The organism is Vogesella sp. LIG4 (assembly GCF_900090205.1).
Taxonomy (GTDB): Bacteria; Pseudomonadota; Gammaproteobacteria; order Burkholderiales; family Chromobacteriaceae; genus Vogesella.
Map to the genome: position 1 here is coordinate 3,577,416 of NZ_LT607802.1, position 41,863 is coordinate 3,619,278.

At 61.6% G+C, this 41,863-nt stretch carries 36 protein-coding genes and 1 pseudogene (1 of these 37 running past the window's edge); 11 read left to right on the forward strand and 26 right to left on the reverse strand.

Annotated elements, in window-relative coordinates:
• On the forward strand, window positions 1–1,105 hold the 3' portion of the coding sequence (locus tag PSELUDRAFT_RS20040; protein ID WP_304440658.1) for a methyl-accepting chemotaxis protein. Its footprint begins 161 nt before the window's first position; only the last 1,105 of its 1,266 coding nucleotides appear in the window; the start codon falls outside the window, past its left edge; it ends in the stop codon at window positions 1,103–1,105.
• Between the two features lie 46 nt (window positions 1,106–1,151).
• Here PSELUDRAFT_RS20040 and PSELUDRAFT_RS16620 read toward each other — a convergent pair whose 3' ends face one another.
• The 3 genes from PSELUDRAFT_RS16620 to PSELUDRAFT_RS16630 are packed head-to-tail and all read right to left on the reverse strand — an operon-like array spanning window position 1,152 to window position 4,650.
• Complete coding sequence (locus tag PSELUDRAFT_RS16620; protein WP_088967888.1) at window positions 1,152–2,750, reverse strand: GMC family oxidoreductase; 1,599 nt, start codon at window positions 2,748–2,750, stop codon at window positions 1,152–1,154.
• Window positions 2,747–3,244 carry a hypothetical protein gene (locus PSELUDRAFT_RS16625; RefSeq protein ID WP_088967889.1) on the reverse strand — a complete coding sequence of 166 codons (498 nt, stop codon included), beginning with the start codon at window positions 3,242–3,244 and terminating at the stop codon, window positions 2,747–2,749. Before PSELUDRAFT_RS16625 ends, PSELUDRAFT_RS16620 begins: the two co-directional genes overlap by 4 nt.
• Window positions 3,241–4,650 (reverse strand): coniferyl aldehyde dehydrogenase, encoded by a 1,410-nt coding sequence (locus PSELUDRAFT_RS16630; protein WP_231895247.1) that lies wholly within the window; start codon window positions 4,648–4,650, stop codon window positions 3,241–3,243. The genes PSELUDRAFT_RS16625 and PSELUDRAFT_RS16630 overlap by 4 nt, the downstream gene beginning before the upstream one ends.
• A gap of 102 nt (window positions 4,651–4,752) precedes the next feature.
• On the opposite strand from PSELUDRAFT_RS16630, the gene PSELUDRAFT_RS16635 reads away from it, so the two are divergent.
• Window positions 4,753–5,937, forward strand: a complete 1,185-nt coding sequence (locus PSELUDRAFT_RS16635) for a VWA domain-containing protein (protein ID WP_088967891.1) — start codon at window positions 4,753–4,755, stop codon at window positions 5,935–5,937.
• Window positions 5,938–6,305: 368 nt separating this feature from the next.
• Here PSELUDRAFT_RS16635 and PSELUDRAFT_RS16640 read toward each other — a convergent pair whose 3' ends face one another.
• The 4 genes from PSELUDRAFT_RS16640 to PSELUDRAFT_RS16655 form a co-directional block, all read right to left on the reverse strand.
• Complete coding sequence (locus PSELUDRAFT_RS16640; RefSeq protein ID WP_088967892.1) at window positions 6,306–6,629, reverse strand: hypothetical protein; 324 nt, start codon at window positions 6,627–6,629, stop codon at window positions 6,306–6,308.
• A gap of 138 nt (window positions 6,630–6,767) precedes the next feature.
• Entirely contained in the window at window positions 6,768–8,105 is a 1,338-nt protein-coding gene (locus PSELUDRAFT_RS16645) for a DEAD/DEAH box helicase (protein ID WP_369800124.1), read from the reverse strand.
• Between the two features lie 293 nt (window positions 8,106–8,398).
• Complete coding sequence (locus PSELUDRAFT_RS16650) at window positions 8,399–9,178, reverse strand: hydroxypyruvate isomerase family protein (RefSeq protein ID WP_197693898.1); 780 nt, start codon at window positions 9,176–9,178, stop codon at window positions 8,399–8,401.
• Window positions 9,172–10,095, reverse strand: a complete 924-nt coding sequence (locus PSELUDRAFT_RS16655; RefSeq protein WP_179947556.1) for an NAD(P)-dependent oxidoreductase — start codon at window positions 10,093–10,095, stop codon at window positions 9,172–9,174. Before PSELUDRAFT_RS16655 ends, PSELUDRAFT_RS16650 begins: the two co-directional genes overlap by 7 nt.
• A gap of 246 nt (window positions 10,096–10,341) precedes the next feature.
• Here PSELUDRAFT_RS16655 and PSELUDRAFT_RS16660 point away from each other — a divergent pair, with 246 nt between their 5' ends.
• Window positions 10,342–11,196 (forward strand): hypothetical protein, encoded by an 855-nt coding sequence (locus tag PSELUDRAFT_RS16660; RefSeq protein ID WP_088967895.1) that lies wholly within the window; start codon window positions 10,342–10,344, stop codon window positions 11,194–11,196.
• Here the strand turns inward: PSELUDRAFT_RS16660 and PSELUDRAFT_RS16665 are convergent.
• A complete protein-coding gene (locus PSELUDRAFT_RS16665) occupies window positions 11,180–11,974 on the reverse strand; it encodes a response regulator (protein ID WP_088967896.1) in 795 nt (264 codons plus the stop codon). The two genes, PSELUDRAFT_RS16660 and PSELUDRAFT_RS16665, sit on opposite strands and share 17 nt — an antisense overlap.
• Window positions 11,975–12,093: 119 nt before the next feature.
• Window positions 12,094–12,978 (reverse strand): transcriptional regulator GcvA, encoded by an 885-nt coding sequence (gene gcvA, locus PSELUDRAFT_RS16670; RefSeq protein WP_088967897.1) that lies wholly within the window; start codon window positions 12,976–12,978, stop codon window positions 12,094–12,096.
• Between the two features lie 176 nt (window positions 12,979–13,154).
• Here gcvA and acnB point away from each other — a divergent pair, with 176 nt between their 5' ends.
• Window positions 13,155–15,746 carry a bifunctional aconitate hydratase 2/2-methylisocitrate dehydratase gene (gene acnB, locus PSELUDRAFT_RS16675; protein WP_088967898.1) on the forward strand — a complete coding sequence of 864 codons (2,592 nt, stop codon included), beginning with the start codon at window positions 13,155–13,157 and terminating at the stop codon, window positions 15,744–15,746.
• Window positions 15,747–16,128: 382 nt separating this feature from the next.
• Here the strand turns inward: acnB and PSELUDRAFT_RS16680 are convergent, their stop codons facing one another.
• From PSELUDRAFT_RS16680 to PSELUDRAFT_RS16695, 4 genes are all read right to left on the reverse strand, one after another.
• The gene (locus PSELUDRAFT_RS16680; RefSeq protein ID WP_088967899.1) at window positions 16,129–17,355 is read right to left on the reverse strand and encodes an MFS transporter; all 1,227 of its coding nucleotides are present in this window, start codon (window positions 17,353–17,355) and stop codon (window positions 16,129–16,131) included.
• A gap of 64 nt (window positions 17,356–17,419) precedes the next feature.
• The gene (locus PSELUDRAFT_RS16685) at window positions 17,420–17,650 is read right to left on the reverse strand and encodes an indigoidine synthase IndC (protein ID WP_088967900.1); all 231 of its coding nucleotides are present in this window, start codon (window positions 17,648–17,650) and stop codon (window positions 17,420–17,422) included.
• Window positions 17,651–17,665: 15 nt separating this feature from the next.
• Complete coding sequence (locus tag PSELUDRAFT_RS16690) at window positions 17,666–21,529, reverse strand: amino acid adenylation domain-containing protein (protein WP_088967901.1); 3,864 nt, start codon at window positions 21,527–21,529, stop codon at window positions 17,666–17,668.
• Between the two features lie 50 nt (window positions 21,530–21,579).
• Window positions 21,580–22,338 (reverse strand): arylmalonate decarboxylase, encoded by a 759-nt coding sequence (locus PSELUDRAFT_RS16695; RefSeq protein WP_088967902.1) that lies wholly within the window; start codon window positions 22,336–22,338, stop codon window positions 21,580–21,582.
• Window positions 22,339–22,629: 291 nt separating this feature from the next.
• On the opposite strand from PSELUDRAFT_RS16695, the gene PSELUDRAFT_RS16700 reads away from it, so the two are divergent.
• Window positions 22,630–23,505, forward strand: a complete 876-nt coding sequence (locus tag PSELUDRAFT_RS16700; RefSeq protein WP_088967903.1) for an NAD(P)-dependent oxidoreductase — start codon at window positions 22,630–22,632, stop codon at window positions 23,503–23,505.
• 16 nt (window positions 23,506–23,521) lie between these two features.
• Here the strand turns inward: PSELUDRAFT_RS16700 and PSELUDRAFT_RS16705 are convergent, their stop codons facing one another.
• Window positions 23,522–24,331 (reverse strand): 4'-phosphopantetheinyl transferase, encoded by an 810-nt coding sequence (locus tag PSELUDRAFT_RS16705; protein WP_157725165.1) that lies wholly within the window; start codon window positions 24,329–24,331, stop codon window positions 23,522–23,524.
• Window positions 24,332–24,429: 98 nt separating this feature from the next.
• Here PSELUDRAFT_RS16705 and PSELUDRAFT_RS16710 point away from each other — a divergent pair, with 98 nt between their 5' ends.
• Window positions 24,430–25,026, forward strand: a complete 597-nt coding sequence (locus PSELUDRAFT_RS16710) for a TetR/AcrR family transcriptional regulator (protein WP_088967905.1) — start codon at window positions 24,430–24,432, stop codon at window positions 25,024–25,026.
• A 147-nt stretch (window positions 25,027–25,173) separates the two neighbouring features.
• Here the strand turns inward: PSELUDRAFT_RS16710 and PSELUDRAFT_RS16715 are convergent, their stop codons facing one another.
• Window positions 25,174–26,067: a LysR family transcriptional regulator gene (locus PSELUDRAFT_RS16715; protein WP_088967906.1), complete on the reverse strand. Its 894-nt coding sequence runs from the start codon at window positions 26,065–26,067 to the stop codon at window positions 25,174–25,176.
• 92 nt (window positions 26,068–26,159) lie between these two features.
• Between PSELUDRAFT_RS16715 and PSELUDRAFT_RS16720 the strand changes: the two genes are divergently transcribed.
• The gene (locus tag PSELUDRAFT_RS16720) at window positions 26,160–26,573 is read left to right on the forward strand and encodes a hypothetical protein (RefSeq protein WP_088967907.1); all 414 of its coding nucleotides are present in this window, start codon (window positions 26,160–26,162) and stop codon (window positions 26,571–26,573) included.
• Between the two features lie 253 nt (window positions 26,574–26,826).
• Here the strand turns inward: PSELUDRAFT_RS16720 and PSELUDRAFT_RS16725 are convergent, their stop codons facing one another.
• A complete protein-coding gene (locus PSELUDRAFT_RS16725; RefSeq protein ID WP_088967908.1) occupies window positions 26,827–27,087 on the reverse strand; it encodes a hypothetical protein in 261 nt (86 codons plus the stop codon).
• Between the two features lie 618 nt (window positions 27,088–27,705).
• Here PSELUDRAFT_RS16725 and PSELUDRAFT_RS16730 point away from each other — a divergent pair.
• On the forward strand, window positions 27,706–28,422 hold the full coding sequence (locus tag PSELUDRAFT_RS16730) for a glutathione S-transferase N-terminal domain-containing protein (RefSeq protein WP_088967909.1): 717 nt from the start codon (window positions 27,706–27,708) through the stop codon (window positions 28,420–28,422).
• A 463-nt stretch (window positions 28,423–28,885) separates the two neighbouring features.
• Here the strand turns inward: PSELUDRAFT_RS16730 and PSELUDRAFT_RS20045 are convergent, their stop codons facing one another.
• Genes PSELUDRAFT_RS20045 through PSELUDRAFT_RS16745 form a run of 3 tightly spaced genes read right to left on the reverse strand, consistent with a single transcriptional unit; the run spans window position 28,886 to window position 31,180 of the window.
• Window positions 28,886–29,977 carry a methyl-accepting chemotaxis protein gene (locus PSELUDRAFT_RS20045; protein WP_088967910.1) on the reverse strand — a complete coding sequence of 364 codons (1,092 nt, stop codon included), beginning with the start codon at window positions 29,975–29,977 and terminating at the stop codon, window positions 28,886–28,888.
• Between the two features lie 9 nt (window positions 29,978–29,986).
• Entirely contained in the window at window positions 29,987–30,580 is a 594-nt protein-coding gene (locus tag PSELUDRAFT_RS16740; protein ID WP_088967911.1) for a pyridoxamine 5'-phosphate oxidase family protein, read from the reverse strand.
• 51 nt (window positions 30,581–30,631) lie between these two features.
• Window positions 30,632–31,180, reverse strand: a complete 549-nt coding sequence (locus tag PSELUDRAFT_RS16745) for a carboxymuconolactone decarboxylase family protein (RefSeq protein ID WP_088967912.1) — start codon at window positions 31,178–31,180, stop codon at window positions 30,632–30,634.
• Window positions 31,181–31,265: 85 nt separating this feature from the next.
• Here PSELUDRAFT_RS16745 and PSELUDRAFT_RS16750 point away from each other — a divergent pair, with 85 nt between their 5' ends.
• Window positions 31,266–32,225, forward strand: a complete 960-nt coding sequence (locus tag PSELUDRAFT_RS16750) for a LysR family transcriptional regulator (protein WP_231895249.1) — start codon at window positions 31,266–31,268, stop codon at window positions 32,223–32,225.
• Window positions 32,226–32,470: 245 nt separating this feature from the next.
• Here PSELUDRAFT_RS16750 and PSELUDRAFT_RS16755 read toward each other — a convergent pair whose 3' ends face one another.
• Window positions 32,471–33,391 carry an AraC family transcriptional regulator gene (locus PSELUDRAFT_RS16755; protein WP_088967914.1) on the reverse strand — a complete coding sequence of 307 codons (921 nt, stop codon included), beginning with the start codon at window positions 33,389–33,391 and terminating at the stop codon, window positions 32,471–32,473.
• Window positions 33,392–33,429: 38 nt separating this feature from the next.
• On the opposite strand from PSELUDRAFT_RS16755, the gene PSELUDRAFT_RS20150 reads away from it, so the two are divergent.
• Complete coding sequence (locus PSELUDRAFT_RS20150) at window positions 33,430–33,867, forward strand: MBL fold metallo-hydrolase (protein ID WP_157725166.1); 438 nt, start codon at window positions 33,430–33,432, stop codon at window positions 33,865–33,867.
• Between the two features lie 102 nt (window positions 33,868–33,969).
• On the opposite strand, the gene PSELUDRAFT_RS16760 is transcribed toward PSELUDRAFT_RS20150, so the two are convergent.
• The 3 genes from PSELUDRAFT_RS16760 to PSELUDRAFT_RS16770 all read right to left on the reverse strand — a co-directional run bounded on the left by PSELUDRAFT_RS16760 (window position 33,970) and on the right by PSELUDRAFT_RS16770 (window position 36,862).
• On the reverse strand, window positions 33,970–35,088 hold the full coding sequence (locus tag PSELUDRAFT_RS16760; RefSeq protein WP_231895385.1) for an MFS transporter: 1,119 nt from the start codon (window positions 35,086–35,088) through the stop codon (window positions 33,970–33,972).
• A gap of 173 nt (window positions 35,089–35,261) precedes the next feature.
• A complete protein-coding gene (locus PSELUDRAFT_RS16765) occupies window positions 35,262–36,344 on the reverse strand; it encodes an alpha/beta hydrolase (RefSeq protein WP_088968550.1) in 1,083 nt (360 codons plus the stop codon).
• A gap of 233 nt (window positions 36,345–36,577) precedes the next feature.
• Entirely contained in the window at window positions 36,578–36,862 is a 285-nt protein-coding gene (locus tag PSELUDRAFT_RS16770; protein ID WP_088967916.1) for a hypothetical protein, read from the reverse strand.
• Window positions 36,863–37,188: 326 nt separating this feature from the next.
• Between PSELUDRAFT_RS16770 and PSELUDRAFT_RS16775 the strand changes: the two genes are divergently transcribed.
• Window positions 37,189–38,517, forward strand: coding sequence for a chloride channel protein (locus PSELUDRAFT_RS16775; protein WP_088967917.1), 1,329 nt, complete (start codon window positions 37,189–37,191; stop codon window positions 38,515–38,517).
• Between the two features lie 275 nt (window positions 38,518–38,792).
• On the opposite strand, the gene PSELUDRAFT_RS16780 is transcribed toward PSELUDRAFT_RS16775, so the two are convergent.
• The 3 genes and pseudogenes from PSELUDRAFT_RS16780 to PSELUDRAFT_RS16795 form a co-directional block, all read right to left on the reverse strand.
• Window positions 38,793–39,626, reverse strand: coding sequence for a class II glutamine amidotransferase (locus PSELUDRAFT_RS16780; RefSeq protein ID WP_088967918.1), 834 nt, complete (start codon window positions 39,624–39,626; stop codon window positions 38,793–38,795).
• A gap of 387 nt (window positions 39,627–40,013) precedes the next feature.
• Entirely contained in the window at window positions 40,014–41,540 is a 1,527-nt protein-coding gene (locus PSELUDRAFT_RS16790) for a leucyl aminopeptidase (RefSeq protein WP_088967920.1), read from the reverse strand.
• A 134-nt stretch (window positions 41,541–41,674) separates the two neighbouring features.
• Window positions 41,675–41,863: pseudogene (locus PSELUDRAFT_RS16795) on the reverse strand (putrescine ABC transporter permease PotI); the annotation flags it as partial.

A 41,863-nucleotide genomic window follows, 5' to 3' on the forward strand; every position in this document is an offset into this window, starting at 1 on the left:
TCACTTCATCCGACCGCTGCAGCACCTGGGTGTTCATCTTGAAGCGCTGGCCACGGTGCCGATCGATCTTTCCCCGCAATGGCCAGACGATGAATCCCCGCTGCCGGGCAACTGTGGCAGCCATATGAACCGCGTGTTCCAGCGCATAGACAGCGCCTTTGGCGACGTTACCGCCTCCACCGCCCGACTGGTGCCGATGGCGCAGGAGCTCACCGACACCTACAGCGCCATCCTGCAGAAAAACCTGCTGCAGGCCAGCCATGGCGAGATACTGATCAACGGCATCGCCAGCATGATCGCCCAGGCGGAATCGCTGCGCGGCCAGCTGGAGGCCATCACCCGGGCAGCCGGCAACGCCGGCAGCAATATGGCGGTGAGCCGCGAGGCTACGCTGATCGTGATCGACGGCGTAACCGACGTGGCGCGCACGCTGGAGCAATCGGAACGCGACGTTGCCGCGCTGTCCGCCGCCTCCGACCGTATCGGCAGCATCCTGGACGTGATCCGCGACATTGCCGACCAGACCAACCTGCTGGCGCTGAACGCCGCCATCGAGGCTGCGCGCGCCGGCGAGCAGGGCCGCGGTTTCGCGGTGGTGGCCGACGAGGTGCGCAAGCTGGCGCACCGCACCCAGGAAGCCACCACCCAGGTGCGCGACATCATGGCCGAGGTGCAGCAAGGCACCCGCACCGTGGTGCAGGCCATGGCGGCGTCGCAGCAGCGCGCCGACTACGCCGCTACCCATGCCGACCAGTCGCGCAGCACGCTGGACCAGGTCACCGCCGCCATTGCCGATATCGACCACGCCGCCGACGGCATCGGCGAGGCCGTGGCCGCCCAGGCCGAGGCGGTCAACGCCTCCAAGAACTCCTGCGACATCCTGGTGCAGCTCAACCAGGACGCGCTGGCCACCAGCCGCATCCATGCGGTATCGCCGGAAGACCTGCGCAAGCTGAGCGACAAGCTGAAATCCTCGCTGGCGCACTTCGAGCTGGGCCATTACCGGTTCAGTGAACAGAAACGGGTGAAGGCACGCACCAGCGAGCTATCGCTGGGCAACCATGACACAGCGCAGAGCGCTAGCGGTGATATCGAGTTGTTCTGAACAGCCTCCCCCTTGCGGCCAACCCCATAGTTGGCCGCAAGGCATTTCAGGCCGCCTGCATGCGCCGGTGCAGTGCATCGGCGGCGCGCAGCGCGAAAGCGTATACCGACAGCTGCGGGTTGGCGCCCACGCTGCTAGGAAACAGCGAGCCGTCGATGATGGTGAGGTTGGCCAGCTGCCAGTGGCGGCCCAGCTGATCCACCACACCGTCGCGCTCGCTCGCCGCCATCGCCGCCCCACCCATTACGTGCGCACTCACCACCCGGGTGCGCAGCGCCTGCATCGGCAGCTCGGCTATCATCTGCCGCGCCTGGCGCCAGCTGCGCGCCAGCCCTGCGTCCTCGTGCACCGGCAGCACCGCGCGGGCGCCGGCGGCGAACTGGACCTCGGCCATGGTGAGCAGCGCGCGCCGCGCCGCCTCCCACTCCACCTCGCCCAGCGGGTAGTCCAGCTGCGGCGAGCCGTCGGTGCGTAACCGCACCGTGCCACCCTGGCTGCGCGGGTGGAAGCCGTCGCGCAGCAGCGCCAGCACCACGTTCAGATGCGGCATCTGCTGCATCAGCCGCTGGTGCGCCACACCCAGCCCCGGCAGAGTGGCGGCCATGATCAGCGGGTGGATGGGCGGCACCTCCAGCTTGTAGCCCAGCGGCCCGTCGATGGCGCCGGTGTGCAGGAAGTGATCGCTGTACACCGACTGCGGCGCGCCGTAATAGCCTTCGATGCGCTCGGCAAAGATCGCACCGGACAGCAACACCGGATGCAGAAAGGTGCGCCGCCCCAGCTGGTGGTACGGGTCCGGTGCGTGGCTGCGCAGTAGTACGGCCGGGGTGCCGATGGCGCCGGCGGACAGTACCACCTGCCGCGCCCTCACCGTCAGCGTCACGCCGCTGGCGTGCACGCCGTCGGCCTGCAGCGCATCGGCCAGCACGCCGGCCACCTTGTCACCCTCCAGCAGCAGATGGCGCACCCGCACCCGGCTGAACAGCCGCGCACCGGCCGCCAGCGCCGCCGGGATGGTGGTGACCAGCATCGATTGCTTGGCATTGGTGGCGCAGCCGGTGCCGCAATAGCCCAGGTTCCAGCAGCCACGCACATTGCGGCGCATGCGCGCATGGCGCAGACCCAGCGCCTGGCAGCCGCGCTCCAGCACGCTGTTGTTGGCATTGGGCTCGGTCTGCCACGGCGCAATGCCCAGCCGTTCCTCGGCGCGCTGGAACCACGGCGCCAGCGCTGCATCCTCCAGCTCGCCCAGGCCGTGGCGCTGCCGCCACCAGGCCAGGGTTTCCGCCGGGGTGCGGAAGCTGCTGGTCCAGTTCACCGTGGTGCTGCCACCCACGCTGCGCCCCTGCAGGATGGTGATGGCCTTGTCGGCGGTCTGGCGGTTGGCGGACTCCTGGTACAGCTGCGGGTAGGCTTCGGCCTCGTTGAGGCGGAAATCCTGCGAGCTGTGCAGCGCGCCCTCTTCCAGCAGCAGCACGCGCAGGCCGGCCTGCGCCAGCAGCTCCGCCGCCATGCCGCCGCCGGCGCCGCTGCCGACGATGGCCACATCGCATTCCAGCATGACATCGCGCTGCAGCGCGGCGCCATCCTGCACTTGCCAGCCTGCGGCCAACCCTGCCTGCCACGGATCGGGCAAACGGCTCATAGCAATCCTTTCATCATCGCCGGCAGGCGGTAGTCGATGGCCAGCCAGCTGGCTTCGGCGCCATACCAGCCGGCGTACAGCAGGCTGTGCAGCGCCTGGTAGCCGCTGCGCAGCAGCACGAAGCGGCTGTGGCGCCAGCGCTGCAGAAAGCCCTGCATCGCGGCGGCATCGGCCTGTTGCCACGGGGTGGCCACGCCGGCCAGCAGCCGGCGCCCCGGCAGGCTGTGCAGCAGGTCGAACAGCTGACGCAGCTCGGCCTGCACTGCAGGCGGCAGGCCGGCAATGGCGCTCAGCACATTGTCCGCCAGCGACAATGCGCCACTGGCCGGTAAGGGGCCCAGCATGCCGCGCCCCAGCGCGGCGATCAGCTCGCGGTCGGCAAGGTTGGCCGCAAAGCCCGGTGCCGGCAGCGTCCGTGCCAGCCGCCCGCCCAGCACCAGCGCCACGCCGCCCAGCAGCCCGGTGCGGATCAGCTGCCGCCGGCTCAGCTTCATTGCATTTCCCCCAGCATCAGCCGCAGCAGGCGCTGCACCACACTGCCATGCGGCGGCCGGGTCAGTACGGCGCCGGCCAGCCGCGACTGGCGCAGCACCGGCAGCAGCTTGCTGAAGGTCAGAAAGCCCTCGTGGCCGTGGTAGTGGCCCATGCCGGAAGGGCCGATGCCGCCGAACGGCAGCTGGTCCTGCACTACGTGCAGCAGGGTGTCGTTCACCGTTACCCCGCCGCAGCGGGTGCTGCGCAGCACCTGTTCGATGCGCGCGGCGTCGTCATCGAACAGATACAGCGCCAGCGGGCGCGGCCGTGCATTGATATGCGCCAGCGCCGCGTCGAATTCGCGGTAGGTGATGACGGGCAGCAGCGGGCCGAAGATTTCCTCCTGCATCACCGTCGCCTGTGGCGGGGCGTTTTCGATCAGCGTCAGCGGCAGCTTGCGCGCCGCCGCCATCGCGGCATCGTCCTGCTCGCACATCGCCTCCACCCGCGCGCCCAGCTCGCGTGCCTGTTCGCGCCAGGCCACCAGCCGGCTGTAATGCGCCTGGTTGATGATGGCGGTGTAATCCGGGTTTGCCGCCGGCTGCGGGTAGGCACGCAGCGCCTGCTGGCGGATGGCGGCGACAAAGGCGTCACGGTCGCGCTCGTGCAGCAGCACGTAGTCCGGTGCCACGCAGGTCTGGCCGGCGTTCAGCAGCTTGCCGGCGACGATGCTGCCCACCGCCCGCGCCATGTCGAAGCCTGGTGCGAGCAGCAGCGGGCATTTGCCGCCCAGCTCCAGCGTCACCGGCGTAAGGTTGGCCGCAGCCGCCTGCATCACCATGCGGCCCACCCGGGTGGAGCCGGTGAACAGCAGGTGGTCGAACGGCAGCGCGGCAAACGCCGCCGCCACATCCGCATCGCCATTCACCACCCGCACCACATCCGGCCCCAGGTAGCGCTGGCACAGCCGCTCCAGCAGCGCGCCGGTGCGCGGTGTCAGCTCCGACATCTTCACCATCACCCGGTTGCCGGCTGCCAGCGCGCTGACCAGCGGCCCCAGGCTCAGGAACACCGGGTAGTTCCACGGCACGATCACCCCCACCACCCCCAGCGGCAGCGGCCGCACCTCGGCGCGCGCCGGCCAGAACCAGATACTGGTGCCGCGCCGCTGCGGCCGCATCCAGCCGCGCAACTTGCGCCGCGCCAGCGTCACCGCCTCCAGCGAGGGGAACAGCTCGGCCAGCCGGGTTTCCACTGCGCTGCGGCCGCCGAAATCGGCATCCACCGCCGCCACCCATTCGGCCTGATGGTCGCGGATCATGCGCGCCAGGCCATCCAGCCAGCGGCGGCGGGTAGCCAGATCCGGCCAGCCGGCTGCAGCCTGTTGTTGCAGTTGGCCAAGACTTGCGCGCAGACTGTCGGCCATGGGGCTGCCTGGTTTCATATGCTATGCTCCGGCACTATCAAACGATTGTTTAGAGTCACAACTCTAGGCAGATTTTGTGAATTTGTCACTGCCTTTTTCGCCATGCTGCTCGATTTCTTCCTCGCCCTGCGCAATGCCGGCCTGCCGGTATCGCTGAAAGAACACCTCACCCTGCTGCAGGCACTGCAACAGCAACTGGCCTTTGGCAGCGTGGATGCCTTCTACCAGCTGTCTCGCACGGTACTGATCAAGGACGAGAAATACTTCGACCGCTTCGACCAGGTGTTCGCTCACTACGCGCAGGGCATCGAAGCGGCGCTGGCCAACCTCCAAACCGACATCCCGGAAGACTGGCTGAAGAAGCAGGTGGAGAAATACCTGAGCGAGGAAGAGAAGCAGCAGATCCAGGCCATGGGCTGGGACAAGCTGATGGACACCTTGCACCAGCGGCTGGAAGAACAGAAGGAACGCCACCAGGGCGGTAACAAGTGGATAGGCACCGGCGGCACCAGCCCCTTCGGCGCCTATGGCTACAACCCGGAAGGCGTGCGCATCGGCCAGCACGAATCACGGCACCGTCGCGCGGTAAAGGTGTGGGATCAGCGCGAATTCCGCAATTTCGACGACTCGGTGGAACTGGGCACCCGCAACATCAAGGTGGCGCTGCGCCGGCTACGCGAATTCGCCCGCGCCGGCGCCGCCGAAACGCTGGACCTGCCGGCCACCATCGCCGCCACCGCGAAGAACGCCGGCCTGCTGGATCTGCAGCTGACGCCGGAGCTGCACAACACAGTGAAGGTGCTGGTGCTGTTCGACGTGGGCGGCTCCATGGACGACCACATCCGCGTGTGCGAGGAGCTGTTCTCCGCTGCCAAGGCCGAGTTCAAGCACCTGGAGTACTACTACTTCCACAACTGCGTGTACGAGAAACTGTGGCAGGACAACGCGCGCCGCTTCAGCGAGCAGACTTCCACCTGGGACGTGATCCACACCTTTGGCAACGACTACAAGCTGATCTTTGTCGGCGACGCCAGCATGAGCCCCTACGAGATCGTGCTCAAGGGCGGCAGCGTGGAGCACATGAATGCGGAGCCGGGCGAAGTATGGCTGCGCCGCCTGCTCGCGCAGTTCCGCCATGCGGTGTGGCTCAACCCATTGCCGCAGGAACACTGGCAGTACACCCAGTCGGTGGAGATGATTCGGGAGATGATGGGCGAGCGCATGTTCCCGCTCACCGTGGCCGGGCTCAGCGACGCCATGCGGGCACTCAAGCGCGGTGCCGCATAGATACGCGCCTGGGCAATGATGTCGCTACAAAATATGCGGCCAACCTTGTGAAGCACCTAGTGCCCCACGGGGAGCGCCGGCCAAAATGGTGTTCGCCAGGTTTTAAGACGGCAGCTGAGCCGTTTGACGTTAGCAAACGGTGAATTGCCGGCGCCTGGCGAATACCTTTTTGGACGGGGTTTCGCGGACCATAAGGGGCGAGCGGGGTCGCTAGGGGCAGCGGTACGCCCCCTAGCCCGTTCGCCGGGCGGAACCGGCGACTTCAAACATCATCCGCGCAGCGGATTCCACACTCGACAACACAAGCATTGAAGCGTGGCCAACGTTGGCCGCATGGCCCCCGGCGGATCGCCCTGCGGGCATCCGCCCTACTCTCCCTGCGCTTTCTCGATGCGGCGCGCGAACACCTTCATTTCCTTGGCCGCCTGGATATCGCCCTTGCCTTCGGCGATGGCGATGCCTTCCTGGTAGGCGGCCAGCGCCGCCGCCGCATCGCCGGCATTCAGCAGCGCCTTGCCCAGCAGCTTCCAGGCCGCGGAAAAGTCGTGCTGCCGCTCCACCGCCTGGCGGGCGAAGCTGGCGGCCTGCGCCCAGTCCTGCAGATGTGCGTATTCGTTGGCAATACCGAAGCGCAGCATGGCGCCGTCACGCGGGCCGTCCTGCAGTTTCAACAGATTATCCAGCATGCTCATGTCCGGCTCCTATCGATATTGCCGCCAGCATGCGCCCGCCACCCGCAGTAGGCAACCCTGCGGCCAGCAGGGTTGGCCGCAGCGCAGGAGGCAACAAAAAACCCCGCCGTAGCGGGGTTTTTTGGTTCAAGCCGAAGCTTACTCGGCGCGCGGTGCGCGGCGTTCGCCGCCCTGGCCGCCCTGGCGCGGGCCGCTGCTGCCACGACGATCGCCGTAGCCGCCACGGTTGCCAGCGTAACCCGAACCCGAACCCGGCTTGCGGTCGCCGTAGCCACCACGACGCTGGCCGTCACGGGCACCGGCGCCTTGCGGGCGGCGGCCTTTCGGCGGACGACGGGTCGGCTCCATGCCCTGGATCACGGCTTCGGCCAGTTGGCGCTTCAGGTACTGCTCGATACGGCGTACGCGGTGGAATTCGCGCGATTCGGCGATGGTGATCGCCACGCCGCTGCGGCCGGCACGGCCGGTACGGCCGATACGGTGCACGTAGTCTTCCGCCTGCTTCGGCAGATCGTAGTTCACTACCAGGCCGATGCCCGGTACGTCGATGCCGCGGGCAGCCACGTCGGTAGCCACCAGGATCTTGATGCGGCCGCGACGCAGGTCGTTCAGGGTACGGTTACGCCAGCTTTGCGGCATGTCGCCATGCAGGCAGGCAGCGGAGTAGCCCATGTCGCACAGTTTGTCGGCGATTTCCTCGGAACCGATCTTGGTGGCGGTGAACACCACGGCCTGTTCGAAGTCGGACTCCTTCAGGATGGCGTCCAGCAGGCGGTTCTTGTGGTTGTTGTCGTCGGCGTACAGCAGATGCTCTTCGATGCTGCCGCTGTCATCCTTGCGCTCGATCTCGATACGCTGCGGGTCGCGGGTCATGCGCTCGGCCATCTTGCCCACGATACCGTCCAGGGTAGCGGAGAACAGCAGGGTCTGACGCTCGGCCGGGGTAGCGGCAACGATGGTTTCGATGTCTTCGATGAAGCCCATGTCCAGCATGCGGTCGGCTTCGTCCAGCACCAGCATTTCCAGGCGCGAGAAGTCGATGCGGCCGGAGCGCATGTGGTCCATCAGGCGGCCCGGGGTGGCCACGATGATGTCAACCGGGCGCGACAGGGCGCGGGTCTGGAAGCCGAAGGAAGCGCCACCCACCAGGGTAACGGTGCGCAGGAAGCGCATGCCTTCGCCGTAAACCATGGCGTTCTTTTCAACCTGCTGAGCCAGTTCGCGGGTCGGGGTCAGAACCAGAACGCGCGGGCCGTTGCCGGAACCCTTGGAGCGCTCGCTGATGCGGGTCAGGGCCGGCAGCAGGAAGGCTGCGGTCTTGCCGCTACCGGTTTGTGCGGAAACCAGCAGGTCGCGGCCGGCGATGGCTGCCGGCACGGCTTCGGCCTGTACCGGGGTCGGGGTATCGTAACCGGCTTGTTCCAGGGCCTTGGCAACAACAACGGGGAGTCCGAGATCGGAGAAATGCATATCAATCCTTTCAGTCCGGCAGCAATGCCGGGTGTAAGCCCGCTTGAAGGGGTAACAGGTCATCGAACCAACCTGACAAGCGGCAAACAGCGGTCCTGAAAGCAAGGACATGGCGGCAACGGGCCAAAAGGCGTCAGAGGCGATGAAATATCAGAGGCCGACGGCGCGGGTTGAATCCGCCGGCTAATTTCGAAGAGTGCGCACTATACGGAAAATATTTTTTTATTGCAACTCATTTTCCGGCTAATGCACGGCAAGCCCCTGATTTTTCAGCAGCCACTTTTTTTGTATGCAAAAAATCAACAAGCAGCGGCCGGCAACCAGCCCAGGGTTTCCGCCGTAGGCCGTGTCGGCCGGTATTCCGCCGCCAGCCAGCCGCGGTAGCCCAGCTGCACCAGCAGCGCAAAGTATTGTTGCAGCGGCAGATTTCCGCTGCCGGGTTCGCCCCGCCCCGGTGCATCGGCAAACTGCACATGGGCAATGGCCGGCAGATGCGTTGCCAGCAGCACCGGGATGTCCTGCCCCATGCGCGCCATGTGATAGATATCCACCTGCATGCCAATGTCACGACTATTGCAGGCCGCCAGCACTTCGGCCACTTCGTCGGCAGTACGCAGCAGGAAGCCGGGCATATCGATATCATTGATCGCCTCGCACAGCACGCGGATGCCGTGCGGGCGGAAGTAATCCGCCGCCAGGTCAAGGTTGGCCGCAAGCGTGGCCAGCGCCTGCTCCCGGCCGACACCTTCCGCCAGCCGCCCCGGCAACACGTTGAGCATGCGCACACCCAGCGCCCGGGCATAGGCCAGCGCCTGCGGCAGCACGGCAGCAAACTCCGCCTGCCGCGCCGGGTGCCCGGCCAGGCCGGCGCCGCCCTGCATCAGGTCGCCGGCCGGCACGTTGATCAGGATCACTTCCACCCCGGCAGCCGATGCAGCAGCGGCCAGCACATCTGCCGGGTAGTCATAAGGAAACTGGATCTCCACCGCGCCAAAGCCGGCCTGCGCCGCGGCGGCAAAGCGCTGCAGCAGCGGCAGCTCGGTAAACAGCAGGCTAAGGTTGGCCGCAAACTTCAGCATGCCTCTCCTCCCGCATACAGTTCGATAATGCTGGCCAGATCGCGCTGCGCATTGTCGCCCAGCGCCGCGTGCTGCTGCATCAGTTGCTGCGCAAGACCTGCCAGCGGCAGCGGGCTGTCGCTCTCCTGCCCCAGCGCCAGCGCGTTGCCAAGGTCTTTCAGCAGCGTGGCCACTTTCCACTGCAGCGGTTCGAACTGCCGCGCCGCCATGCGCGGCGCCAGTATCTGGAACGGCAGCGAGTCGGCAAAGCCGCCGGCCAGCGCCGGCGCCAGCAGCGCGGCGTCCACGCCAGCCTGCTCGGCCAGGCGCACGGTCTCTGCGATCAGCATGGCATTGCTGGCCACGATCAGCTGGTTGCACACCTTGGTGACCTGCCCGGCGCCCAGCGGCCCCATGCGCGTTACCCGTTGCGACAGCGGCGCCAGCAGCGGGCGCAGCGTGTCGATGTCCGCCGCGTCGCCGCCGGCCATGATCACCAGCTGGCCGCTTTCGGCGCCGCGCACGCCACCGGATACCGGCGCATCCACCCAGCGCATGCCGCACTGCTGCCGCAGCTGCGCCGCCATATCGCGGGTAGCGGCCGGGGCGATGCTGGAAAAATCCAGCAGCAGCTGATCGGCACGGCCATGTGCGGCAATCCCACCCGGCGCCAGCACCAGCTCGCGCACCGCGGCGGCATCCGACACGCACAGCATCAGCACATCGCTGCCCTGCACCAGCTCCGCCACGCTGCCAGCCAGTTGCGCCCCGGCTGCCAGCAAGGCATCCGCCTTGCCGGGGCTGCGGTTCCACACCGTCAACGCCACGCCCGCCGCCAGCAGGCGCCGGCACATAGGCACTCCCATCAGGCCCAGGCCAATGAATCCGACTCGCACCACTCCCCCTTGCGGCCAACGCCGCAGCTGATTTGCAACCATGCTAGCGCAAAATGCGGCGACGCAAAAAAAGCGGGCCGGCCACAAGGCCAGCCCGTCAAGGTATTGCAACAAGGGAAGGATTGATAGCGGTACGGCGTACCACCGATCACATCCACGCCAGAGATAGCAAAATCTCGACGTGCAGCTAGATTACTCATAATTTCATGCCATTTCAATGACATGCACCGGCGGTGGGGGCAATGCGCTACAATCGCGCCCTTTTGCATTGCGCAGGACAAGCACCGCATGGATTTTCACAGTTTCCGCTACCAGGCCAGCCGCCCGTGGGCACGGCGCGTGGCCCAGGCTTTCCAGCAAGCCACCACGCAGCAACAGGGCTGCGATGCCGCCGCCGCCATCGTGCAGCGCGAGCTGGAGCAGGCCGCCCAGCTGCACCGCATCAGCGACACCCAGCGCGAAACCGAGTTCGTGCTGGCCGAGGCCTATGGCCAGTTCGTGCGCGACGGTCGCCGCATCCATGCGCTGGACGACAGCCTGCAGCAGGCGCTGGCACACACCCGCGCCCCGGCGGCAATGCCGGCCACGCTGCAGCTGCCCGCCGGCACCTTCATGCTGCAGCTGGCGCACGCCGGCCAGCACAGCGCGGCTTTCGTGACCCACGCCCCGGCCAACCACCGCCTCGACATGCTGCTGCTGCAGCCGGATTTCGCCCCGGCCGGCAGCCCGTGGTTTGCCCGCCTGGAAGCGGCGCTGACGCTGGGCATCAACTATCCGGATTCGGTACAGGTACCGGACACCCCGGCACTGGCCAACTGGCGCCCGTGGCTGCAGGCCGCCTTCGGCAGCCTGACCCTGCTCACCCAGCCGCGGCTGCACCACTCCGGCAGCTGGCTACTGCCGCTGAGTGCCGCTGAAAGCGCGGCACTGGCAGGCGACGCCAAAAGCCAGCAGAAACAGCGTGCCGAGCTGCTGAAGAACGGTAATCAGGAAGTGCAATTGGCCAGCATGCCGGGCCTGCCGGCAAGTTGGCCGCAAGCGGTGCGCGCCGGCTACTGGCGCAGCCAGGCCGGCAAGCAGGCCCAGGCGGAGCGCCTGGTGTGGGTGGCGCCGCGCGCCGAGGCCGCTACAGAAACTGCGTAATCAGCTGGCGCAGGGTGTCGATCTCGAACGGCTTGTCGCAGATGGCCGATACCCCCGCCTCCTCCACCGCCGCCAGCCGCGCAAAATCCTGCTCGCCGGAGATCATCAGCACCGGACAGGACATGTTCACCGGGTGGCTGCGGATGTATTCGATCAGCGCCTTGCCATCCATTTCCGGCATGTTGTAGTCGGTGAGGATAAGGTCGAACTGCTGCGCGTCCAGCAACGGCACCGCCTCGACACCGTTGCCCGCCTCGCTGATGTGCTCGAAGCCCATGCGCTCCAGCACCGAGCGCAGGTAGTGGCGCGAGGTGGTGCTGTCGTCCACCAGCAGCACCTGGCGTGCGTCCAGATCGTAGCCCTCCAGGCTGGCGCGCAGGTCGGCTGCGTTCAGGTAGTCCAGCGCCGAGCACAGCGCACGATCCAGCTGCGACAGGTTGAACGGCTTGGGCAGGATGGCCATGGCGCCGGCCTGGCGGATGGCATCCAGCTGCTGTGGCCGCGTCTCGCTGGAAATCAGCACGAAGGGCATTTCGCGCAGGTCGTCGTCACCGCGCATGACATGCACCAGGTCGGCGCCGGTCATGTCCGGCAGATACATGGCACTGACCACAATGTCCGGCCGCGGCACCGCATGCATGCGGGCGATGCCAGCCTGGCCATCGGTAACAATGTCTATTTTTTCGATACCAAGCTGTTTCAGGTATCCCTGAATGATGGTGCCCTGCGGGCGGGACGGCTCCACCAGGCACACGCTCAGATGCTGCAGATTAAACATGCTGTTCACATCCCACTATTCGGTTGTGGCACCAGCATAGCCAATCGGCAGCACCACACCATGGCATTGGACAAATAAAGTAGCACTTATTAAAAAGCGCACACTTGAAAGTGCAGCTTTTACACCACCGCCGCCTGCTGTTCCAGCCACTGGCAGAAGGCGTGGATCGCGCTGTCATCCAGCGCGGCGCGCGGCGCAATCCAGCAGTAGTCGCGCACCGGCACTACCGGTGCGGCCAACGGTGCCACCAGTTGCCCCGCCTCCAGCGCCCGCTGCGCCATCGGCAACGGCCCCAGCACCACGCCCAGCCCCTCGATGGCGGCTTGCAGCGCCAGCGAGAAGCGCTCGAAATGCAGGCTGCTGGCCGGCTTCAGATCCGGCACCCCGGCCAGGGTGAACCAGCGCTGCCACGCCGTGGGGCGAGTATCGGCGTACAGCAGCGTGTGCCGCGCCAGGTCCGCCGCCGTAGCCACCGGCAGCGCCGCCAGCAGCGCCGGGCTGCACAGCGGCAGCTCCCACTCCTTCAGGAACGGCTTGGCGATATGCCCCGGCCAGTCACCCGGCCCGCGACGGATGGCGATGTCGAACGGCGATTCCAGCCGGCTGATGTCGCGGTCGGAGGTCACCAGGTGCAGGTCGATGTCCGGGTACTGGCGGCGAAAATCCGCCAGCCGCGGCAGCAGCCAGAACGAGGCCAGCGTTGGCGTGGAGTTGATCACCAGCCGCCGCTGCCGGTCCGGCTGCAGCAGCTGCGAGGTGGCGTTGGCGATCAGGTCCAGCCCGTCCTGCACCTGCACCAGGTAGCGCCAACCGGTCTCGGTGAGCTTGACGCGGCCGCCGGCGCGCTCGAACAGTGGCACGTTCAGCCACTCCTCCAGCTGCTTGATCTGCTTGCTCACAGCACCGTGGGTGACGTGCAACTCGTTGGCCGCAGCGGAAAAGCTTTCCAGCCTTGCTGCCGCCTCGAAAATACGCAATGCATTCAGGGGGGGATATGTACTCATCGTGTGATTTTAACTCACAGCCAGTGTTTCGATTACTCGTTTGTGCAGCATGCTGCATGAGCGTAATCTTCGTGTAGTCACAACCGGGTAGAACAAGCGTTCCCCGGGGGCTGTCGCAGCCGACACCCGCTGCCACAGACTTGTTGCAAACAACCCAAGCAAAAAGGTCCCGAGCCATGCTAGAAGCTTACCGCCAACATGTTGCCGAACGCGCTGCCCTGGGCATTCCGCCGCTGGCGCTGAACGCCAAACAGGTTGCAGAACTGGTTGAACTCCTGAAGAACCCGCCGGCTGGCGAAGAAGAGACCCTGGTCGAGCTGATCTCCCACCGTGTACCGCCGGGCGTGGATGATGCCGCCAAGGTGAAAGCCTCCTTCCTGGCAGCCGTAGCCGACAGCGAAGTGAAATCGCCGCTGATCAGCCGCGCCAAGGCTACCGAACTGCTGGGCACCATGCTGGGCGGCTACAACGTGAAGCCGCTGATCGACCTGCTGGGCGACGCCGAAGTGGGCGCCGTGGCCGCCGCCGGCCTGAAGAAGACCCTGCTGGTATTCGACTACTTCAACGACGTGAAAGAGCTGGCCGACAAGGGCAATGCCAACGCCAAGGGCGTGCTGCAGAGCTGGGCCGATGCCGAGTGGTTCACCAGCCGTCCGGAAGTGGAAAAGAAAATCACCGTGACCGTGTTCAAGGTGCCGGGCGAAACCAACACCGACGACCTGTCCCCGGCCCCGGACGCCTGGAGCCGCCCGGACATCCCGCTGCACTACCTGGCCATGCTGAAGAACACCCGCCCGGACGCGGCGTTCAAGCCGGAAGAAGACGGCAAGCGCGGCCCGATGCAGTTCATCGAAGACCTGAAGAAAAAAGGCCACCTGGTTGCCTACGTGGGCGACGTGGTAGGCACCGGCTCCTCGCGTAAATCCGCCACCAACTCCGTGGTATGGGCTACCGGCCAGGACATCCCCTTCGTACCGAACAAGCGCTATGGCGGCGTGACCCTGGGCGGCAAGATCGCTCCGATCTTCTTCAACACCCAGGAAGACTCCGGCTCGCTGCCGATCGAAGTTGACGTTTCCAAGCTGGAAATGGGCGATGTGATCGACGTGTACCCGTACGACGGCAAGATCGAGAAAAACGGCCAGCTGGTCGAGAAATTCAGCCTGAAATCCGACGTGCTGCTGGACGAAGTGCGTGCCGGCGGCCGTATCAACCTGATCATCGGCCGTGGCCTGACCGCCAAGGCACGTGAAGCGCTGGGCCTGCCCGCCTCCACCGAATTCCGCCTGCCCAAAGCACCGGTCGATTCCGGCAAGGGCTTCTCGCTGGCACAGAAGATGGTTGGCCGCGCCTGTGGCCTGCAGGAAGGCCACGGCGTACGCCCGGGCACCTACTGCGAACCGCGCATGACCACCGTGGGCTCCCAGGACACCACCGGCCCGATGACCCGCGACGAGCTGAAAGACCTGGCTTGCCTGGGCTTCTCCGCCGACCTGGTAATGCAATCCTTCTGCCACACCGCCGCCTACCCGAAACCGGTGGACGTGAAGATGCACAAGGAACTGCCGGCCTTCATCTCCACCCGTGGCGGCGTGGCACTGCGCCCGGGCGACGGCGTGATCCACAGCTGGCTGAACCGCCTGCTGCTGCCGGATACCGTGGGTACCGGTGGTGACTCGCACACCCGCTTCCCGATCGGCATCTCCTTCCCGGCCGGCTCCGGCCTGGTAGCCTTTGCCGCCGCCACCGGCGTAATGCCGCTGGACATGCCGGAATCGGTACTGGTGCGCTTCAAGGGCGAACTGCAGCCGGGCGTGACCCTGCGTGACCTGGTGAACGCCATTCCGCTGTACGCCATCAAGCAGGGCCTGCTGACCGTGGCCAAGGCTGGCAAGAAGAACATCTTCTCCGGCCGCATCCTGGAAATCGAAGGCCTGCCGCAGCTGAAAGTGGAACAGGCATTCGAGCTGTCCGATGCCTCCGCCGAGCGTTCCGCCGCCGGTTGTACCGTGCGCCTGGACAAGGCCCCTATCGTCGAATACATGAACTCCAACATCACCCTGATGAAGGTCATGATCGCCGAAGGCTACGCCGATGCCCGCACCCTGGAGCGCCGCATCAAGAAGATGGAAGAGTGGATCGCCAACGGCGAACTGCTGCAGCCGGATGCCGATGCCGAATACGCCGCCGTGATCGACATCGATCTGGCCGACGTGAAAGAGCCGATCGTAGCCTGCCCGAACGACCCGGACGACGTGAAATTCATGTCCGAAGTTGCCGGCACCAAGATCGACGAAGTGTTCATCGGCTCCTGCATGACCAACATCGGTCACTTCCGTGCCGCTTCCAAGCTGCTGGAAGGCAAGCGCGACCTGCCGGTGAAACTGTGGCTGGCTCCGCCGACCAAGATGGACGCCGAACAGCTGACCAACGAAGGCCATTACGGCGTGTTCGGCATGGCCGGCGCGCGCACCGAAATGCCGGGCTGCTCGCTGTGCATGGGTAACCAGGCACAGGTTCGCGAAGGCGCCACCGTGATGTCCACCTCGACCCGTAACTTCCCGAACCGTCTGGGCAAGAACACCAATGTGTTCCTGGGCTCCGCCGAACTGGCCGCCATCTGCTCCAAGCTGGGCAAGATTCCGACCATCGAGGAATACCAGGCCAACATCGGCATCATCAACGAGAAAGGCGCCGAAGTTTACCGCTACATGAACTTCAACCAGATCCAGGACTACCAGGATGTGGCTGACGGCGTAAATGTTTAATTAGATCAGCATATTAGCTAGATTAAACTTTGGGGAGCCAGTAAGGGAATCAAGATCGATACCCCCACTGGCACCCCCAATTTTTTCAATGCCCTGCCCATGCAGGGCATTTTTATTACCTTGCAAGAACGGCACAGTTGCGATGTGACGCCACACCAGCTAACTCGCAAGGGCGAGTTGCTTCCCTAACATGCGAACCCTTGCTGCCTAAGTCCGAGATTCGACACTTAGCTTCCCTCAGCTTTCTATGCCCAAACAGGAGTTGAGAGACACAATCACCGGTCTCCTTCTTGCCGAATACTTCCGTGGCACCAAGACAAACCGCCCTCCCGGTCGGGGCCGGAGGGCGGTGACATGGATCAGACAGTAATGCCAGGTAGTATTAGGCCGGCTTGGGCTCGCCCAGCTGAATTTCGGCTAGATCCTGTTGAAAACGCTGGTAGCTGGCCGGCGAGAAGCGTATTGCAAGTACCAGCATGCCCAGACTGGCAATGGTCATCAGCCACCAGATGTAAGACAGATCATTGAATGCATCACGCAGGCTACCGGCAGTCAGCGGGACCAAGCTGGCAATGATGAAGCCACCCCCTTGTACGAAGCCAGTAAAGTTGCCGGCCAAGGTCGGGTCTTTCAGATGGTCCATGGCGACGATGATGGATAGCGGGAACAAGAGACCTATGCCGACGCCCAGCAGCGATACGGCAATGTAAGGTGCCTGCAGTGGTGCCACGATCAACATCACGTAGCTAGCTGCGACTAGCAGCAGCGAGGTAGCCAGCAAGCCACGACGATCGGGGAATCGGCCAATGACAAACGACAGCCACAGCGCGGTCAATGCCTCGACAATGGTCAGCACCGACAACAGCAACCCAGCCGTGCCCTTGGGTAGGCCCAGACCGATATAGAACGGAGAGATCCAGGCCATGGCTAGCATGAAGGCGCCGGTGCCGATGCCAAAGAACAGTAGCAACGACCAGCAGCGGCCAATGCGCCAAAACGGTACGCTTCGGGCAGTTACATGTACGCGGCTGCGGCTCTCGCTCTGGCTGTGGCGCGATGCCAGCAGCCAGAACACGGTGGCTGCTACGGCTGGCAGCGACCAGCTGGCCAGGGTGGACAGCCAGCCGAACTGGTCTTCGAGCCAGGAGGCTGTACCGGAACCAATGGCGGCCCCCACCACGATGCCGGTGGAGTACAGCGCGATGACGCTGCTGGTGCGGGCACCGAAATTACGCTTGATGAAGCCCGGCAGCAGAGCCTGGATCACGGCGATGCCCAGCCCGACCAAGGCGGCGCTGGTGAACAGGCCATAACTGTTATCGGTCCACAAACGCATCAGGCAGGCGATGGTGATGACGGCGCCACCAATGGCAATACCGCCCCGCTCACCCAGTGCCTGGCGGATGCGTCCGGCATAGATGGCACCCAACCCCATCATCAAGACGGGGATGGAAGTCAGCAGGCTGATTCCAACCGATTTGACCCCGGCAAACTGGCTGATGGACTGGACCAGAGGACCAATGGCGGCGATAGCCGGTCGCAGGTTAAGCGATAGCAGCAGGATAGCAAGCAGGAGGAGGAAGCCTGCCGGCTTGGGATGTTGACTCATGACAATTCCTGTTCAAGCAGTGGGTGAACGGCTCGGCTGCCGCAAGGCGGCCGGGCCGGGTGAATCAATAGGTGTAATCGGGCCGGCGCAGCAGATCCGTCATGCGCGGAACGATCAGCGTCTCGTAGACCTGTTGTTGCCACAGAGCTGGCTCAACAGGCTGCAGATCCACCGACACGGCCCCGGTAAGGCATGACAGTTCCTGTTGCAGCAACTGTGTGAGCGATTGCTGGATGCGCTCCAGGTTGGCCGCAGGGATGTCGGCCTTAAAACAATGAATGACAACATGTGGCATGAGGGGCTCCGGTGTTCAGCTCAGTCCGGCGGACTGCATGGCGGCAATGCCTTCCGGCTTCAGCACGGTGTAATGGCCCACGGCCAGATCGTGCCAGCAGATATCGAGACCGGTTTGGGCGCCCTCCGCGATGAAGGACTCACCATCACCATGCGCCCGCCAAACCGAGATGGTGCAGCGCAGGGGCTTGTCGGCCAGGGCAATCTGGTAATCCGGCGAGTAGGTCACGGTCACGACGTTGACGATGGCCTCGATCAGCGTGCGGTCCATGGCGGGGAATGCCTCCGCCACAAAGGTGATGAAAGCAGCATGGCTGTTTACGTGCGCCAGGCAGTCCGCGCTCAATGCCGGGTCGATATCATGTGCGAATACCGATAGCAGAATGGTCAGGAATGCCGGGTTGGCAAACAGCTCGCTCTCGTCCCGGCTGACCGGTTCGGCATAGGGCAGCTGTGGCGAACCCGGAGCCAGCAAGACCAGCTCGCTGACGGTTTCACCTTGCTGTTCAAGCTGATAGGCCACTTCGTATGCAACCCGGGCACCAAAGGAGTACCCCCACAGGGCATATGGGCCCCGTGGTTGTAGGCTACGGATCAACCGCACATCTTCGATGGCCATGGCCTCGATGCTGCTGAAAGCGGTTTCACCCGCATTAATGCCGTGTGACTGCATGCCATAGAAACGGCCGTCACCGGCCATGGCTTCACCCAGTTGACGCAGGTTCATCGGATATCCGCCCAGACCGGGCCAGCAGAAGGTGGCGCGGTGACCGTTGTGTCCTGCCAGCAAAATGGCACGGCTGGCGGTCTGCCCATCACCCTCGCTAACGACTTTTGCCAGCTTTTCGATGCTCGGGGCGCTGAAGATCAGCTGAATCGGCAGGTCGACCGCGAACTGGCGATTGATGGCACGGGCAATGGCCACGGCTTGAATCGAGTTGCCGCCCAGCGCGAAGAAATCGTCGACTACTGAGACTTGTTCCTGTCCGAGAATATGGCACCAGATCCGGCTAATAGCCTGCTCCGTCGCATTGCGTGCCGGCACGAAAGGCTGCTCCTGATCGGCCAGCTGGAAGATGGCTGATTGTTTGAGTGCATGCACATCAACCTTCCCGGATGCGCTGTGCGGCATCTGGTTGACGATGACCATGAGCCCCGGAACCATGTAATCCGGCAAGCTGTTGAGTAGATCGGCCCGAATCAGCTCGGCCGGGCCTTTCATGTGGACGGCATCTTCATCCATGCCGATATGGCTGGCCTGTTCCTCACTGATCTTGCCAAACAGGCAAAAGTAGCTCGGGCCCACTTGTCGATCTGCGTCGCTGATGATGTCGTTCAGACGCAAGGCGGTGGCCAGATTGTTACCACTCTTGGAGCTGTAGCCTGATGACATGGTGCCAAACCCGATGCGGTTCATTTGCACCCGCTGCAAGCTGCGCCCCAGATCGATGTATTGCCGCCACGGCTCGTGGCACTGGCTTACAAAAGAGAGGCCACCACTGGCTCGCTGGTAGACCTGCTGATTGATTGCAATCACATGGCGCTGCTCAATCAGAAAGCTGGACACCTTGTTCAGCTTGCCCTGACGGTATAGATAACTACCGTCGGGCAGATCGCTGACCCTGCCTTGCTGTGCCTGGACATAGATGTCTACGAGCATGTCATCGACCCGTTCGGCCAACGGTACGATGTCATAGCTACCCAGGTAATCATGTTCGTCCGGGCAATCCAACCGGGCCAGGACATCAGGCATATACGTACCTTGGCCAACTCCGTAGCCGTATGCCGGCAGGACATGATCCAGCATGCCCAGAACGTGGCCGGTTTCCATTTCCAGCACTTCCAGGATGTTGTTCTTGTAGACCTCACGGATGGCGGGAGTTTTGCCGACAAAGTGCAGCCGCAAACGGGGAGCCGTTGCGGTGGTGTCGGCCAGCAGATAGAGGCAGTGCTGCACCGGATGGTAGTAATAGAACCCAGCAGGCAATCCGGCTACGTTGTTCAGCTCGATATACACCTGGGTGGCGTACAGTGCACCAGGCGAGGCATAGCCAAATTTTGGCAATAGCCGCTCAACGCTGTGGAATTGCCCCAGATAACGAAGCATTTCGCCCAACTTGGCCGCGTCCAGATCGGCTAGCCGAGCCGATGTAGCACCTTCCGGTTGCATGGCCAGCAGCTGCAGGATATCGGCCGCTGCCACGGGCGCTCCGCGGAAGAAGCGATAAGTCTTGCGGGCGAATACCCGCTCACGCTGGGCTGGGGTTTCCTGCTGGCCAGCCAGGGGAATCTGCCGCTTGCCTACTAGGCTGTCTTCGCTGCGAAAGCCACGCCCGGATAACTGGGCCTTGATCTGATGGCGAGTCGATTTAGTCTGGTGGTGTGACTCGGCGGCCCCCTGATCCATCAGCCGCGCCTCGTTCGGGTTCAGTTCAACCGCTCCGATCAACTGAGCATGACCACTGCGGGCGTTTTCTTTTACAAACACGGCCGCCGATTTCACCCAGTCGTGGTTCTCGATGGCGAGGCGAATTTCATCCAGTTCGATGCGGTAGCCGCGGAATTTAATCTGGTTGTCCGTGCGGCCAACGAAGTGCAACACGCCATCCCGATCGACTTTGACCAAATCCCCGGTGCGATACATCCTCACTGGAGGATGTGCTGCGTCCAATTGGACCGCGGGGAACTTTTCTTCAGTTTGTTCAGGGCGGAATAGGTAGCCATTTGCCAGCTGGGTTCCGCCGATAAACAGTTCTCCAGTCTCGCCCGGTGCGACTGGCACTAACTGGGGGTCAAGCACCTGGCTGTGCAGCCCGGCAACCGGCAGACCAATCGGAGCGATCTCCCATTCGTGGGCCAAGCTACGTTGATCAATACGATAGTGTGTGGCGTTGATAGTGCATTCGGTCGGGCCGTACAGGTTGACCAGCCGGCAATCCGGCAGCATCTGCAACAAATTTCGGGCCAGCTTGCGTGACAGCCCTTCACCACCGCTGAACAAACTGTGCAGGCTGTCGCAATCGGCAAATCCTGGTAGCTCGCTCAAGGCTTGCAGCAATGTCGGTACGCCTTGCAGCGTGGTAATGCCATGTTGCTGAATCTGGCGGATCAGCTCTTCCGGGTCACGGTAGACACCCGGAAACCCCATGACCACTCTGGCACCGCAGCACATTCCCAATAGCTCCCACTGTGCGGCATCAAAGCTGACTGGTGTTTTCTGCAGAATGCGGTGACCGGGTGCCAGATAGCCTTCACGTGCAATCCATGCCAACTGGTTGGCAATAGCTTGCTGCGAAATGGCCACGCCTTTGGGTTTGCCTGTGGTACCCGAGGTATAGATGACATAGGCAAGGTCACCGCCGTCCTGTTCGACCAGTTCACTTAGCACTTGGTCGACATCGGTGATGCTTGCTGGCGGGACATCATCGATATTGAACACGCCGACACCCGGCAACAATAAGCTGGCAAGGCGGTTGCGGGTGCGATTGTTGGTGAGCACCAGCTTGACCCTTGCATCACCCACCATATAGCTCAGGCGGTCTTGCGGGTAGTCGGTGGCCAGTGGCAAATAGGCGGCACCGGCAAACAGGATGCCCCACATCGCCAGTGCCAGATCAGCTGAAGCATCGATAAACAGGCCAATGCAATCGTTGTAGCTCACGCCTTTGGCGCGCAGCGCGGCTGCAATGCCCACGGCGCGCAGCAAGGTGGTTTCATAGCTGTATTCGTTGGCCTGATCGGCAATGGCGATTTCGTCCTTTCGGCTGTGTACTTGTGCCAGCAGCATGGCGGGCAAGGTACGGAGGTCTTGTGCGGAGGCGTGCGGTGCTTGGCGATGTTGCTGTAACAAGGCCAACAAAGTATTCGCAGGGACTGACATGTTGTTCTCTTGCAGGAGTGGATCGGTTGTTCGGCGTGCCAACAATGCTGTTAGCAACAGCCGAACAAGCGACCAAAGCCGTCAAATTGATCGCCAACGCCACTCATTCTCATCGCGTGCCAATATAAAACCGTGTTGTTCGCGATAACTGGCTTGCCAGTCCACTGTTCTGCGGTATGCGCGAAGCTGCTCATCGGCACATTGGTACCCACTTGGACAATGGCCTCGACACCCGGCGCATTGGCCGTTTCCACCGCTTGCCGCAGGTCTTGCAGGCTGACCTCTGCAATTCGGGATGGGCTCTGCCCCCCCAGATTGGCCAGTGCCACTACCTCATAGCCCTTGTCCACAAAGAACTGCGACACGGCCTCATTCCCAATAGCGGTATACGGGGAAATCAGGCCGATGCGGCGCACATTTCCCAGGCGAGCCAGAGCTTCTTCAATGGCATCGGCGCTGGTGGTGATCCCGATGCCGCCCGCAGCGTCCTGCAAGTGCCCCAGCATCTGCTGATGCCCCTCTACCCCTCTCCAGTAAGCATCCGGCGAGACAGCCACGATGATGCGGTTGAGCTGGCAATCTTTCAGGGTCTTGATTGCCGGTTCGGTCGATCTGCGCATGGCATGGATCACACTGTTGAAGCCTGGCTCTGCAGTAAGCGCCTCATCCACGATGACCATGCGGCCAACATGGTTGGTCACGCCAAACGGGCGCATGCTGTCCATTTCCGGCTGGGCAGAAGTGTTAGTCGACGGGATGACTACGCCTATACGCAAACGGTGGCCGAGAACTTTGGGTGTATTGCTCATTTTTGATCTGCTTTGCCTCTGTCAAGTGCTGGAAATCGCGATCCATCTGGCTACAAATGCCAAATGGGTTGACCACGAATCGGCGGCATCATACAGTGACTGGAATGATCATTCCAAATTAATTATTCATTTTGTATTTTTTGGCCGTGAAACCACAGAGCATGGACGCATGATCTGAAACGACCGGAATGATCAGGGCAATGGCACGCAACCACAGGCGGCCTAACAGGCCGCGGATACACCCACAAAGACGTCGGTTTATCACCGGCAAGACAAATCAAGGACATCACAATGAACAGCACAATCCCCACCGTTGCAGTATTGGGTACCGGCCTGATTGGCGCGCCTGTAGCGCGCAATCTGGCAAATAAGGGATTCAAGGTGAAGGTATGGAACCGCACTGCCGCCAAGGCGCAGGCTATCGAGCAGGGCAATCTGCAGGCATGCGCCAGCGTGGCCGAGGCCGTGAGCGATGCCAGCTACATCTTGACCGTGCTGAAGGACGGCGACAGCGTCGCTTCGGCAATGGAGGCCGGCAGCGGGCATTTTCAGCCTGGTGCCAAATGGCTACAGCTCAGTACCGTGGGTATCGACGCCAGCGTCCGCCTGGCCAGCCTGGCCCGGCAACGGCAACTGGTGTACTTCGATGCGCCAGTGCAAGGGACACGTCAACCTGCCGAGCAAGGCCAGCTGATCATTCTGGCTGCCGGACCACAGGCCGAGAGAGAGTCGGTGCAGCCCTTGTTTGATGCCATCGGCAAACGCACACTGTGGGTGGACAACGAGCCTGGTCAGGCAAGCCGGCTGAAGCTGGCACTGAACAACTGGGCATTTGCCCTGACCCATGGGCTGGCAGAGAGTCTGGCTCTGGCCAAAGGCCTGGGGGTAGACCCGGCACTGGTCGTCAACGTGGTCAGCAACGGGCCAATGGATTGTGCCTATTTCCAGCTCAAGAGCGCGGCCATTCTGGCAGACAACTACACGCCAAGCTTTACGGTTGCCAACGCGGTAAAGGACGGCAAACTCATCATCGAGGCCGCTCGCCAAGCCGGTGTGCAGGCCAATGTAGCCGCCGCGGGATTAGAACGCTTTGAACGAGCCCTTGCTGCGGGCCATGGCGACAAAGACATGGCCGCCAGCTTCCTAGCGTCAGACCTACCTGTCTGACTGTCGCCTGCGGGTATCAAGGAGTCCACCACACACGGCCACGCAGATCGACTGAGGTGTGTACGCTACCTGCTGCAAAAGCAAAATTCACCTCGAACGGCTGGATTCGGTGTTGCCATTCACTGTGAGCGGCCGGCGCCAGCCACAAGCGGCCGGCATCCCGTTCCAGCTGGCAGACTTCGAATTCGGTGAATTCAACGATGCGGCCAAGGCGGTAAGACATGGCCTTGTAGCCGGCCTCTTTGGCCGAAAAGATCAGAGTGGCCACGGCGGCCAGGTCCTCCCGAGGCAAGTAGGCACGGTCTGCAGCGGTACAGCAGACAGCCAGAATACTGTCCAGCCGATCGCCGGTCGCCAACGGTTCGCAATCCAGCCCCAACTCGCCGGGTTCCGTACTGAATGCCGCCACTGCTGCAGCAAGATCAGGGCTATGGGTAATGGCCCCCGTGGCGCCGTCAGGCCACCGGGGCATACCTGCTGCATCGCGCCCGACCACCGCTCCGTGCATATGCAAGCTGGCCAGCGCCTGTTCAGCACACAAACGACCGGCCAGAAAAGACATCTGCCGGGAGCGGACTGCCTGTGCGGGAATTGCAGGGTGCAGGCTGGCGGGTGTGACATCCCCCAGCAAAGCGTCCAGCGCCGGCAGCGACAAGGCAGCTGTCGCCACCTTACCCGTCTGCAGTGGCCACGGTCGCCACAATGCAGTCAGGCTGGCGGCGGCCTCCATGCCCCGGATTGACAGCCAATGCAGCAGCGTGGGCAATACGCCCGCCTGCCCAACATCGCTTAACATGGTGTGATAGCCTTTTGCGCTTGCAGACATGCCGAGCATACTAACAGAGCACCAGCCAGCTCTTCCGTGGACGAACGGTCAAGTAGCGAAGTCAACGTCAACCACTCCACTCCCATTTGCCGATTACTATGCATATCCCTCATTTTCATCCCGACGACGCAGCCGACGCGGCTATGCGCATTTTCTGGCAGAAAGGCTATGCCGCCACGTCGATCCAGGATCTGGTCGAGGGAACCAGCCTATCGCGCAGCAGCCTTTACAACACCTTTGAGAGCAAACACGGCCTGTTTCAGCACGCCTTGCGCCGTTACCATGGCCAGACTGCGGCCATCGTTGCCCTGCTGGCTGAGGATGGCTCTGCCGTAGCTCGCGTGCGTGCCCTGTTGCAGCAGATTGCCACGGACGAACTGACCGACGCATCCTGTTGTGGCTGCCTGGTGGCTAATACGGCACTGGAACTTGGCGGACGCGACAGTATGGTAACCAGCTTGCTGGGCGAACACTTCAATACCCTTGAGGTTGCCCTTACCGCCCTGATACAGCGAGGACAGCAACAGGGAGAGATCTCCGCCGACAAATCGCCCACCGCCTTGGCGCGTTTCATTGTCGCTACCATTCAGGGCCTGCGTGTGCTGGGCCGTGGCTATAGAGGAGTCGAACAGCCGCAGCGCCTGAACGATGTCATCGATATCGCCCTCGCCTCCCTGTGTAGAGCGAAGGCGTGAAGAAGTGAATCGCCCCCAGCCTCTCCAGACACTCTTGGGCCGTTGGTGGTCTGCCCCAGCTTCAGCTTGCAGTAAAAACATTGGCTGCGTACTTAAAGAAAGCGGTTAAGGCCGGCGCAAAAAGAAAGTTCGCGTGAAATCTGCAGGCTAGAGGAAACTAGCACCAACCGACTCCACCGACAGTGATAATCCACTGATTTCCCTATAGAACAACCGACACAACTGCTCTACCCCCGGCTCGGAACCCTCACGCGCATAGAGCGCCAACTGCACCGGAGGCAAAGCCGGCAAGCGTTCATGACGCAGGGCCTGCACCCCGGCCGGTAACGTGCCCGCAAGCAGGGTACTGACGCCAAGACCAGCCTGTAGTGCCACCTGCACCGCCTGCAGATTAGAGCTCTCGAATCCGCAACGCCATGTCAAACCGGCCTGCTGCAGACTGGCGAGTGAAATATCACGCCACAGGCAAGGTGCTGCAAAGAGCACCAGCGGCAACGGAGAAGCTGTCAGGTCGAGCGTTGCCAGGCCTGCCCACAGCAAGGGACAGGACACCTGCCAGCGGGGCGTCAAACCTAGCGGCCAGGCTGGGTCAGCGATGATTAGGTCTAGCTCACCGGCAGCAAGTAGCTCGCCTAGCCGGGTGGTTGGCGCCACCGTTATGCTCAGCTGCCAACGAGGATGAGCTGCAACGAAATCACTCAGCACCGTCACCAGTCGCGCCCCAACGATATCCTCGATCAAGCCGATGCGATAGCACACCTCCTCAGCCTGCTCACCCGCGCCACAACCGGGCACCAACTCGTCAGTCAGCGCCAGGATGCGTTCGGCGTATGGCAACAATGCCGCTCCGGCCATTGTCGGCACAATGCCGCGTGGAGAACGCTGCAGCAGCGTCTGGCCGACATGCTCCTCCAATTTGCGGATCTGTTGGCTCAGCGCCGGCTGTGTGCGGGCTAGCCCACTGGCAGCCCGGTTGATGCTGCCTGCACGCAGCACGGCCACGAAAGCACGTAGCAAGCCGGTATCGAGGTCAATGGCCATAACGTAAGCTTATAGCTGGTCTAATAAGATGCAGTCTACCTATAACTTTACTGCCGAGCCACAATCAAGCACCCTCCACTCAGGACATCATCATGTACTTCATGACAATTCTGGTGGCAGTGGCAGGCTCGGTAACTTATCACCTGTCACTCAAGCACCTGCCCAACACGCTCAACCCGTTCTTTTCGCTCGTGGCCATTTATGCCTTCGCCTTATTGATTAGTCTGGCGGGCATGGCGCTCTACCCCACCGGTAGCCGTAGCCTGAGTCAGCTCAACTGGAGCATCCTGGGTGCGTCCCTTGGCATTATCGGTATCGAGGTGGGCTTCCTGCTCGCTTACCGCGCCGGCTGGAGCATGGGTTACACCGCCTTGAGCGCCAATGTGCTAACCACCCTGATGCTCCTTCCGCTTGGCTATCTGCTGTACCGTGAGCAACCTACACTGGAGCGGCTTGCCGGCATGTTGCTCTGTTCAGGCGGGCTGTGGCTGTTGTTGCGCCGTTGAGTGTCGAGCAAGCACTTCAAGACCTGCCGGCCAACCACATGCCAGCCTAGGCGAAGTCATCAGCGCATCACTGCGACAAATCCACCCGTCGAAACAAAGTCACCAGAAAATCTACCAGCACCCTGACCCGCTGCGCCTTGCGCACATCAGGGTGCATCAACACGCGTAGGGGGCGGGCCAGTGGCGCCTCAACTTCTAGACACACCAGCTCTGGAAACAGCCTCCCCAGGAAATGCGGCAAAAGGGCAATTCCTCAGCCTTCACCCGCTGCCCACAGCTTCGTGGCCAGCTCATTGCGGCACAACACCTGTTGGCGTCTGGCCAGATGGGCATCAAACCAGTCGTTCAACCACAGCCCCGGCATGCTGTCGTCAAACCCGACGAACACTCGGTTCTCCTGGGGCGGCACCTTCCACAGCACCGTGCCGTACAGACCGTACCCCACCGAGGCAATCGGCCTACCGATCAGGTCCGGTGTTTGCGGCTCGCTCAGCCGGTCGGCCAAAGCAGTCATGCATGACTGATGTTTGGAGTGGCTGCTTCTTTATCAAAAGCATGCCCCATGCTGCCAGGTAGAAAGACGGTCATTTTGCTACTTCAAACAATCCAACAATCAGCTTCGTGACAGCATGGCCGTTGCTCTAATCACGCCAGCTGCACGATCTGTTTACGGAACTCATCAGGCGTTGCCCCCATCATACGGTCGTCGGCAGCCTGTCGCAGCGATCGGATGCAATGTCGAGCACGTAGTAGCAAGCCGCGGACCGTGTACTGGCGCCATGCTCCGTATTGGCATTGCATTTCGGATGTATTGCGGGGTGATTGAGTTGTCTGCCAGAATCTGCGGATTATTGGAGTAGGGAGAGTAAGAGATGCCCTTGTCGACCCGCCCCGTCACACTCCTGGATGCCGTCCTCGTTAGTCAGATGATTGGCTCACTCTTCAACGAGCTACGGGGCGTTCTGCCACCAGAAGCGCGAGCTCTAGATGTAAGGATGGTTGAGGGCGTGCTCGCTACTTCTCCATAAGTGAGCGGGTTCTTCCTTGTTGAAGATGAACTGCCCGTTGACCGATTATGCCGATCGAATATCATATTGGTCGCTTTGATTGCGAACAACATGCAAAGGAAACCATGACCGACCTCTCCGCCTTTCCGATCACGAAGAAACGGCCCGCGCGCCATCCCGACCGTATCCAACTCTATTCCTTGCCGACGCCCAACGGTGTCAAGGTATCGATCATGTTGGAAGAAACCGGCCTGGCTTACGAACCGCATCTCGTGAGCTTCGAAACCAACGAGCAGATGTCGCCGGAGTTCCTGTCGCTTAATCCGAACAACAAGATCCCGGCGATCATCGATCCGAATGGTCCGGGTGGAAAGCCACTGCCGTTGTTCGAATCCGGTGCGATTCTCGTCTATCTTGCCGACAAGGCGGGAAAATTCATGCCGCAGGATCCGGCGGGCCGCTACGAGACGCTGCAATGGCTGATGTTCCAGATGGGCGGCATCGGCCCGATGTTTGGACAGGTGGGGTTCTTCAACAAGTTCGCTGGCAAGGAGTATGAAGATAAGCGGCCACGCGACCGCTACATTGCCGAGTCCCGGCGCTTACTTGGCGTACTCAACCAGAGACTCGCCGACCGCAAGTGGCTCATGGGAGATGCCTACACGATTGCCGACATGGCGATCTTCCCCTGGGTGCGCAACCTGATCGGTTACTACGAGGCCGGTGAACTGGTGGGGATTGCGGATTTTCCGCATGTCACGCGCGCGTTGGATCAATTCCTCGCACGCCCAGCCGTGGCAAGAGGGCTGACCATTCCCAGCCGGGACGCAGCCCCTGTGTAAGAGCGTGCGAAGATTAAGAGAGACTACGTCAGAAATGCCCTGCTCTCGCTCGGGGCTGTATGCCACGTTACTCCGCTAACAATGGCTGGAGCATAGCCCTTCGAAAGGACTAAAACGGACTTTCAGCCAGCTGTCACACGAAGGTCTGCAGTGGGTCAGAAGTGGCTATCGGCCCCTCCGACCGGCATGACCGCTGTAGCCGCCCAGGAGGGATTAGCGGCAGATCGTCGGCCAGAGCGGCCGATTATCTTCTCCATGAAAAATGGCCGGTTCTGGTTACAGACCGGCCATTGGTTACTTGAGAGGCGGGATTGTTGCTTTACCACTGAGCCAAGTCGGCATTCGACCCGTTCCGGCCGTTCAAGGCAACGTGGTCTAACCGCTGGTTTCTGAGCAGAGCTGTCGCCATGGCGAAGTCATTGCAATGACGTCAGGGTTGGTTGGGCGCCATGAGATTTGCTGGCTAGGCGGACTCCGCCACCTGCGCCATGCTCTCAAGCGCGGCCAGTACTTGGCTACCAGCCGCCTCCATGGCGACCACGGCGGCCAGGGTGGCGACAGGATCACCTCGGCTGTGGGCAGTCAGAGCGTCCTGAACGTGTTTGTGCAGGCTCAGGTGCGGTGCATCCATGTCTTTGTAGACCGGCAGGTGAGAGTGCTGCTGCCCTTCGCCGGTGTAGTACCATTGGCCAAGGCGGCACTGGGTGTGGTCAACGAAGTCTTGTGCGCCTTCTTGCGACATGCCAAAGAGGACGCGATATACGCGGAACTTGAAGAGTAGATGGTCGATCTTGGCCACCTCGCAAAAGCCCCGCAGGGATGAGGCTGCCGTGCTGCCCTCTGCAAGGCGCGATAGTTTGAGGACGTGGCTCATGGTGGCGGCGGCGGCCTTGCCATTGCGGCTGAACTCCCCCGCTTGCGTAGCAAGAATTTCCATCTGGCTGCGGCTAACCGTGCTGTCATTACGCATAGCAGCGACCAAGTCGGCGATTTCGCCGGTCGCACCGGTAGTCCGTTCTGCCAGCTTGCGTACCTCGTCGGCCACTACCGCGAAGCCGCGCCCGGCATCGCCTGCGCGGGCAGCCTCGATGGCAGCATTGAGGGCGAGCAGGTTGGTCTGGTCGGCAATGTCCTTGATCAATTGCACGATGCCGCCGATCTGCCGGGCGCGTCCATCCAGGCTGGATACCTGTTCGGCGGCGGCGACCGAGTCCCTTGCAAGGTGGCCGAGCTGTTCGGCGATGGCGGATATCTCTATGGTGCATTGATCGGCGACGGCGCAGGTTTTGCGGGCACGGTCCCGTTCGGCACGCATGCCCTGGGCCAGATCGCCCATGCTGGTCTGCGCGTGGGTCATGGCGGTGCCGACGCTTTGCAGTTGTTCGAGTAACTGCCGGGTTTGCGTGTAGCGTGCTTCGGCACTCTGCCACTGCGTGTCGCTGGCGCGGAGTTGGGCATCGGCCTGCGCCAGCTCGGCATCTCGTCCGGCCAATTCGCTTTCTAGCTGGGCAATGCGCGCCAAAGCGGCGCTCAGGTGTTTCCCTGGGACAAACATGAGGGCTCCCTAGTCTTTCCGACGCTGTCGGTCGGCTTCGATGATGACGCGCACTTGGGCTTCGTCGTAAAGCCGAGGCAGGTGCTTGGGGCAGTTCCAGTCAAAGGCCTCGACGCGGATGAGGATCAGCCGCTCGACCGGAGCGCTATACTCCCGATCGCTGTAGGCTTCGCAGAGCTGCGGCGCGGCGGCGGCCTCCAGCAGCGAGGCACGGCCCCACAGTTTGAGGCGGCGCCCGTTGGCGTAGTCGGTCAGGATCAGCGCCACCCTGTCATCACCGGCCAAGTTGCCTTCGCTGATGTATTGGCGGTTGCCGGCGAAGGAGGTGTAGGCCAACGTTCTGGCATCAAGCACCCGCAGGAAACCGACCGGTCCGCCCCGGTGCTGGACATAGGGCCAGCCTGTCTCGGACACCGTGGCCTGGTAGAAGCTGCTGCGCTCGGCAATGAAGGCGGCTTCACGTGGGCCCAGTTGGCTCCCAGGGTTCGGGTCGTCGCGATCCGTCCCTTCAAGCAGCGGGCGATAGGCCTGGCGGCTGCCGTGGGCTTCTTGGGCAGCAAGGACACGGGGGGTGAAGGCGATGCGGGCAAAGGCGCGGGGCATGGCGGATCTCCTGCTCGATGTGGCGCCCCGCGCCAGGCGGGGCGACGGGCATCAGGCGGTTTTACGCAGCTCGACCACGGGGAAGTCGATCTCGGTGGCAGCTACGTTATTGACGTAGTTGGTCAGCAGATTGAGGGCTACGTTGAGCACGATCTCGACTACTTCGCCGGGACCGAAGCCGGCGGCCTGCAAGGCGGCGAGTTCGGCATCGCTCACCTGACCGCGCGACTCGACCACCCGGCGGGCAAAGCGCAGCGCCGCATCGGCCTTGGTATCGGCGGAGTGGCCGTCTCGGGCGGCGTCCACCTCGGCGGCGTCGAGCTTGGCCAGATTCGTCGCCAGGTAGCTATGGGCGGCCAGGCAGTAGGCGCAGCCGTTGAGCTCGGCCACGGTCAGCGCGATCCGCTCACGCAGGCGCACATCGAGGTTACCTTTGGCGAGTGCACCGTTGAGCGCCAGGTAGCCTTCGAGAGCAGCCGGGCTGTTGCCCACCAGTTTCATCAGATTGGGAACCACGCCCAGTTGCTGATGGACCGCTGCGAGCAGAGGTTGAGCAGCGGGCAGTGCGTGTTCGACGGCGGGGATGGGCAGACGGGACATGGTGATTCTCCTGATTGAGTGGGAAGGGCCTCGCTGCCACGACAAGCGGTGCAGCAGCGGGTGACATCACTTTGCCAAACCCCACTTGAAAGAAGAATCCTCATGGAACACAATTGATTATTCCATTAAGTGGAACAATAAAATGGACCGCTTTCATCTGATGAGCACTTTTGTCGCGGTAGCCGAGGCCGAAAGCTTTGCCGGCGGGGCCCGTCGTCTGGGTCTCTCGGCCCCGGCAGTGACTCGCGCGGTGGCCGCCCTGGAGGCACGTCTCGGGGTCAAGCTGTTGCACCGGACTACGCGCCTGGTGCGCACCACTGAAGCAGGGCAGCGCTATCTGGAAGACGCGCGGCGAATCCTCGCCGAGGCCGACGAAGCCGACGATGCCGCCGCCGGGATCAACGCCGGCCTACGCGGCCATGTAGCAGTGACTGCCCCCACTCTGTTTGGCAGGATCCACGTCACCCCGGTGCTGGTCGAGTTCATGCATCAGCATCCACAATTGCAGATTTCGGCGCTGTTCCTCGACCGGGTAGTAAATATGCTCGAAGAAGGGATTGACGTCGGCGTACGCATCGGCGAGTTGCCCGACTCTGACTTGCGGGCTCAGCGTGTGGGTGAGGTGCGCCGCGTGGTCTGCGCCTCGCCCGAATATCTGGCGCGGAATGGCACTCCGACACACCCTGAGCAGTTGCTGGGACACCAGATTATCTCGGCCTCTGCCGTCAGCCCTACCGTCGAGTGGAAGTTCCAGGCTCAAGGTATGCCTCTGGCGGTTCGTATCCACCCCCGTATGCAGGTCAGCAGCAACGATGCGGCTATCGTCGCGGCGACCCGGGGCGCGGGCATTACCCGGTTACTCTCATATCAGATCAGGGAATGGGAAAGCGCAGGACGCCTGCAGGTGCTACTGACCGAATACGAGCCGCCGTCCTTGCCCATCCATGTAGTACACCGCAGCGGCCCCAATGGGGCGGCCAAGGTTCGCGCACTGGTTGACCATTTGGTGGCCAGCCTGCGTGCAGGGACGCCTGGGCGATACTGACAGCCCTTGATGCTAGTGCTGAAGAGACATTACCGCTTCGAATCGTGGGCAGTCCTGCGCTGCTTACAAAAGCGACCATTGAACTCTATAAGCAGTTGAGCGGCAGTTATCTGGCATATTGCCGACTAAACTAGAATAGAGGCTGAAGGGCGGCTTAGGCCGACGATCTGCCGCTGATCCTTCCTGGTTGGCTGCAGGTCGGCCTAGCATCTCGTGCTATTTGCTGGGTGTGTGCCAGTCTTCACTTAAGTCCCAGTTTGCAACAGCTGTGAAATATCCCGCTTCGGTGGCAAACCAAACAGGCGGCCATACTCGCGGCTAAACTGTGACGGGCTTTCATAGCCCACACGGAATGCTGCCGTGGCGGCATCCATTCTTTCATTCAGCATCAGGCGCCTGGCTTCATTCAGTCGCAGCCACTTCACATATTGCAGAGGGCTCATAGCCGTGAGCTGACGGAAATGGTGATGCAGACTGGAGGGACTCATCTGGATACGCGCCGCGAGCTCGTCAATTCTGAGCGGCTCGGTGTAATGCGATTTCAGCCAGTCGATTGCCCTGGCAATGCGCTGACTGTAGCTGCCAGTAGCCAGTGTTTGCCACAGACGCGCCGCCTGATCGCTCATCAGCAAGCGATAATGGATTTCCCGTTGGATCAGTGGCGACAAAATGGCGATGTGCTCCGGCTCATCCAGCAGCGACAGCAGGCGGCCGAAGGCGGCATGCAGCTCCGGCGTAATCGTGCCAAGGGCCATACCATGGTGATGGCCTTTGTTCTGTGGCGCAGCAAGCCCTCCCTGGGCAATCAGCTCGGCCATGATGCGCAGATCTAGGCGCAGCACCAGGCCAAGACAGGGCTGCTCGACACTGGCATCCAGCACTTGTGAGCTGGCCGGCAAGTCAACCGAGTTCAGCAGGAAATGGCTGGCGTCATAAGGGTAGGACTGATCGCCAACCAACATCTGCTTTGCCCCCTGCACCACCAGCACCACGCTGGGCTCCACCATGCAAGCACACGGTTCAGTGCCTTGTTCGCGCCGGAAAAAACTGAGGTTAGGGACGGCGGTTTGGCGATCCTCGTTGCCCTGAGTACGCCTGGCGATGGCCGCTATCAACTGTACCTGCAGCGCGGATGATGTCGTTTGAGAAGCAGAAACCGAGTCCATCGGGTTGTCCTTTGTTCGATAAATCGTACCCTAGCGCCATGAATTGGTTCTGTCTGCTTGATTTCCATGCACTTACAGGATCAGGCAAGCAATCTGGGGGATCAGACCATGGGTTCATACAACTTCGCATCAAGAATGGACCATGGACGGGCTACGTACTGATGTCGGAGCAGAAGCGCCCGCTATTCAGTGGTGATAGCGGCTACAGGCCGCACTTCCGCGATATCGGCCAACGACTGGGCCGTTTGACCAGAGGGCCCTGGACATGGGGCATGTACCATACACGCTGGCCGCTGTTACACATGACGTCCGAAGAGTCCGCTCTGGCCGCCACGCAGTTGGGCGCGCGGCGGCTACTGCCGGCACGCGGTGTGTCGCTTCAGCCTAGCAAGACACCGCTGGAACACGCCATTCGAGCGTATCGTGGCAGCCAGCCAGCGCCGTGCCTACCAGCAGCGAACACCGCGCATCAGTGAGTCAGTCGACCAGGACAGTACAGTGACTGCATCGACCCCGTGGTGGCAAAGCGTCGCCACTAATTAACTCACGGTAAAAAACATGCCGTAAATGACACTGACTCAAACAGGCATCAAGCGCTGACCGCGGCCGACCAGGGAGGCGCCGAGCAACAGCAGAACCATCCCGCCCAGAAACGTCGCGTGGATCGAGAGGTGATCCAGCAGCGCGCCACCCAGCGCACCGCCCAGCAAAATTGCCAGCTGGATAGCGGCCACCAGCAAGCCGCCACCGGCCTCCTGCGCATCTGGCAGGCTGTGCGCCAGCCAGGCGGACCAACTCACCGGAATCGCGGCGTTCAATCCACCCCAGATCAGCAGACAAAGTGCTGCCCACACTGGCACGCTGCCGGTAAGCAACAAGGCCAGTGTGGCCAGGGCCAGCAATAGCGGCAGCCCGCCCAGCAAGCGATACAGATGCGATGTCAGTAGACGGCTGGCCAAGTGTGTGCCGGCAAAACCCGCCACACCCAGCACAAATAGCAGCAGTGAGAGCTGTGGCAGCGAAACGTGGGTTTGTGATTCGAGGAACGGACGGAAGTAGGTAAAGCTGGTAAAAGCACCCGCAAAAGTCAACATCACCGCCGGCATGGCGACCCGCACGTGAGAGCGTGCCCACAAGCTACGCAGCCTGAGGTTGGCCGCAGTCTGCCGGGCGGGCATGGGTGGCAGGCTACGCCATTGCCACCACAGGTTCAGGGCCACCAGCGGCACCATCAGCCAGAACACACCGCGCCACCCCACTAGACCGCCGAGATAGCTGCCCAGCGGTGCGGCCAACGTGGTAGCCACAGCGTTGCCGGTATACAGAGCCCCCAGTGCAGACGGCACGGCTGCCGCCGGCACCAACCGGCTTACTGTTGCCGTGGCCAACGACCAAAAGCCGCCAACCACGACTCCCAGCAGCGCCCGTGCCAACATCAGTACGCCAAAGTTGTGTGCCAGTGCCATACAAGCCAGCGAAAGCAGCATCAGACCGGTCAGGCCCAGTAGCACGTGGCGCCGATCCATGCCCCGGCATACACGGGTAATCAGCAGGCTCGCCAGCACGGCAAAAAAGCCGGAAATGGCAATGGCTTGTCCGGCCATGCCTTCGCTGGCACCCAGGTCAGCGGCTAGTGGCGTCAACAGGCTGACCGGCATGAACTCAGCAGCAATCAGCATCGCCACGCAGAAAGACATCGACAAGACAGCGCTACGATGCGGTGCCGCGCTGGAGGCAGAAGCGCTAGAAAAATTAGACATGGAATTCCCAAGAAGAGGCAGATCGTGCAGCACGAGAACCGTGGCGCACGCATGAAGACATGGCTGGACTACTCACCACCGTGGGTAGTCCAGCAACCTGAGGGAAGCGATTACTTCAGGTTCTTGCCGAAGAAGTCAGCAATGGCATCAAACGGAATGCGGTCGACACGATCGTACAAATCGACATGGTTGGCGCCCTTGACGATCAGCAGTTCCTTCGGTTCGGCTGCCGCGGCGTACGCAGTTTCGGCAAAGTAGCGGGAATGGGCCAACTCGCCATGCACGAATAGGATGGGGCGCGGCGAGATTTCCTTGATGTAGCTAAGGATGGGCATGTTCATGAATGACAGCGGCGTCGTCACCGTCCACGCATTGCCCGAGTTGACAGCCCGCGGATGGTAGCCACGCGGAGTCATATAGTAGTCGGCGTAGTCCAGCAGGAACTGCGGTTCGCCCCCCTTCAACTTGTTGTAGGCAGGCTGGTAGGCGGGCTGGCCGTTGGCCGCATCTTCCCAGCGCTGGCGGCTCAGTTGTTCAAGCGTCTTACGGCGTTGTTCCGGCGTAACGCTGTCGTTGTAGCCCCTGGACATGACGCGGGTCATATCGTACATGGTGCTGGCCACCACGGCTTTGACACGCTTGTCGACTGCCACCGCATTCAGCGCCATGCCACCCCAGCCACAAATGCCAATGGCACCGATGCGCTCCCGATCGACGTAGGACTGCAGACCGATGAAGTCCACTGCCGCCATGAAGTCCTCGGTATTGATATCGGGTGATGCCACATTTCGTGGTTCGCCACCGCTCTCGCCGGTGTAGGAACCATCGAACGCCAGTGTGACAAAGCCACGCTCGGCCATGGATTGCGCATACAAGCCTGAAGCTTGTTCCTTCACCGCACCAAACGGGCCGCCCACCACAAGTGCGGCTAGACGCAGGCCTTGGCGGTTCTTTGGCAGGTATAGATCAGCAGCCAGGGTGATACCGTAGCGGTTTTTGAAGGTGACTTTTTGGTGGTCTACCTTGTCGCTCTTGGCAAAGGTCTTATCCCATTCTTGCGTCAGTTGCATGGCATGCTCCTCTGTTGCGAGAGGAGCGGCCACGGCACGCACAGCATGGCTGCTGATGGCTAGCGCCATACCCGCAGCCATGGCGCTCAGGATGAAGCGCTTTCTGGATATTGTGATGCCCATGTTGTACACCTCCGGCAGTTGTTCAATCCAAAAACAGTACGTCAACACCCGCGGATGTATCGGTACCCCTTGCCAGAAAGTGTACGAATCACGGTGCGCAGGGCGATATCACAGTCCTGCGGCATTCTTGCCTAATCCCGCATAGAACCGGATTAGCCACAACGTTATTTCCCGTTAAAGAGAGCACGCTATTCTGCGAATGCCAACATGAGAATCAGCGTATGAGCGCCACGTCACTGAAGCTGCTCTTGTGCTCTTGGTCCGCCAATTACTTGAAGCACGGCATCCCCCTGTCCCTGCTGCCGGATCAATCGGTAAGACACGTCATCACCCGACTTACCCTGCCAGGTTTGAAAACCTTCATGGTCGCCCCCTTCCCCCTCCTGATACCAACAGTCGTAATCGCGACGCCCTCCCTTGCCCTCTGTGATAACAGCCCGCCAGAACATGGCGATCCACTCGCCACGCTCACAGCCACTGGTCAGCGCCGTGCCATCAAACACAAATAGCACCTTCAAATACCAGGCTCCTTCTTCAGACCATGCGGTCGTCCAGACTGCCCCCAAGCAATACGCAAAGACCCCACCCCGTGATGGATACCTGAACATAAACTCGTCGTGTACCTGTGAATCCCCTCGTCCGTCAAAGTAGCCACGTGGTGAGCTTGTGCCGCGATCGCGCTGCAAACCCTCGACAGTTTTTGTTTTTGTGCAAAAATAAAATCGTGCTAAGCTTGTCGTGGTATCAAGAGTGTGAGAGCGACCCTTACAGGGTGGATACCAGCATCAGTACTAGACTGGGGCGTGGCCATCGAGCCACGCCCCCTCTTTTTCCCCGAGTCATCATGCCGTATCTGGAACGTCCACTTTCCCGTCTATTCCATCTGATCCACTGGCGCCACTGGAAAGGCCGACTCGTGGTGTGGAGTGGAGCCATTCTGGCCGCGCTGGTCATTGTGGCCTTTGCGCGCCTGGTCGATTGGTCCAGTACCCTCTTCAACCAGCTCCGACTGCAATCTGCATGGCTACCGTTCCTGCTGACACCGGCAGGCGGCATGCTGATTACTTACCTGACTCGTCAGTATTTCCACGGCGCTGCGGGTAGCGGCATCCCGCAAGTGATCGCCGCGCTCAAAATGGCGCCTGAGCACAGTAAGCAGCAACTGGTTTCGCTGCGCATTGCCATCGGCAAAGTGCTACTGGGAACGGCTGCTCTTGCTTGTGGTTTTTCCAGTGGGCGCGAAGGGCCCTCAGTGCAGATCGGGGCCAGCTTGATGTATTCGGTACGCCAGCTGTTGCCCAGACGCTTTCCCATCCATTCGCATCATCTGATCCTTGCCGGTGGTGCTGCCGGAATCGCTGCCGCCTTCAATACGCCGCTGGCCGGCATTGTGTTTGCCATCGAAGAACTTGGCCGCAAATTCGAAGAGCGCACGAATGGCGTGCTGTTGACTGCCATTATTCTTGCCGGCGTCATCTCCATTTCACTGCAGGGTAACTACACCTACTTTGGCCGGATCGTTGTGGGTCCAATCGACAGCCAGCTCGCGCTACCCATTCTGTTGAGTGGCAGCGTGGCAGGGTTGTGTGGCGGGATATTTGCCCGGCTCATGCTTGCCGGTGCCGCCTCTTGGCCAGGCCTTGCCGGTCAGATCAAACAACAGCAGCCGGTACTGTTTGCGGGTTTGTGTGGCCTGCTGGTGGCCCTGCTGGGATATCTGTCAGATGGTGCTGTGCACGGCAGTGGTTACCTGCCTACCCAGCAAGCCCTTAGCGGTATTACCCCACTGCCCGGGTGGTATGCACCAGGAAAAATACTGGCAACGCTGCTGTCTTACTATTCCGGCATTCCCGGCGGAATCTTTGCTCCCAGCCTGGCGGTAGGTGCAGGAATTGGGCAGGATCTGGCGAATTTACACTTAGTCACCAGCAACAACGCGGTCTGGATCGCCTTGTCCATGGCGGCCTTCCTGGCGGCAGTGACGCAGGCCCCCATTACTGCATTTGTCATCGTGATGGAAATGATCGACGGCCATGCCATGGTTGTCAGCCTGATTGCCTGCGCCTTTCTGGCCAGCCTTCTTTCCAAGGCAATTTCTCCGCCGTTGTATCACACCCTTGCACACAGATTCACGAAACAAGGCTCACTCCATGCCTCGGATGACAGGTCATAACTAAATGAACCGTGGCGATGGTTCAGTTCTTCGGCAAATTATCTTCCGGCCGGAGCGGAGCGCAAATGGCTGCTTTTAACCCTGAAGCGACTGATCTCAAGTGACAAACTCGATGGCTGCTTTGGCCGACCTGCAACCCCAGGAGGGATCAGCGGCAGATCGTCGGCCGAAGCTGCCCCTCACCCTGCCCGTCCCGAACGTCCATTCAAAGCCATATACCGGCCGTTCTTCTACCATCAATGCAAAATGAAAATTATCCAGTAGGCTCTCCCGCCTCAGGGCAGATGGGGGTTGAAGTGGTGCTGCATGATCGTGCTGGCGCGCGCCACAATGGCGGTTTGCTCCGGCACTTCCTCCCACACCTCGGGCAGGTCGACAAGCGGTTCGGACAGCACGAGGAAGGCATCGTCGCCGGCAGCCGTGATGCGCGGGTCGTCCGGATACAGTTCATGCAGGTGGTGGAACGACGTGCTGTGAAACAGCGAGCGCGACTGTGTCTCGCTGGAATAGCGCACGGCGACCAGCTGCTGCCCGTCGGTCGCGCACACGGTCATCGTCAGCGGCGCTTCCACCCCATGGCGCCGCCCGGTCTCCTCGACCAGCGCTGCCATCCGCTCCAGCGCCAGTACCGGCTCGGTCGCTAGGCCATATGTCAAGGCAAGAAAGAACAACAGTTCGGAATCGGTCGTCCCCTCTATCGAGGCGAACAGTTCGGGGGACACCGCCAGCATCAGATCACGGCGCACGGTGTGATAGTCGCGCACCAAGCCATTGTGGACGAACAGCCAGTGCCCGTGCCGGAACGGATGGCAGTTGGTCTCCTGTACCGGCGTATCGGTGGCGGCACGGATGTGGGCCAGAAAAAGCGGCGAATGGATGGCGCGTGCCGCCTCGCGCAGGTTGGGGTCGTTCCACGCCGGGCGCACGCTGCGGTAGCGATATGGCGTTTCGCCCGGGTGCCCGTACCAGCCGAGGCCGAAACCGTCGCCATTGGTGGTTGAGGTGCTGAGCCGTGAATGCAGGCTCTGATCGATCAAGGAGTGCTTTGCTTGAAACAGCACCGTTTCAAGCGGAACGGGGTTTCCCGAGTATGCGAGCCAGCGGCACATGATTGGACTCCGGAGTGAAAATCCATTATGGCACTGCCCCATTTTCATATTGGGTGTTAGGGGTCGCCCTGCGCATTAACTTCGCCCAAGGCCTGCTACTGTGGGCCTTCCCCTTAAGTCGGTTCGGCATCGAAGCGAGAAGTTGCGAAAGTGCCAAGAACAGTGTGCTGCAGCCTTGCGCAGCCAAGTACAGATATCGACGGCTCACGGGTCAAAACCGGACTGGTTTAGATATGTACCATCGGCAGCTCCGGCCGAGGATCCTACCGATGGGCATGGTGATCAGCCAGCTGATCGGCCGAAGCGGCCTTATTGGCTGGATGGATTAATCGACGGCTTTACGGGTCTTTCCGGCCATGGGGGGGGTGCTTACAAGATTAGAGCGATTCAGCCAGATTTTCGCCGAACCACTTTGGCGAGAGCGGGGTTGGCACGAGCTTGCAGAAACTGCACCAGCAGCGGTACAGGGCGGCCTGTAGCACCTTTATCTTTTCCCGTTCGTGTAGCAGTACCGGCAATGTCCAAGTGCGCCCAATCGTATGCTTTGGCGTAGCGTGAAAGGAAGCACGCGGCCGTAATACTGCCAGCCGGCCGGCCACCAAAGTTCACCATATCGGCGAACGGGCTCTGGAGTTGCTCGTGGTACTCCTCGTTCAGTGGCATATGCCAGGCCCGGTCCCCCACTACCTCGCCAGCCTCAAGTAATTCGCGCGCCAGGGCATCATGATTACTGAACAGGCCAGACAGTACATGGCCTAAAGCAACGATGCAGGCGCCAGTCAGTGTGGCCACATCGATTACAGCGGCCGGGGTAAAGCGTTCGGCGTAGGTCAGCGCATCACATAGGATCAACCGGCCTTCGGCATCCGTGTCAAGAATCTCGATTGTCTGGCCCGACATCGAGGTTACGATGTCGCCCGGCTTGATTGCATGCCCGGAAGGCATATTTTCGCATGCAGGCACGATGGCCACGAGGTTGATCGGAAGCTTCATCTCGGCAACGGCACGAAAGGCGCCCAGGACAGCGGCAGCCCCGCACATGTCGAATTTCATTTCGTCCATCGCCTCACCCGGCTTGAGCGAGATACCGCCAGTATCGAAAGTGATACCCTTGCCGATCAGTACCACCGGCCGCACTTGCTTGTCCTTGGCTCCATAGTGTTTGAGCACTATCAGGTATGGTGGCTCGTCCGAACCTTGCGATACCGACAGAAACGCACCCATGCCGAGCGCCCGGATCTCGCTTTCCCCAAGAATTTCAGCCTCGGCTCCCAGTTGGGTGGCCATTTCGCGCGCGCTTTCGGCAAGATAGGTTGGTGTGCATATATTGCCTGGCAGGTTGCCCATATCCTTGGCAAAGCGCATGCCACTGGCAATGGCAAGACCACGCGCCAAGCCTTTCACGCCTACAGCTAGGTCGGTACGGCGCGAAACGGTCAGCGTCAGTTTCCTGAGCGCACAGAGTGAATCATCGATCTTGCTTTTAAACCTGTCGAAGCGGTACATGACATCGAGCGTTGCCACTGTTGCCTGCTCGATCATCCATTCCACGTTGTGCTTTTTGATAGTTATTTCGCTTAGATAGCTGACCGCCTCGCTGGCGGAGGTCTTTGCCAGTGACTTGACGGAGGCCCGAATCACCTCACGATATTCCTTGGCTTGAAACTCTAACTCCTTCCCCAGGCCAACCAGCATTACCCGGTCGCACAAGGTGTTTGGCACTGCATGCAGCAGCAGAGTGCTGCCGAGCTTGCCTTCCATATCTCCGCATTTGAGTACGTCGCTGAGATAGCCATTGGCAGCGCGGTCTATTAGTGCAGCGGCAAAACTGAGCTTGCGCGCCTCATATACGCCGACAATCACGCAGGCCGTGCGTTGCTTGTCCGGGCTACCGCTTTTGATGCAGATATCCATGGGAAATTTCCGTAACTCGGGTGGCAGACTCAGTGACATTGAGTCGCGACCAATAGGCAAGAGCCACAATCTGGCGGGGTGCAACTAGCTCAGGTTGGCCGCATGCGGCCAACCTTTGACGGTCCTGCTTGTGTTTATTCCTGCACGAACGCCAGGCGCATTTCTTCGGCGCGGCGGCGTTCCTGGGCGCGCATGAACTGGTTGGCCAGCACCACGCCCACGGTCACCACGGTGATGAACAGGGTGGCCAGGGCGTTCATTTCCGGGTTCAGACCCAGACGTACCCGCGAGAAGATCACCATCGGCAGCGTGGTGGAGCCCGG

Coding starts and splice junctions, on each gene's coding strand:
- PSELUDRAFT_RS16620 (WP_088967888.1), bottom strand. CDS start 2,750: ATGAGCCGTTTGCCCGATCCGTGGCAGGCAGGGTTGGCCGCAGGCTGG.
- PSELUDRAFT_RS16625 (WP_088967889.1), bottom strand. CDS start 3,244: ATGAAGCTGAGCCGGCGGCAGCTGATCCGCACCGGGCTGCTGGGCGGC.
- PSELUDRAFT_RS16630 (WP_231895247.1), bottom strand. CDS start 4,650: ATGGCCGACAGTCTGCGCGCAAGTCTTGGCCAACTGCAACAACAGGCT.
- PSELUDRAFT_RS16635 (WP_088967891.1), top strand. CDS start 4,753: ATGCTGCTCGATTTCTTCCTCGCCCTGCGCAATGCCGGCCTGCCGGTA.
- PSELUDRAFT_RS16640 (WP_088967892.1), bottom strand. CDS start 6,629: ATGAGCATGCTGGATAATCTGTTGAAACTGCAGGACGGCCCGCGTGAC.
- PSELUDRAFT_RS16650 (WP_197693898.1), bottom strand. CDS start 9,178: ATGCTGAAGTTTGCGGCCAACCTTAGCCTGCTGTTTACCGAGCTGCCG.
- PSELUDRAFT_RS16655 (WP_179947556.1), bottom strand. CDS start 10,095: ATGGTTGCAAATCAGCTGCGGCGTTGGCCGCAAGGGGGAGTGGTGCGA.
- PSELUDRAFT_RS16660 (WP_088967895.1), top strand. CDS start 10,342: ATGGATTTTCACAGTTTCCGCTACCAGGCCAGCCGCCCGTGGGCACGG.
- PSELUDRAFT_RS16665 (WP_088967896.1), bottom strand. CDS start 11,974: ATGTTTAATCTGCAGCATCTGAGCGTGTGCCTGGTGGAGCCGTCCCGC.
- gcvA (WP_088967897.1), bottom strand. CDS start 12,978: ATGAGTACATATCCCCCCCTGAATGCATTGCGTATTTTCGAGGCGGCA.
- acnB (WP_088967898.1), top strand. CDS start 13,155: ATGCTAGAAGCTTACCGCCAACATGTTGCCGAACGCGCTGCCCTGGGC.
- PSELUDRAFT_RS16680 (WP_088967899.1), bottom strand. CDS start 17,355: ATGAGTCAACATCCCAAGCCGGCAGGCTTCCTCCTCCTGCTTGCTATC.
- PSELUDRAFT_RS16685 (WP_088967900.1), bottom strand. CDS start 17,650: ATGCCACATGTTGTCATTCATTGTTTTAAGGCCGACATCCCTGCGGCC.
- PSELUDRAFT_RS16690 (WP_088967901.1), bottom strand. CDS start 21,529: ATGTCAGTCCCTGCGAATACTTTGTTGGCCTTGTTACAGCAACATCGC.
- PSELUDRAFT_RS16695 (WP_088967902.1), bottom strand. CDS start 22,338: ATGAGCAATACACCCAAAGTTCTCGGCCACCGTTTGCGTATAGGCGTA.
- PSELUDRAFT_RS16700 (WP_088967903.1), top strand. CDS start 22,630: ATGAACAGCACAATCCCCACCGTTGCAGTATTGGGTACCGGCCTGATT.
- PSELUDRAFT_RS16705 (WP_157725165.1), bottom strand. CDS start 24,331: ATGTCTGCAAGCGCAAAAGGCTATCACACCATGTTAAGCGATGTTGGG.
- PSELUDRAFT_RS16710 (WP_088967905.1), top strand. CDS start 24,430: ATGCATATCCCTCATTTTCATCCCGACGACGCAGCCGACGCGGCTATG.
- PSELUDRAFT_RS16715 (WP_088967906.1), bottom strand. CDS start 26,067: ATGGCCATTGACCTCGATACCGGCTTGCTACGTGCTTTCGTGGCCGTG.
- PSELUDRAFT_RS16720 (WP_088967907.1), top strand. CDS start 26,160: ATGTACTTCATGACAATTCTGGTGGCAGTGGCAGGCTCGGTAACTTAT.
- PSELUDRAFT_RS16725 (WP_088967908.1), bottom strand. CDS start 27,087: ATGACTGCTTTGGCCGACCGGCTGAGCGAGCCGCAAACACCGGACCTG.
- PSELUDRAFT_RS16730 (WP_088967909.1), top strand. CDS start 27,706: ATGACCGACCTCTCCGCCTTTCCGATCACGAAGAAACGGCCCGCGCGC.
- PSELUDRAFT_RS20045 (WP_088967910.1), bottom strand. CDS start 29,977: ATGTTTGTCCCAGGGAAACACCTGAGCGCCGCTTTGGCGCGCATTGCC.
- PSELUDRAFT_RS16740 (WP_088967911.1), bottom strand. CDS start 30,580: ATGCCCCGCGCCTTTGCCCGCATCGCCTTCACCCCCCGTGTCCTTGCT.
- PSELUDRAFT_RS16745 (WP_088967912.1), bottom strand. CDS start 31,180: ATGTCCCGTCTGCCCATCCCCGCCGTCGAACACGCACTGCCCGCTGCT.
- PSELUDRAFT_RS16755 (WP_088967914.1), bottom strand. CDS start 33,391: ATGGACTCGGTTTCTGCTTCTCAAACGACATCATCCGCGCTGCAGGTA.
- PSELUDRAFT_RS20150 (WP_157725166.1), top strand. CDS start 33,430: ATGAATTGGTTCTGTCTGCTTGATTTCCATGCACTTACAGGATCAGGC.
- PSELUDRAFT_RS16760 (WP_231895385.1), bottom strand. CDS start 35,088: ATGTCTTTCTGCGTGGCGATGCTGATTGCTGCTGAGTTCATGCCGGTC.
- PSELUDRAFT_RS16765 (WP_088968550.1), bottom strand. CDS start 36,344: ATGGGCATCACAATATCCAGAAAGCGCTTCATCCTGAGCGCCATGGCT.
- PSELUDRAFT_RS16775 (WP_088967917.1), top strand. CDS start 37,189: ATGCCGTATCTGGAACGTCCACTTTCCCGTCTATTCCATCTGATCCAC.
- PSELUDRAFT_RS16780 (WP_088967918.1), bottom strand. CDS start 39,626: ATGTGCCGCTGGCTCGCATACTCGGGAAACCCCGTTCCGCTTGAAACG.
- PSELUDRAFT_RS16790 (WP_088967920.1), bottom strand. CDS start 41,540: ATGGATATCTGCATCAAAAGCGGTAGCCCGGACAAGCAACGCACGGCC.